Origin of the sequence: Rhodoferax sp. TS-BS-61-7, from assembly GCF_002943465.1 — a bacterium.
Lineage (GTDB): Bacteria > Pseudomonadota > Gammaproteobacteria > Burkholderiales > Burkholderiaceae_C > Allorhodoferax.
In genome coordinates this window covers 843,666-899,047 of record NZ_PTQY01000001.1, presented here as the reverse complement: position 1 = coordinate 899,047, position 55,382 = coordinate 843,666, and the positions used below count along the sequence as shown (strand labels likewise).

Genomic DNA, 55,382 nt, shown 5'->3' with positions numbered 1-55,382 from the left:
GCAGCACCACGGTTTGGTCCACGCCGGCCTGGGCCAGGTCTTCCAGTTTGTCGCGCAGCGTGCCCACGCGGGCCGGGGCCAGGTCGGGTTTTTTGTGCAGTTCGGCGAAATAGTCGCGCGGGTGGGGCTCAAAGGTCAGCACGACACTGGCCACACCGCGCTGCTGGGCTTCGCCTTTGAGCAGGGCCAGCATGGCCTGGTGGCCACGGTGGACACCATCGAAATTGCCAATCGTGACCGCACTCGCGCTGGCAACGCCAGGGTGCTTGAAACCGCGGAAAACCTTCATGGAGTTGTTATCTTTTTGATAGCAGGCTGCGCAAATGCTGCCGGGGCTTGAAGCCAATTTGTCATGGAAACACTGTATATTGTGACCTAGCAGGGCCCAGACGCATGTCTGGCGCGCACTTGCAGACATTTGGCAGTCCGTGTTGGTGGTAGGTTTTACCGTTGATGGAGGCGTTGCGTGAAAGTCTTGAAGTTGTCGGCCCAGGGGCTTCCCCAATCTTGGATCTCGCTGGAACAGGCGGTGATCCACTACGCTGCTGGCGAGGTGCGCTGGGAGTCCGGGGGCGAGGTCGCCGTGTTCCACGGCGGGCACAACGCTGCCACGGGCCGCCAGTCCATCATCAAGGTCAACAGCATCATCGGCACACGGGGTGTGCCCAACATCAACCCCTTCAACCTGCGCCCCGGCCTGACCAACGCCAAGCTCTTCATCCGCGACCGCAATGTGTGCGCCTACTGTGGCGGCCATTTCCACGAAGTCGAGCTGACCCGCGAGCACATCATCCCGTTTGCCCAGCATGGCATCGACACCTGGATGAACGTGGTAACCGCCTGCAAGCCCTGCAACCACCGCAAGAGCCACCGCACGCCGGAGCAGGCGCACATGCCCTTGCTCTACACGCCCTATGTGCCCAGCCTGTGGGAAGACTTCATCCTGCGCAACCGCCGCATCTTGGCGGACCAGATGGAGTTTTTGATGGCGCACGTGCCCAAGTCCTCGCGCCTGCTGGATTAGGCGCGAAGACGCTGATCCAGCAGTCGGCGCTCGGCCTCTAGGTTCCTGAGTTGTGACTGTTTAGCGCGCTGCCAGCTTGGTCCAGAGTGCGGCAGCCGCACAGCGCCATGGCGATTTCCAGCTCGTCACGCAGCAGCCGTAAGACATGTGCCACCCCCGTGGCTCCCGCGTTTGCAAGACCGTGTAACACCGGTCTGCCGACCAACACGGCATTGGCGCCTAGAGCCATCGCTTTGAGGACATCGGTGCCCCGGCGAATGCCACCGTCCACCAATATGGGAATGTCGCCGCGCACGGCTTGTGCAATCCGGGGCAGGGCCGCAGCGGTGGTGATGCTGGTGTCCAGTGTGCGCCCGCCGTGGTTGGAGACGATCAAGCCCGCTGCCCCGCAGGCCAGGGCCTCACGTGCATCGTCGGGATGCAGGATGCCCTTGAGCAGGATGGGCAGGCGTGTGATGGAATGCAACCAGGCCACGTCGTTCCAGGTGGGGGCATGCGTGAGCAGGTCGTCAAACAGAGCGCTTTGCCCGCTGTCCAGTGTGCGTGTGGCGGCAGTGCGCATATGGGCGAGGTTGACGGCGCTTACCCCGGGGGGCAGGCGAAAGCCCGCACGTCGCTCCCGGTCACGCACGCCTTGCACCGGTGCATCCACAGTGAGGACCAGCGCCTCGTACCCCGCACGTTCTGCGCGATGCACCAATTCCTCGGTGAAGCCGCGGTCCTCCTGCAGGTAAAGCTGAAACCACAGTGGTCCGCGCCCCGGCACGGGCAGGAAGGTTGCAGCAACTTCATCAAGGGGGCTCGACGACTGGGTGCTGAGCACCATGCCTGCGCCCAAGGCAGCCGCCGCCAGTGCGGTGGCGTGTTCTCCGTCGGGGTGTGCCAGGTGTTGGTAGGCCATGGGGGCGATCAGGATAGGGTGGGCCAGGGTGCGACCCAGCAGTTCCACGCGTGTGTGCCCACCTGCCAGTGGTCGCAGCACGCGGGGCAACAGCTCTATGTGACGCCAGGCGTGCAAATTGCATTCAAGCGTGATCTCGTCAGCAGCGCCGCCAAACAGGTAAGCCCAGGTGGGCTCGTCGAGGAGGCTTCTGGCGTGGATTGCGTGGTCGAGCAGGGACACCACGCCCTCGGGGAGGGGCTGGGGCGCGAGGCGGCTTGGAGGTACTTGCATGGCAATGAAGAGGGGTTCTGCGCTGGGATAGGGCGGCAAAAAAGTAAACCGGAAAACCGTTTGCCCGGAATTGCTACTTATAATTGATAATAATTCTCATTTGTAATCCATTTATCTCTCGACTTGCCTTTTTTGGGTGGGGCGTCGCGGTTTAGGAAGCGTCTTTTTATGCGTGAAATTCATTGTCCCTCTTTGCTCAAGGTCGCCCTGCTGGTGGGGGCGACTGCCTTTTCCGGACTTGCTTCGGCCCACAGTTTGCTCCTCACCTGTCGCCCCGCTACGGGTGACATGGTCCGCTGCGTGGGCGAATTTTCGGATGGTAGCGATGCAGCTGGCATGGCGGTACATGTAAAGGCGTATGACGAGCGCATGTTGTTCAAGGGCACGCTTGGCAGTGACTCTGCCGTGGTGTTCAAGCGGCCTGCAGCCGAATATTTTGTCCGCCTGGAGGATGGTGGCGAGCATGCGGTTGAGGTGGATCACACGGATGTCAAACCATGAACACCCAAGTCGTGAAACCTGCGGGTGCAGGCCATGAAACCTTGTGGGTGTTGCTGACCGCCATTCTGGTGCTTGGTGTTGCGGCCTTGTTTGTCAGCGCACGCGCGAAGCCGCAGGCGGTGGCGGCGTTGGCGTCGCACCAAGTGGATGCCCGTACACAGCTCAACGCCGCAGAGCAGGGCTTGCACGGGGATTTGTTGGTGGCTGCCGAGGAAATCGTTGCCTTGGCGGAGGCTGAGCGGGTGCTTCCCCCAGTGGAGCAGCTGCGGTCCATGGATTTGCCCCCTTTTGCCGGTGGTATGACTTCCGTGACACGCGGTGGGCACGAGTGGCGCACGACTGCGCAGGCGCGCTATGTGGCCTATGTGGGCCGCAGCGCAGCGCCCGATGTTGCGGCTTCTTTTTTGTTGCGTTTGCCGGCGCCGGCTGCCACCGGGTCTCCAGCAGAGGCGCACGACCACGATGACGAATTTCAAGTGTGGGTGCACCGTGAGGGTCCGCCGAGTGCGCCCGGGCAGCTGGACGATGCCGCGCTCGCTCGCCAAGGATGGCGCCAGGTAGTCGCACGTTACGACGCGGGCGTGACACGCAAGGGTGCTGTGCACTAACTAACGGTTTATTTGAAGAAATTTATGCAAGACCTTTACACAACCCATAAACGCCGCAGGCAGTTGCTGTGCACCCTGGCGTGGGCGCCTTTGGCGTTGGCAGCAGCAGGGGTTCAAGCCCAGGCGCGTCGCTTGCGCATAGGCGTGACACTTCACCCTTATTACAGTTATGTCGCCAATGTGGTCGGCAACCTTGCGGAGGTGGTGCCCATCATTCCCGCGGGTTTCAATCCACACGCCTACGAGCCACGTACCGAAGACATCAAGCGTATTGCGACGCTGGATGCGATCGTAATCAACGGGGTCGGGCACGATGATTTCGCCGGCCGGATGATTGCCGCCAGTGAGCGGCCCGATCTGAAGGTGATTGAGTCCAATGCCCAGGTGCCGCTGCTTGCCGCGGTGGGCGAGGGGCGTGGCACTTCCGGCAAGGTTGTGAATCCGCACACCTTTTTGTCGGTGACTGCGTCCATCTCGCAGATCAACACCATCGCGCGGGAGCTGGGGAAAATTGATACCGCGAACGCTACCGCCTACACCGCCAATGCGCGCGCTTATGCGCAAAAATTGCGCAAGCTGCGCGCCGATGCGTTGGGGCAACTTGCCCAGGCCCCGGCCGCCAACTTTCGCATCGCGACGATTCACGGCGCGTACGACTACCTGTTGCGCGAGTTCGGTCTCGAAGTCGCTGCTGTGGTGGAGCCCGCGCACGGCATCGAGCCTAGCCCCTCGCAGCTCAAGCGCACGATCGACCAGATCCGTTCACTCGATGTGAAGGTCATCTTCTCCGAGATGGACTTTCCCTCCGCCTACGTAGATACCATCCGGCGCGAGACCGGGGTTCGACTCTATGCACTGACCCATATTTCGCATGGTCCGTATACCTCCGAGAAGTTCGAGCAGGAAATCGCGCGCAACCTGGCGACGGTGGTGCGCGCCATTCGGGAGTCCGCATGATGCAGGGATATGGGCCCGGCATTGCCTTCGAATCCGTGAGCCTCACGCTTGGTCACACCGACATCTTGCGACACGTCAGCCTGAACGTGGCACCGGGAAGCGTGCATGCACTCGTGGGGCCCAACGGAGGTGGTAAGAGTTCTTTGTTCAAAGCCTTGCTGGGCCAGATGCCGCACCGTGGCGAGATCAGCATTGCGTGGCCGGGTGATCAGCCCGGTACTACGGGGTATGTGCCGCAGGCACTGGCGTTTGATGTCGGTTTGCCCATGACCGTGATGGATTTCATGGGGGCCATGTGCCAGCGGCGCCCTGTGTTTTTGGGCCTGTCGCCGAACTGGAGGGGGCCTGTGGAGCGGGCCTTGGAGCAGGTGGGCATGCTAGAGAAGGCCCATCGCCGCATGGGGGCGCTTTCGGGGGGGGAGCGGCAGCGCGTGCTGCTGGCCCAGGCGCTGATTCCGGCGTCCGATCTCATCTTGTTGGACGAACCTATGTCTGCGCTGGACGAGGCGGGCGTGGATACGTTTGAAACGCTGCTGGCGCACTGGCGCGAAAACCGTGTCACGGTGTTATGGATCGAACACGACCTGGATGCCGTCACGCGTTTGGCGGACCAGGTCACTGGTCTGAGTCGGCAGGTATTGTTTGACGGTCCTGCCGCACAAACACTAACCCCACAACGCGTGCTGGCGCTGTTTTCGAACCGGCATCGGATCGAAGAAGCAGAAGACAAGGCGGTGGCGTGATGAGTGGTTTCGATAGTGTTCGTCAAGCGATCCAGCTGATGGCCGAGCAGGGCACCTTGCCTGCCTCGCTGGCGTATGGTTTTGTGGTCAACGCCGTGCTGGCCGGTTTGTGCATTGGCCCTGTGCTCGGTGGTCTGGGAACGCTGGTGGTGGTCAAACGGTTGGCGTTTTTCTCCGAGGCAGTGGGGCATGCCGCGCTGACGGGTGTGGCGATTGGCATTTTGCTGGGGGAGCCCTACACCGGGCCCTATGGCAGTTTGTTTGCGTATTGCCTGCTGTTCGGTCTGTTGCTGAACTACTTGCGCAACCGCACGGGGCTCTCGCCGGACACGCTGATTGGAGTTTTTTTGGCCGTCTCCCTGGCGATGGGGGCGAGCCTTCTGCTCATGCTTTCCGGTCGCGTGAACATCCACATTCTTGAAAACGTGCTGTTCGGCTCCGTATTGACCGTGGACGCTGGTGACTTGTTGGTGTTGGCGGTGGTGGGGTCACTGGTGGTGTTGCTCACCGTGCCGCTATACAACCGGTTCATGCTCGCCAGCTTCAATCCTCAGCTTGCTGCCGTACGCGGCGTACGGGTCAAGCTGCTGGACTATCTGTTTGTGGTGCTGGTGACCATTGTCACCGTGGCATCGGTCAAGGTGATTGGCGCCATCCTGGTGGGGGCGTTGCTGATCATTCCTGCTGCCGCAGCGCGCCTGCTGAGCCTTTCGTTGCGGGGGTTCTTCTGGTTGAGTGTGTTGTTCGCCACGGCGAGCACGCAAATAGGTATTTTGGTGCCGATTGAACTCGAATTGCCCGTGCCCTCAGGTGCTGCCATCATTCTTACCGCCGGTTGTTTCTTCGCGCTCGCGGCAGTCATTCGGGGGCTAACTCCGTCTTTGAAAGGGCATGCCGGATGACCGCGCGTCGTATTTCTTCCTCTTGGTGTTTGGCCACACTCTTGGCACTTGCCGCCACCGCGTCTATTTCAAGGTCTGCGCTGGCGCAGAACGCTCCCGCATCTGCTGTGGCAGCCCAGGCGATTGCACCCGTGCGGTTGCTGGTGGCCCATCCTGTGGTGGCTGCGCTGACCCATACACTGGTGCGAGAGACAGGTATGGTGGTGTTGCGGCCCGTACCAGAAACGCTGCCGGCCAACCGGCAACAGGCTTTTTTCGCAGGCCGAGGGGCGGTGGCATTGGGCGATGCTGCACGTCAGGCTGATGCCGTGATTGGCCTGCGCTCTATCTGGCCAGACGATCCACTTTTCCCATTGGCACGCCGCCAAAACGTTCGTCTCATTGAAATCGATGCAGCCAGGCCGCTCGATGCTTCGTTGCCAGGCATGGCCTTGCAGGAGCTGGGTGCTTCCGCAAATGCGCTGCCTTGGCTTGACCCGGTGAATTTGGGACGAATGGTCGACGTGATTGCTGGTGACCTTGCACGTCTTGCACCTTCGGCGAAGTTGCGTTTGCAAGCCAATGCGACCACGCTGCGTCAGCAAATCATCGCCACCACGGCCCAGAGCGAAGCACGTTTGGCTGGTGCGAACAACCTTGCCGTGTTCAGCCTGTCCGATCGGTTGGACTACTTGGTGAGTGGCTTCAATCTTGATTTGATGGGTGTGGATGCACGGGACGATGAGGCCTGGACGACCGAAGCCCTGGGCGCGCTGGTGCTGCGCTTGCGTAGCGCTTCGGTGCGGGCGGTATTGAGCCACCGAGAGTTGCCGCCTGCGCTGGCACAGGCAATGCAACAAGCCGGTGTGTTGGTCATCGTGTTATTAACTGAAGGCCGCGACCCATTGGGAGAGCTACGCGAGAACAGTCGGCGTTTGGGTGTCATCGCTGCGCCTTGAGCTGTCAGGTGGGCGTGTCAAATCTGTAACCAAGTCCGTAGACCGATTGGATGAGCTCCTGCTCTGGCAGTAGCTGCTGAATTTTGCGACGCAACTTTTTGATGTGGCTATCGACAGTCCGGTCGGAGACGATGCGCTCGTCCTGGTACATGGCATCCATGAGCTGTTCACGCGAGTAGATGCGACCGGGGCGGCCACTCATGACTTTGAGTAGTTGGTATTCCACTGCAGTCAATCCCAAGTCTCTTCCCCCCAGCGTGGCGCGCCATCGGGCATCGTCCAGATCCAGATGATGTGCTGCGGCAGGCGGAGTTGTGTGTGGGGTGGTGCGGCGCAAAACAGCCTTCACCCGTGCGACCACTTCACGCGGGCTGAAGGGTTTGCAGATGTAGTCGTCCGCGCCTAATTCAAGACCGAGCAGGCGGTCGATCTCCTCAACCAGCGCCGTGACCATGATGATGGCGGGCCCGGCCGGGCTGGCACGCAGTGTGCGGCAGATGTCCTGGCCGCTTTTGCCTGGCAGCATGAGGTCAAGCAGGATGAGATCGACCGGATTCCCTTCCAGCCAGGCTTCGACTTCATCGCCGCGTGTGAGGTGGTGGGTTTGGTAGCCCGATTGGGTTAGGTATTCGAGCAGGACTCTGGCCATCTTGCTTTCATCTTCGACGATCAGGATGCGCTCAGTCATGGCTGACGCTCGTCGTGTAATGGCAGAAGCAGCTCCCAACGCAGGCCACCCAGCACGCTGGAACTGGCTTGCATGTGCCCACCATGGCCTTCGATAATTGCACTGGCAATGGACAGGCCGAGGCCGGACCCTCCCGAGCTGCGGTCGCGCGAAGGGTCCAAACGGAAGAGCCGGTCTTTGAGGCGCGGTAGCACTTCTGAAGGTACGCCCGGCGTGCTGTCTTCCCAGCTCAGCAGCGCCTGGTTTTGGCTGCGACTGAGCCGGACATGAAGACGTCCTGGGGTTGCCGTGTAGCGACGGGTGTTTTGCAGCAGGTTGGACAGTACCTGGGTCAGTCGATCGTCGTCGGCCCGAACCCGCAGGCCGAGGACCAGTTCGCGGTCGATTTGCAGAGTGTCGTTGTCCTGCCCGGTTGCGTCATCTAAAAAGTCTTCGACGAAGCGTCCCAAGTCGATGGTTTCGAAGCGATAGTGGAGACCACCCAAATCCGACAGCGATAGCAGGCGCAGGTCTTCGACCAAGCGGGTAAGGCGGTTCACCTCTTGTGCCAAGGAGTCAAGGTTGTCCGGGCTGGGCTGGCGAACACCGTCTTGCATGGCCTCGATTTCGGCGCGCAGCGATGCCAGCGGTGTACGCAGCTCGTGGGCGATGTCGGCAATCCAGCGCTGGCGGGCCTGCTGCGCGGCTTCCAGTGCACGGCTCATGTGGTTGAAGTCATCCGCCAACTGGGCCAGTTCATCGTGCCCTTGCACGGGCAGGCGCACGCCGTAGTCACCCCGGGTCACGGCGGCAGCGCCTGCGCCCAGTGGCCGCAAACGCTGTGACAGCCAGCGCGCGATCAGTGCCGCGTTGAGGACAACCGCCGCCAGCAGGCCGAGTGCGATGGCGGAAAAGGAGCGTGCTTGCTGTGCCTGGAACACATGCTCCAGCGAGGCCACCATTTGCAAGCGTGGGATGTAGCCCAGGTAGCCAACCGTCTGCGCCTGCACCAAGATCGGCTTGAGCACTGCCTGCTCGCTGCGCTCTTCAGGACCCACGATAAGTTGACGCTGTGCATTGAACAGCAGCAGCCGGCGGTCGATCGTCAGCGGTGGGCTGGTGTTGATGGGATTCTGTGCGGCCAGGCCGGGCAGTGGTGCTGCCGGTTCGGACGCTGTGCGTTGATTGGCGGGTGCGGGACGGCCGTCGGGCGGAGGACCATCCGTCGCGCGGCGCGGTGAGCGACCCAACCCCAAGGTTTCGCGTGTCAGGTCCTGCCAGCGCTGGCGGTCGGAAGTAATCCACTCCCAGCTGCCCTCTTGCTGGTACCTCTCTCCCAAGTGGGTTACCAGTGGTCGCAATCGGGTTTCGTCGGCTTTGTTGAGGTACTCGACCAGGCCTTTGTCAAAGCTCCAGCTGTAGATCAGGTAGGCAGACATGACGAGCACGATATTGGCCCCCGCGATCGCCAAAAAGAGCTTGACGCCTAAGGTGTCAAAGCGGGCGATGCCAATGCGACGGAGTGCTGGAGGGGGCATAGGAGTGTGGAATAGGTCAGCAGGTCTTAGCCTAGCGCCCAATGTTTCAAGAATTGTGCAAGTTTGCCTGGCGCAAGGGGACTGGCCTGCATTCTGCGAGGGTTTGTCCACATTCTTTGCATATTCTGCGGGCAGCATGCAAGGGTAGTGCACGGGATGTGGTTCTTGGCATGCCTTACTCAACCAATTATTCGATATGAAGCAAGTGAAACAGGTGGAGGCGGTTGCCTCCGGGGTCCGCGGACGCAGTCGCTGGTGGTGGATGCTGGTGTCCCTCATCTCTTTGAGTCTGCTGGGGGGCGCGTGGGTTAGCTGGAAGCGCTGGGGGCCTGGCGCCAAGGCTGAGAGCGCATACATCACCGCGACGATTCAACGGGGTGATATCGAAGACCAAGTCAGCGCCACGGGTTCTTTGCAGCCGCGGAATTATGTGGATGTGGGAGCCCAAGTGTCTGGGCAGTTGCGCAAGCTACTGGTTGAAGTGGGGACCGAAGTTCGCGAAGGCGACGTATTGGCAGAGATTGATGCAGAGACCTCTATTGCCAAGGTGGAGGCCAGCCGTGCCCAGCTGCGCTCCCAGGACGCCCAGATGGCGGAGCGCGAGCTGACGTTGGTCAAGGCTGAACGGGATCTGCAGCGGCAGAAGAATCTGATGGCGGAAGAAGCCACAACGGCAGAGACTTTGCAGAATGCCGAGACTGCGGTACATACCGCACGTGTCCAGATTCAGTCTCTCAAGGCGCAGATGGAGCAATTGCGGGCCAGCATGCGGATTGAGGAGGCCAATCTCAAGTTCACGCGTATTTATGCCCCCATGGCGGGCACGGTGGTTAGTATCACGGCCCGTCAGGGGCAGGCGCTGAATGTGAACCAGTCTGCACCTACGCTCTTGCGTGTGGCGGATCTTTCCATGATGACCGTGCAGACCCAGGTCTCTGAGGCTGACGTCAGCAAGCTGCGCACCGGGATGCCGGTGTATTTCACCACCCTGGGTGGCCAAGGGCGGCGCTGGTACGGGCAGCTCAAGAGAATTGAACCTACACCCACCGTGACGAACAACGTGGTGCTTTACAACGCCTTGTTCGAGGTACCTAATAACAATCGCAGCCTGATGACGCAGATGACTGCACAGGTGTTTTTCGTAGTTGCCGAGGCGCGTGATGTGCTCATGGTGCCCATGTCGGCTTTGACAATACAGCGTGGGGCGCGTGGACCCAAGGGCGGTGCCACAGAACGCCCGCCTGAGGGGGGCGCACCGGCATCTGGAGCCCGTCCCGCGCTGATGCCGACTTCCACCCGGTTGGAGTCGGGGTTCATTCGGGTTGCCGATGGTCCATCCAATGAAGGCCGTGCTGGCGGGATGCCCCGCATGGACCGTGAAGCGTTCCAGAATTTGTCGGAAGAAGAGCGCCAGCGTCTGCGTGAGCAGCGCCGCCGGCAGCGTGACCAGGCCGCAGGCGCAGATGCTGTGTCGCCGCCTCCTGGCACCTCTGCGTCTTCACCGAAGCGTGAGCGCCTGCCAGGTGCGGAAGCCCGTGACACGCTGCGCAATCCAGCTGCCAACGCATTGGGCTCGGCCGACCGGCGCGATGCGCCTGCGCGCACGGCACCGCCCCAGGCAAATGGGGCGCCGAGTGAGTCCGTCCGGCCTGCGCGTGGTCCGCGCCAGGCCAAGGTCAAGGTCTTGCTGGAGGACGGCTCTCTGGAGGAGCGTGAAGTCACTATCGGCATCAGCAACCGCGTGCATGCCGAGGTGCTCTCCGGTTTGAAAGAGGGGGAGCGTGTTGTGGCGGGCATGCGTGAGGCGGAGCAGCCACGCCGAGCCAACAACCAGCAAGGGGCTGGGGTAGGCCAGTCGCAGAACCAAAACTTTGGCGCACCTGGTGCACCATCGGGCAATGCCCCTGGCAGCGCAAGCGGTGGTGCACGGCGATGACATCTCCGGTTGAGTTGGACGATGCGCGGATACCCTTGATTGACCTGAGCGGCATCACCAAAACCTATACCAATGGTGATCTCGCGGTGGAGGTGTTGCACGGGATTGATCTGCAGATTTATCCGGGCGAGCTCGTGGCTATCATGGGCGCGTCGGGTTCGGGTAAGTCGACTTTGATGAATATTTTGGGGTGTCTGGACCGGCCCACGACGGGACGTTACTGCTTTATGGGGCGTGATGTCTCGGAGCTGGAGCGTGATGAGTTGGCGGAGTTGCGCCGCGAGGCCTTTGGTTTTGTTTTCCAAAGTTACAACCTGATTGCCACGGGGTCGGCGGCAGACAACGTGGAAGTGCCTGCGGTGTACGCGGGGATTCCGCCGGCCGAGCGACATGCACGGGCGCTGGAGCTCCTTGCTTCATTGGGGTTGAATGACCGGGCCCATCACCGGCCGAACCAGCTGTCGGGTGGGCAGCAGCAGCGGGTGTCCATCGCGCGGGCTTTGATGAATGGCGGTCGGATCATTTTGGCCGATGAGCCGACGGGCGCGCTCGATAGCAAGAGTGGTGCGGATGTCATGGCGCTGCTGAAGGATTTGGCTGCGCGCGGGCACACCGTGATTCTGATCACCCATGCCGCCGAGGTGGCCGAGCATGCCCAACGGATCATCGAGATCAAAGACGGCCACATCGTGGCCGACCCGGGGCCACGCCCCCCTGAAGGCGCAACCGCTATGGCGGCCCGTGCCTGGATGCCTCGTGTGGGGCGGGTTTCGCATTGGAGCGATGTGCTGGAGGCTGCCAAGACTGCTCTGCGGGCACTCAAGGCCAACGTTTTTCGCGCCATCTTGACGCTGCTGGGAATTGTGATTGGCGTCGCCTCTGTCATCGCCATGTTGGCCATCGGCGATGGGGCCAAACAAGTCGTGATCGATCGGATCAGCGCGATGGGCTCCAATCTCTTGCTGGTGCGCCCTGGTGCACCCAACCAGCGGGGTTTCTCCAACACGGCGACGTTGGTGCTGGAAGACGTGCATGCCATCGACAAGGAGGTTCCCAACGTGTTGGCGGCTGTGCCTGAGCAGCGCAGCACCGCTACCTTGCGCCATGGGGAGTCCGATTACTCCAGCAGCGTCATGGGGACGTCCTCAAAATTTCCGCTGGCACGCCAATGGAAAGTAGGGCGCGGCACCTTTTTTACCGAGGATGACGAACAAGAGTACGCCACGGTGGCGGTGCTGGGTACGACCGTGGCCAAGGCGCTGTTTCCCGGTGGTCAGGATCCGTTGGGTCAGTTCGTGCTGGTGGGTAACCTGAGTTTCCAGATTGTGGGCGTGATGAGCTCGCGCGGGGCCTCTCCCAATGGGGATGACCAGGACGATGTGGTGCTGGTGCCTTACCAGACCAGCCAGTTGCGTCTCTCGGGTCAGCGTTTTCTGCGCAATGTAACGGTCGCCGTAACCGATGTGGAGCGGATCGACGAGACGCAATCGGCGGTGGAATCTCTGCTCGCCGAACGCCACGGGGTGATCGATTTCCAGATCCGAAATATGGCTTCGATCATCGACACAGCGACCGAAACCCAGGACACCATGACGGTGCTGCTGGGCTCCATTGCCGCCATCTCCTTGCTGGTGGGGGGGATCGGGGTGATGAACATCATGCTGGTCAGTGTGACCGAGCGCACGCGGGAGATTGGTATCCGCATGGCCACGGGTGCGCGCATGCGCAATATCTTGCAGCAGTTCCTGATTGAGGCGCTGGTGGTGTCTGCCTTGGGCGGACTGATCGGTGTGGTGATTGGCTTGGGTGTTGCGTTTGTGATTGGCGCTACGGGCACGGCGGTGAAATACACCTTGATGCCTGTGTTGCTGGCCTTTGGTTGTGCATTTGCCACTGGGTTGGTCTTTGGTTATCTGCCGGCGCGCAAGGCTGCGCGACTTGATCCGGTGGTGGCCCTGTCTTCTGAATGAGCATGTTGATGATGTTTTCTCTTCCTTTGCTTGCCCGGCCCTGGGTACTGTGTGCGGTGCTGGTTTTGCAGGCCTGTGCTGTCTCCGAGCCGCGTACCGTACCTGTGGTCGTTCTGCCCCAGTCTTGGGATGGTGCTGCCCCGGGTGCCGATGTAGCGCAGCTTCGCGCCGACTGGTGGAAATCCTTTGGTTCCCCGGAGTTGGAGCGTCTGATCGGAGAAGCGCAGGCAGGCAACGCAGATATGCGCATCGCTATGGAGCGTATGCGTCAGGCAGATATCGCATTGCAGCTGGGCGGCGTATCGCGTCTGCCTACGGTTCGGGGGACGGCAGGCTCCACGGTGTCGCGCACCGACACGCCGACGGCCCAGGGAGAGATGCGCCGCACCAGCAGTGCCGGTCTCTCTGTGAGTTACGAGGTGGACCTCTGGGGTCGTGTGGCGGCTGGTGTGCGGGCGGGTGAGGCTTCTTTCAAGGCGAGCCAGCAGGACTGGGAAGCTGCTCGCCTGACCTTGTTGCATGGTGTTGCGAACAGCTACTTCCTTTGGCTCAATGTGGGCGAGCGGATGCGTATTGCCCGGGACAACCTGGTGATTTCCGAGCGCGTTCTGGCCATTGTCGAAGCCCGGCAGCGCAACGGAGTGGCTACCGCCTTGGAGGTGTCGCAACAACGCACCACGGTGCTTTCGCAGCGTACCGCATTGATTCCGCTGGAACTGCAGCAGCGCCAAGCCGCCTCTGCCTTGGCTTTGTTGTTGGGGAAAATTCCCCAGGGCTATGCGCCTCGTGCCAGTGAATTCAGCCAGCTCAAGGTGCCCGAACTCCTGCCCGGCTTGCCGACAGCGCTGCTGGCACGGCGCCCTGACCTGGCCGCTGCGGAAGCGCAGTTGGCTGCGGCCGATGCCAATGTGGCAGCTGCACGCGCGGCGTTGTTCCCGACTTTGTCACTGTCGGGCTCATTGGGTCTGAGTTCCGCGACATTGCTGGATCTTGCGGATCCGACACGCAGTTTTTCACTCGGTGTGTCGCTGGCCCAGGCCATTTTTGATGGTGGTCAACAGCGCTTGCAGATTCGCAGCAGCCAGTCGCAGCGGGTCGTGTTGATTGAAAATTATGGCAAGGCGATCCGCACAGCGCTCAAGGAAGTGGACGATGCCATGGGCACTGTCGACCGGAGCCAGCGCCAGGAAACCATGCAGCGCGAGGTCGTGGCGCAGGCGCGGCGTTCTCTGCAGTTGGCCGAGTTGCGCTACCGCGCAGGCAGTGGGGATCTGCTATCTGTGTTGGATGCGCAACGCACACTCTTTTCCGCGCTCGACACACTGGCTACGCAAAGTCTAGCCCGCCTCAGTGCTGCGTTGGACATGTACAAAGCCTTGGGTGGCGACTGGGCCGAACCTCCGCCTTTGTCCTGAACAAATCGATTGCGGTATCGCATGGCAAGAGTTTTTCAAGTGATATAGGTCATTCTCTAAATGAGAATAGTTATAATTAACATTACGATGAATTGTGCACGTTGCTTTGGCGATGGCCCGATGTCTTCTGATTCGCAAACTGTTTCTGCACTACCCCGATTCCCGTGAATAACCGCTCTGCCGCACAAGTGGCCTCCAGCCGTGCCTATTGGCTCAAGACTCTGCACCAGTGGCACTGGATCAGCTCTGCGCTGTGCCTGATCGGCATGCTCTTGTTCGCCTTGACAGGCATCACCCTCAACCACGCAGCAGACATTGCCGCGCAACCTCAGGTGCAGCAGAAGGAGGTGCAACTCCCGCAGTCTCTGCGCAATGCACTGGCTGTGAAAGACGATGAGCCGCAGAACGCGATGTTGCCAGCCGACGTGCACAGCTGGTTGACCAAGGCGTTGGATGTAGCCCTGCCGGAGACCGCTGCGGAATGGTCGCCAGAGGAGATTTATCTTTCATTGCCGAGGCCGGGTGGTGACGCATGGTTGCGCATCGCACGTGACTCGGGCAGCGTGGAATACGAACGCACCGACCGCGGTTGGATTTCGTACTTGAATGACTTGCACAAGGGGCGCCACACAGGGGGTGTCTGGAAGTGGTTTCTTGATATTTTTTCGGTAGCTTGTTTGGTGTTCTGCATCACCGGCCTGTTCATCCTCAAGTTTCATGCCGCCAATCGCCCCACGGTCTGGCCCATGGTGGGCATGGGCCTGGTGGCGCCTCTCTTGTTGATCATTCTTTTTATCCATTGATTTTTGGAGGAGTTGCACTCTCATGATGATTCGATACGTCGCTGCTATTTCTGCAGCCGGATTTGCTTGGCCTGCAATGGCCGCCGAATTGGCACTCAAGGTTGAAATCCCGCGCTTGACTGTTGCGGAGTACCACCGTCCTTATGTTGCGATCTGGCTTGAAAAGCCGGACCAGTCGTTTGCGGGCAACCTTGCCGTCTGGTACGACATCAAGATGCGCAATAACGAGGGAACCAAGTGGCTCAAAGACATGCGCAGCTGGTGGCGCAAGAGTGGTCGCGAGCTGTCGATGCCGGTTGACGGCATCAGTGGTGCCACGCGTGCGCCGGGTGAGCACACTGTGCAGTTCACGGATGCAGCCGCTTTGGCCAAGCTGGCCCCGGGCGAGCACTCACTGGTGCTGGAAGCCACCCGCGAAGTGGGAGGCCGTGAAGTGGTGAAAGTGCCTTTTGTTTGGCCACCCAAAGCCGCCACGACCACACAAGCCCTCGGGCAACACGAGCTCGGCGCAGTGAGCGTTACTGTTAAACCCTGATCCAAATATTGGAGACTTTCATGAAAAATATTTCCACCCGTGCACGCGCCCTCACGCTGGTTGCCGCTGCTGTACTGGCCTTGCCCGCGGCTGTGCACGCACACCGTTCCTGGCTTTTGCCCTCGGGCACCATCTACTCTGGGCAGCAGCCTTGGGTGTCGGTGGATGCCGCAGTCTCCAATGACATCTTTTACTACGAGCACAACGCCGCTGGTTTGGACAACCTGGTTGTCATTGGTCCTGATGGTCAGCCTGTGCAGGCTGAAAATCAGGCCAAAGGTCGTTACCGCAGCGTGTTCGACGTGAAGCTGGGGCAGCAGGGAACTTACCGTATTGCACTGGTGAATGACGCCATCATGGCCAGCTTCAAATCCGGAACCGAAACCAAACGCCTGCGTGGGACTGCAGAGTCCTTGGCCAAGGAAATTCCGGCAGATGCACAAGAGCTGCGTGTGAGCCAAGCGCAAAACCGGGTGGAGACCTTCGTCACCTCTGGCAAGCCGACGACGGATGCTTTGAAGCCTACAGGTCGCGGTATAGAACTGGTGCCCGTGACACACCCGAATGATCTGGTGGAGGGTGACACCGCCACGTTCCGCTTCATTGACAACGGCAAACCCGCCGCCGGCTACGCGGCCACGGTGATTCTTGCGGGCCTGCGTTACCGCAGCGAACTCGGTGAGATTCGCCTCACGACCGATGACAAGGGTGAAATCAAGGTCAAGTGGCCTGCCGCTGGCATGTACTGGGTGAACATTGCCCCCCCCCGTGCGCCTGGCATGGCTGGCCCGGATGCCCAAGCGGCGCCTGTCGCAGCGGGTGCTCCACGCCCAGCGCCCACCGGCCCCGCCGGTACGCTGGCAGAGCCCGTTCGCCGCTCGGGCTACAGCCTCACCCTGGAAGTGTTGCCACGCTGATGTTTTGGGCGCACACCGATCTGTCTCCGCAGCGCAAACGGGTGGGGGCAGTCTTTGGTCAAGAGCGCGTTACCCCATGAGCCGCGTTTTATTGCCGCAGCAGATTGACAATGCTGCCCCTCTCTGGGGGGCTCTGGCGCACCGCCTGGACGGGCAGACTATGGGCACCACCTGGCAGGTGCGGTGGGTGGCACTTGGGCCACTGCCGGAGGACCGCGTACGTGCAGCCGTGCAGCAGGAGCTCGATCTGGTGGTGAATCAGATGAGCACTTGGTTGCCAAACTCCGATCTGGAGTGCTTCAACCGAGCCAGTGCGGGCACGCAGCACGCTGTGCCCGAGGCCATGGCCGAGGTGCTTCAGGCAGCACTGTGGCTGGCAGATGTCTCTGGCGGCGCTTTTAACCCCGCGGCGGGTGCCCTCGTTAACCTGTGGGGGTTTGGCCCCAGGCTGCGTTATACCGATCCAGACTTTGTGCTGCCGACAAACGAAGCTGTGCAGCATGCGCTGGCCTCTAACGATTGGCGCAGCTTGTGCTGGGACGGTGCCCTCCGTCAGCTGCATCAACCCGGTGGTGTATTGCTGGATTTCTCGGCCATTGCCAAAGGGTATGCGGTAGACCGTGTTTCCCGGCGTCTGGCAGGCATGGGTTTGCAGCACACCTTGGTCGAAGTGGGGGGGGAGCTGCGCGGGCAGGGCATGCACTTGGGTGGGCAGCCTTGGTGGGTAGATTTGGAGGCACCGCCCATGGCACCGGGCTTCAGCGTCTTGCCCACCACGCGTGTTGCGCTGCACGGGCTGAGCGTAGCGACATCGGGCGACTACCGCCGTGTGTATACCCAAGCAGGTACGCGCTGGCCGCACACCATTGACCCTCGTAATGGGCGCCCTGTGGGGCACGGTCTGGCTTCGGTCAGTGTGCTGCATCCAGAGTGCCTGTGGGCCGATGCCTGGTCGACCGCGCTGACTGTGTTGGGACGTGAGGACGGCATGGCACTGGCCACTGAGCACGGCATTGCAGCACTGTTTGTGCAACGCGAAGCCGATGGGAATTTGTCCGAAAGCATCAGCCCGGCGATGCATGCACTTGCCGATTAAGCGGCACGCCGGTAAGTGATGTACGAGTGTTGCGAATGAGTAGTGAAAAGATTGTTTACACCCTGGCCACGGTGTTGTGTTACGCACTGCTGTGTGGTGTAGTTGCCTGGCAGTACCGCAACCGAGAGCGTGCAGCGCAACGCCGTGTCGAAGCGCTGCTGCCCGCCACGCCCGGCGTGCCCACGTGGTGGGTGACCTATGCCAGCCAGACAGGCCAGGCCGAAGAGCTGGCGCTGCAGACTGCACAAGCCCTGCACGTTGCAGGTGTGTCTGTGCGCCTGGCACCGTTGGGCCAAATCAGCCTGCCCGACCTGCAACAGGCCCATCACTTGCTATGCATTGCCAGTACCTATGGCGAAGGTGACCCCCCCGACAGCGCCGTGTCTTTTGCCCGCCAAGTCATGGCGGGTACGGATGCTTCGCTGTCCCACCTGCATGTGGGCATGCTTGCTTTGGGGGACAAGACCTATGCCCAGTTTTGCGGCTTTGGCCGCGCTTTAGACCAGTGGCTGATGGCCCGTGGCGCGCAGCCGCTCTTTGAACGTATTGAGGTGGACAAGAGTGACCCCGCCGCCTTGCAGCACTGGCGCCGCCAATTGGGGCACCTGGTTGGAACCAGCGATTTGCCGGAGTGGGAGGTGCCTACCCTGGAGGCTTGGTCCCTGCGTGCTCGCCGGCACCTGAACCCAGGCAGCGCGGGCGAGGAGGTGCACCACCTGGAGCTGGTGCCCGAGGGCGGTGCTACCTTGCCCGATTGGCAGGCAGGTGACTTGGTGCAGGTCGAGGCACCTGGCGCACCCGGTGCTCTGCGTGACTACTCCATTGCGTCGGTTCCGCAGGACGGCGCAGTACACCTCTTGGTGCGCCAAACACGCCGCCCCGACGGCACTCCCGGTCAGGCTTCCGGCTGGCTGACCCAGGGTGTTGATCTTGGCGGCAAGGTCATGTTGCGTACGCGCGCGCACAGCGGGTTTCGCATCGGTGATAACGCAGATCGCCCCCTCATCCTGATTGGCAACGGCACAGGGCTGGCGGGCTTGCGCAGCCATATTAGGGGTCGCTTGGCCGCTGCGGGTCGACTTAACAGTACCCAACAGGTGCTGCGCCCCACTGCGGTGGCGCCAATGTGGTTGCTGTTTGGTGAGCGCAATGCTACATGTGATGCGCACTACCGCGAAGAGATTGATCCCTGGGCTCAACAGGCTTGGCTCACACGGGTGGACTGGGTGTTTTCACGCGACCAAGCCCAGCGCCGCTACGTTCAGCATGTGCTGAAGGAATCGGGCGATGCGGTGCGTGCGTGGGTGTCGGATGGCGCTGCCGTGTATGTCTGCGGCAGCCTTGAAGGCATGGCGGGCGAAGTAGACCAGGCGCTACAAACCATCTTGGGCGAGCCAACCTTGCAACACCTTGCAACCGAAGGCCGCTACCGGCGTGACGTCTACTGACCGCTGGCGCGCACGGGCCGCAGGGTCACACCTCCGCCCATTGCTGCAATAACTTGTGGTAATGCCCTGTCAGGGCGACGACTTCCGCCGTGTCCCCGTGTAGGTGGCGCAGCTTGAGGATGGTCATGTCCAGCTCGTGCAGCATAGAGCGACGCCAGGCATCGCGCACCAGGCTCTGTGTCCATAAAAAGGACGCTACCCGCACACCGCGGGTGACCGGCTCCACACGGTGCAGGCTGGTGGAGGGGTAGACGATGGCATCACCCGCATCGAGTTTGACCTCGTGGGTGCCATAGCTGTCTTCAACCACAAGCTCTCCGCCTTCGTAAGCATCCGGATCGTTCAAAAACACTGTGGTGGATACATCGGTGCGTACCTGCTGGCCGCTAAAACGGTCGGTCTGGATCGCGTTGTCAATGTGGTTGCCGTAGTGGCCCCCGCCCTCGTAGCGGTTAAACATCGGCGGCAACATGGTTTTGGGCAGCACGGCTGAGACGAACAACGGGTGCTTTTTGAGCGCTTGCGCGATGCGCTGGGACAGTGGGCCAAAGGCCGGTGATTGGGTATCAAGCTGCACGTTGCGCTTGAACCCAGATGCCTGTGGTCCACTGGATACCAGGCCATCGACCCAGCCTTCGGTATCCAGCGCATGGCGGATTTGTTCCACATCGGCCTTGCTGAGGACTTGGGGAATGTGCAGCAGCATGAAAGACTCCAGAATATAAAAAAGGCCCGCCAAGGCGGGCCTTTTGTGAACCAACGTCTGGCAATTAGAAATTGTAGACGGCAGTCAGTGTGGCAGAGCGCGGGGCACCTAGTACGAGGCGTGCGCCACCGTTGTTCAGAGTACTGAGGTACTCCTTGTCGAACAGGTTGTAGACGTTGAACTGCAGGTTGGTGTTTTTTGCCAACTTGTAAGAAACCATCATGTCAAACACGGTATAGGCCGGAACGCTTGGCATAGTTGTTGTGGCGGCGTCTGTACCTTCGGTAATCAACCGTTTTTGTTCAGATACGTGTCGCGCACCAATACCCATCGTGAGTTTGTCCAACTGGTAAGAGGTCCAAAGCGTTGCAGTCAAGTCTGGCGACCAGCGTACGCTGTCGGTGACGGTCGTAGCGCTGCGTTGGTCAATCTGGCGCGTTTGGGTCTTTGCCAATCCAGCGGAGATTTGCCAGAAGTTGGTGAGTTGGCCCACCGCAGAAAACTCAATTCCCTTGACTTCGGTTTTTCCGTACTGTGTAGCAGCGCTGGTGACGGGGTCAACTGTGGTTTGTCCGTCATTGACAGATTGGAACAGCGCTACAGCTAGATTGAGTCGTTTGTTCAGCAGCTCCCATTTGCTACCTACTTCCAAAGTTTTGGTAGTTTGAGGATCCAAGGCAGCATTAGACTGATTGTTCGCCGTAGCGCTCAACTGGAAGTTATTTCCGCCAGGGGGCGTTTTGGAGTCGGCGTAAGAGGCGTAGATGCTGCCATTTGGTGCAGGCTTATACACACCACCGATGCTCCAGTTCAACAGGGTGCGTTCGTCATCCAGCGTGGTCTTAGCGTTGGCTGTTGAAATATTGCGCGTTCCGAGTTTGTAGCGATCAACGCGAACACCACCGTTGATGGAAAACTGTTCATTGAACTTGACGGTATCAAAAACGTAGGCACCGAGCGTGGTCGTAAAACCGTTGGTTTCTGCACCACTGGCTACAAAGCTGCCGAATGCGTCATTCGAATTCGGGTTGTACAAATTGGCTGCAGATGTTGTGCCCACTGCAGTGTGTCCGGTCACTTCTTGCTTTTCGTGCATGAGTTCGATGCCAGCGGCAAGACTGTGTTCCAACCCCAGTGCGTTGAAGGCGCTATTCACGCTGGTTTGGTTGGCCAAAATAGTGTTTACTTGGTCCGTTTTCTGGCGTGAGCGACTGACTGTCCAAGTAGATGGATCGTTGGCCACGGTTGCTGTAACGATGTTGATGCCGGTGAGCTCCCGGTCCATCTTGGTTTGCCCCCAACGGGTCACGTTACGTACAGTCGTTCCCTGACCGAGATCATGCTCGACTTTGGCCGTCACCATATCCGCTGTGACCTTTTCATAGTCATTGACGCTACCGTAGTAGTTGTTACGGTTGACTTTACCGGCTGCATTCATCGCGGCTGCTTGCGCAGCGCTGACCGTGTAAGTGTTAGGGGCTGTGCCAAAAGTTCCGGCTCCTTGGTAGTAACCTTCATAGCCAATCGAAGGAATGCCCCCGTCAGGAATGTTGTTCTGGCGGATATGTTGGCTGAACAAGTGGATGCGGGTGGGAGTACCCAAACCATCTACGTAGGACAGGCCCAATCCTTGTCCCTTGTTTTTCACCGTGCTGCGACCGTCCACGCCACTGTCCTGCGTCGTGGCATTGATACGGACGGCGGATGTTTCACTCAGTTGACGATTCAGGTCCACGCTGGCCCGTTTTTTGTCAGCAGTGCCCACAGTCGCGCTCACGCTGCTTTCGTCGCCCAGGTGTGCTTGTTTGGAAATCAGGTTGATATATCCAGTGGCGGCACCGCGGCCAGTCTCGGCGCCGGCTGCGCCTTTGACCACTTCAACTGACTCCAGGTTGAAGGTGTCGCGCGTGACAGCGCCTAGGTCACGAATGCCATCCACAAAAGTGGATTGCTGGAGCGACGCGCCACGCAATTGGAAGGTGTCGCCGGCCGAGGTGTTGCCGTTTTCACCTAGCTGCATGGTGATGCCGGGCGTGTTGCGCAGGGCCTCCATCAGGGTGATGGCGCCTTGTTCTGCCAGTGTTTCTTTTTTAATGACTTGGATGGTCTTGGGCGTGTCCAGCAGGGGCTGGGTGATTTTCGGGTTTGCCGATTTGTCTGCCTTGAAGGGCACATCTGCGGTTTCCGTGATGGTCACGGTGGGCAGGGTGGCGGCTGCCTGTTGTGCCATGCCTGCAGAGGGAACAGAGGCGGCCACGAGGGCCAGGAGATGCAGGTGGTTGGCGTGTTTGCGGCTACGAATGTGCTTCATGAAAAGGTCCAAGGAGATGCGTTATTGTTTTTGGCTTGCAGGCATCTCCATGGCACGGAATCAGAACGTGGCAGGCCGGAGGCTTAGCTGGCTACTGCGTGAATTGTATCAAATCAGAATCATTCTCATTTGTATTTCTTTGCGTTTCTTTGCAAATCTGAAACGCCGTGTTTGCGTGCAACGGTGTGGGTCTGGTGATTTAGCATGCAGGGATGAGCCAAAACACACGCCCCCGGATTGCCCTGATCGCCCACGATCGCAAGAAAGACACCATGGTGGAACTCGCCCGTGAGTTCGCCCCCTACCTGCAGCAATGCACCCTGATGGCTACCGGTACCACGGGTGGCCGGTTGGTGGACGAAGTTGGGTTGAGTGTGGAGCGCATGCTGAGCGGCCCCTGGGGCGGCGACTTGCAAATTGGCGCGCGCCTGGCGGTGGGCGAGGTGGACGCGGTGATCTTCCTGCGCGACCCCATGACCCCGCAGCCGCACGAGCCCGATATCAACGCCCTGGTGCGGGCCTGCGACGTGCACGATGTGCCCTGCGCCACCAATTTATCGAGCGCGCGCTTGGTGTTGGCACAAATGCTCTTGAAAGGATAGCGGTTGACGCAGGGCATGCTTGTTACCATCCGTCACCCATGACGCATCCCTCTGCCACCCCGCGTACCGCGCGTATCCTTCCCCGCCTTGTGACCGCCGCTGCCCAAGTACTTGCGCTGCTGCTGTGCCTGCTTACCCTGTGTTGCGGCCTGCTGCCTGGCCTGTTGGCGGTGTGCCTGGGCTACATGGCCACCCAGGCGCTCACCCACAACCGGCGCCTGGGGCGGTTCAAGCCGGCACCGTTCTGGGCTGCGACCGTGGTCATCGTGCTGCCGCTGCTGGCCCTGGCCCTGGTGTTGGCCAATGCCCAGGGCATGCTGGTCGGGGCTGTGGCGCAGTACGAAGCCCTGCTGCACCACCTGGCCCGCACCGTGCTGGAGATTCGCCAAAAACTACCGCCCAACCTGGCCGCCCATCTGCCGGACGAGCTGATTGCCGCCCAGGCCTGGTTGGCGTCTTACTTGCAGTCGCAGGCACGTGCTCTCACCGGCTGGGGCTCTGCGGGCCTGCAGGGCGGGTTGCTGGCTTACGTGGGGCTGGTGATTGGCGCGCTCATGGTCGGCACCCCGGCCGTGGGGCAACCTGCACCCCTGCGCGCCGCCATGCGCACGCGGGCCGCGCATTTCATCCAGGCATTCCGGCAAATTGTGGTGGCCCAATTCTGGATTGCGGCGTTCAACGCTGTGTGCACCGCACTGTTTCTGTTTGCTGCCTTGCCCCTGTTTGATGTCTTCATTCCCTACAGCGGCATGCTGGTGGCGCTCACGTTCTTCGCCGGCCTCATCCCCATTGTGGGCAACCTGCTGTGCAACGGTGTGCTCACGCTGGCGGGTGTTTCGGTAGCCCCCATGGTGGGCCTGGCTTGCCTCATGTTCCTCATCGCCATCCACAAGTTTGAATACGTCATCAACGCCAAGGTGGTGGGCAAACGCACCGGCACCTCGGCTTGGGAGCTGCTCACCGTCATGTTTGTGGGCGAAGCCATCTTTGGCGTGGCCGGCCTGGTGGCCGCGCCGTTGTACTACGCCTATGTGAAGCGGGAGTTGCTGGAAGAGGGGCTGGTCTAGATTTTTAAGACATTTAGGCCTCTAGCCCCCGTGGATATTGCGCGAGCAGCTTCAGTTTTGATAGCATTTTGAGGCTGCTGCACCCACCTATCGGCGGGGCAGCCCACCGGAGGAGCCCATGTTTTCCCACATCTTCGTCGGCGTGGCCGACTTCGAACGCGCCTTGCGCTTCTACGCCCCCGTGATGCAGGCCCTGGGCCAACAACAACGCTTCATCGACCGCAGCCGCCCCTGGGCCGGCTGGCAGACCGAAGGCGTGGCGCGACCGCTGTTCCTCATCGGCACACCGTTTGAAGGCGAACACCAATCTGGCAACGGCCAGATGACCGCCTTTCTGGCCGATAGCCGCGCGCAGGTGAACGCGGTGTACCAAACTGCGCTGGCCTTTGGCGGTAGCAGCGAAGGCGCGCCCGGCCTGCGGCCCGAGTACCACGCCCACTACTACGGCGCCTACTTTCGGGATACGGAGGGGAACAAGCTGTGTGTGGCGTGTCATGTGGCGGTGGACTGAAGCATCTCTCCGTTTGCGGGTGTTCGACAGGGCTGGACTCCACTTTCCAAAAGACCAAGCTGCTTTGAATCTGCGAAATCAGATATAAATCAAGCACTTAATAAATACACGGGAGGGAATCATGAGTCCATACGACTTTGTTCATAAGACGTGTTTGACGTCCATAACACGTTGTAAGGTATGAGCGATCAACCTTCCCGTGAGTTTTATGCAAAGTTTGTACTTGTACTTGCTGTACTGCTGATCTTTCCTGCAGTGTGGTCTTTTTTTAGCGCTGTCTACTATGCGGCAACAAGCGGACAGGTGTTAGTTATCAGCTTGGGACGGTATGGAACCGCACGCGAATTTGTAGCTTGGGAACTTGGGTGGGCACGTTTCGTCGGTCCGGCCTTGTTGGTTGCGTCACTTGTGGTGTGGGGCCGCGCTGCGCAAAGCACCATTGCTTGGTGGCTTGCTGTCGCACTTGCAGTTATCGGTTCTTTTCTGTTGCTGTTCTCCCAGTGGTTTACGAGCTTGCATCGGACCATGTTCTTCGCTGGCCTGAATATATTCGTCGCAGCAACGGTATTCGCAGGCAACCGATACGGGCGTGCCGCCGCCTATGCCACCATCGCTTTGGGTATCAGTTTTTTTCTTTGGCGAGTTGCAGTTGCCGCATAACCTTTCGACACAAACAGACATGCGACTAAGGGCTGCCGCTTCGCGGTACGTGTCGCGCGCTGGTTTCATCCAACTTTATGGGGCAGACTAGAGTGTCCTCCTTCCGCGTCGTTGCGGTTCTTGTTGGCCTGGGCATCCTTGCGTTGGCGGGCTACAAGCTTTGGATGGCTATCGAACATGCCATGACATCAGGGGCTGTGCTTCTTGCGGAAACTACCAGGTCTCCGGACTTTCGAGGGGCAGTGTGGTCCTATAGGACTGCAGATGCGTGGGCGTACTTCGCCGGATGGCTTTTAGTGGGGATCGGTGGCGGCTCACTCGCTATTTCTTGCAGCAAACGCTTGTGGCCACTATTGCTCATGCCTGTCTTGTTTCTGGGTGGCTTCATACTCATTGCGGCTGCTCCTATGCTCGGAACCGTAAAAGGGGTCGCGCTTTTGCTCGGTGTTATGGCAACGGGCATCGTGGGCGCTGTTGCATTCGCGCGCTGGAGTGCCAGGCGGCAAGAGCGCGAACACATCAAGCAAGTGGTGCGCAGCGGCGAAGGTGAGCATGACTCATAACCGGTTGCTCCGCGCAGACACACAGCAGATAGGCCGCTTCGCAGCTAATGCTATGTGCCGGGCAGCGTCAAAGTTAAACCACTAAATCAACATGAGTTGCAAATATGGGTTTGGCCAAGTGCAAAAAAACTGATCAAAGGTTTGGCTGTTGGGAAAGCGCTTGCAGTTGTATATCCGACATAGCCACAACCCGCGCAAGCTGATGCAAGAATCACTTGTCCGGCAACCCCAGCAAATCCTCCGAAGGCCGCCCATCCCGATAAGCCTGCAGGTACTTCTTGCGTCCCAGCGTTTGCACACCCACCCACGCGCCGGGCTGGCCGGGTTTGGCGGCGGGGCACCAAAGGGCCTGGGGGCCGCTGGATTCGACGAAGTCGATCAACTGCGTGTGGGTGGAAAAGCCGGTCTCGCTGGTGGGCTTGCCGTCCACCACCTGCACCCACCACAAGAGGTTGATGTGCTCGTGTTTGTAGCCGCCGCGCATGCGCTTGGCCACACATTGGAGGTAGACCGCCATGCTTGTGGTGGCTCAAGGTCTGGACGCCATGTGCCGCCCAGACCCTGGCCTATTTATGCAAACACGCCTGCTGTGTCCTGCATGCGGGCCGACACTTCGCCCAGGTGGTGCAAGCTGTCGCCAAAGGTCATTTCCAGCTGGGTGAGTTTCTTGAAGTAGTGGCTGCCGATGTACTCGTCCGTCACGCCAATACCACCGTGCAATTGCACCGACTGCTGGCCCACAAAACGCATGCTCTGGCCCAACTGGACCTTGGCGCGTGCCATGGTCGCGCGGCGCTCGGGTGCTGGGGCGTTGAGCTTGAGGCTGGCATAAAAACTCATGCTGCGGGCCAGTTCCAGCTGCATCTTCATGTCGGCGGCACGGTGGCGCAGGGCCTGGAAGCTGCTGATCGCCACGCCAAACTGCTTGCGTGTGTTGAGGTACTCGGCCGTCAGCGCCATGGTCTTGTCCATCACGCCCACGGCTTCGGCGCAGGTGGCCGCAATGCCGATGTCCACCGCATGCTCCAGCGCGGCCAGGCCTTGTGTGGTGATGAGCGTGGCGGGCGCGTTCTTGAACGTGACTTCGGCGGCGCGGCTGCCATCTTGCGTGCCGTAGCCGCGCGTGCTCACACCGGCCGATTCGCGCTCCACAAGGAACAGGCCCAGCACGCTGTTGACCTTGGCCGAGACGAGGTAGGCGTTGGCCTGGTCACCCGCAGCCACTATGCTTTTCGTAGCGTTCAGCACATAACCACCGGGGGCTTGGTGGGCTTTTCCTTCAATAGTGTCGAGTGCGTAGCGGCTGGCGCGCTCCTGGTAGGCCAGCACCACCAGCTTGCTTCCGTCGGCCACACCGGGCAGCCAGGTGGCCTTGGTGGCGGCGTCGGCATAACCGGCAATCACCGCGCCTGCGATGAGCGCCTGGGCCAGGGGCTCCAGCACCATGCCACGGCCCAGCTCTTCCATCACCACCATGCCCTCAATCGGGCCCATGCCCATGCCGCCATCGTCTTCGGGCACATACAGGCCAGTCAGGCCCAGCTCGGCCAGCTCGGTGTAAGCCGCGCGGTCAAAGCCGCCAGCCTTTTCAATGGCGCGGCGACGCTCGAAGGTGTAGCCCTTGTCCACGTACTTGCGTACGGCGTCGCGCAGTTGTTCTTGGTCGTCAGAGAAATCGAAGTCCATCTGTGTATCTCCTTGTTCAACCCAGGACGACCTGGGAGACGATGTTGCGTTGCACCTCGTTCGATCCACCGTAGATGGTGGTCTTGCGCAGGTTGAAGTAGTGGGAGGCCAGGGGCGCGTTGCCCAATTCACCGCCAGGGAAGTCGCCTTGCCAGCCGGCCTCCATGGCTTCGCGCACCAGGGGCAGCGCAAAGGGGCCGGCGGCCAGCATCATGAGTTCGCTGTAACGCTGCTGGATCTCGCTGCCGCGGATCTTCAAGAGGCCTGCAATGTCCAGCGAGTTCTTGCCGCTCTTCTCGGCCGAGAGCACGCGCAGCACCAGCATCTCCAGCGCAATCACGTCCACTTCCAGCTTGGCAATCTCGTCGCGGAAGCGGCTGTCTTCCCACACGCCTTCGCGCTTGGCAATGCGCTTCAGGCGTTCCAGCTCGCGCTTGCTGCGGTTCACGTCGGCAATGTTGGTGCGCTCGTGGCTCAGCAGGTGCTTGGCATAGGTCCAGCCCTTGTTCTCTTCGCCGATCAGGTTCTCGGCGGGCACTTCCACGTTGTCGAAGAACACCTCGTTCACCTCGTGGCCACCGTCCAGCATGATGATGGGGCGCACGGTCACGCCGGGGCTCTTCATGTCGATGAGCAGGAAGCTGATGCCGGTCTGTGGTTTGCCTTCGGTGCTGGTGCGCACCAGGCAGAAGATCCACTCGCCGTACTGGCCCAGCGTGGTCCAGGTCTTCTGGCCGTTGACGATGAAATTGTTGCCCTGGCGTTCTGCGCGCGTCTTGACGGAGGCCAGGTCCGAGCCGGAACCGGGTTCGCTATAGCCCTGGCTCCACCACACCTCGCCGCTGGCGATGCCGGGCAGAAAGCGCTGGTGTTGCTCGGGTGTGCCAAACGCCATGATGACCGGGGCCACCATCACCGGGCCAAAGGGCACGATGCGCGGCGCGCCGGCCAGCGCGCACTCTTCTTCAAACAAGTGCTTTTGCACGGCCGTCCAGCCGGGGCCGCCAAACTCTTTGGGCCAGCCAAAGCCCAGCCAGCCCTTTTTGCCCAAAATCTTGGCCCAGCGCTGCATATCGTCGCGCGTGAGCTCCAGGGCGTTGTGCACTTTGTGGGCGATGTCGGCGGGCAGGTTCTCGCCAACCCAGGCGCGAATCTCTTCGCGGAACGTTTGCTCTTCGGGGGTGAATGCCAAATCCATGGGGGATGTCTCCAGTTGGTCGGTGCACCAGGGTGGTGTATGGGGCGGTCTAGGGCCGCTGCAGGTCGTGTTTTAGCACGATCGTTCTATTCGGCTTGTCCGGGGGGTGACATGCCCAGCTCGGCGCACAGCTTTTGCACCGTGGTGCGCAGCTCGGTCAGCTCGGTTTCCAGCTGTGCCACACGTGCCTGCAGGTCCGCGCTGGCAGGCGCGGCCATGCGGCTGACTGCGGCGGCGCTCGCGTCCACCGGCCCGCACAGCAGGTGGGCCCAGCGCTGCTCGCGCGCGCCGGGTGCGCGGTCCAGCTTGATGACCAGCGGGCCGCCTTTTTCTTCGCTGCGTTCCTGCAGCTCGTCCAGAAACGCCTCGACCGACGAGGTGTCGGCAAAGCGGTACCAGCGCTCGGCGTTCAGACGCAGTTCGGCCGCGGTTTGCGGGCCGCGCAGCATCAGCAGGCCCAGCAGCACCGCGCTTTGCTCCGGAACGCCAATGCCGCGCTGGGCGTTGTGGGTGAACTTGGTGGTGCGCCCGCCCGTGGTCTCGTGCACCAGGCCGGCTTCGCGCAGCGTGTCCACCGCGCTGCTGACTTCGGATTCGCTCAGCTCCATGAGCGGCTCGCGACTGGTTTTCTGGTTGCAGCCCAAGAGTAGGCTGTTCAGGGTGAGTGGGTAGCTGTCGGGTACGGTGCGTGCTTTTTCCATCAGCGTGGCCAGCACGCGGGCTTCGATAGGGGTCAAGAGAACGGGGGTGGTCATAATTCAGCCAGTTATGAAAAACATCGTCATTTTGATCTCTGGCGGCGGCTCCAACATGGCCGCCATCGTGCGTGCTGCCCAGCGCGAGGATTGGGAGCGCCAATTCGGCGCCCGCATTGCCGCCGTCATCAGCAACAAAGGCACGGCCGGTGGTCTGGTGTTTGCCAAAGAGCAGGGCATAGACACCGCCGTGCTGGACCACAAAACCTTCGAGAGCCGCGAAGCCTTTGACGCCGCCCTGATGGCCGAGATTGACCGCCACAACACGCCCGAAGCGCCGGTGCTGGTGGTGCTGGCCGGCTTCATGCGCATCCTCACGCCCGGCTTTACCGCGCACTACGCGGGGCGCCTCACCAACATCCACCCCTCGCTCTTGCCCGCTTTCCCGGGCCTGCACACGCACCAGCGCGCCATTGAGGCCGGCTGCAAGTTTGCCGGCGCCACGGTGCACCTGGTGACCGCCGAGCTGGACCACGGTCCCATCCTGCAGCAGGCCGTGGTGCCCGTGCTGCCTACCGACGACGCCGACACGCTGGCGGCGCGCGTGCTCACGCAGGAGCACCTGATCTACCCCCAGGCGTTGCGTGAATTGCTATCGAAATAGGAGCTTCTTGCGCATATTCTACGGGGGTTAGAGGCATTTTTTATTCAAAAATGCCTCCGAGGGGGCTATTCGTGCCGCAGCGCCTCAATCGGGTCCAGCTGCGCCGCACGCCGGGCCGGCACAAAACCAAACACCACGCCAATCGCCGCCGAGAAGGCAAACGACAGTAGGTTGACGCCCAGGTCAAAGGTGTAGGGAATTTGCATTAGCGCGGCCAGGCCCAGGCTGGCCACGGTGGCCAGCGCAATGCCCATCAAGCCACCCAGAGATGCCAGCACCACGGCCTCGATGAGGAACTGCAGCAGCACCTCACGCTCCAGTGCGCCAATGGCCAGGCGCAGGCCGATCTCGCGGGTGCGCTCGGTCACGCTCACCAGCATGATGTTCATGACGCCAATGCCGCCCACCAGCAGGCTCACCGCGGCCACCGCGCCCAGCAGGGTGGTCATGATCTGGGTGGTACCCGACAGCGTGTCGGCCAGCTGCTTGGTGTCCAGCACGTTGAAGTTGTCTTCCACTCCATCGGCCAGCTTGCGCTGCTCGCGCAGCAGCTGGGTGATGCCGCTCTTGATGCGCGTGGCGTCGCTGCCCTCGGCCATGGAGACCAGCAGGGTGTTGACCCGCGTGTTGCCGGTGATGCGGCGCTGCAGCGTCTTGAGCGGCACCAGCACCACGTCGTCCTGGTCGTTGCCAAAGCTGCCCTGGCCCTTGGAGCCCAGGATGCCCACCACCTCGCAGGACACCTGCTTCACGCGCAGCGCCTGACCCAGGGCTGGGGTGCTGCCAAACATTTCGCGGCGCACGGTTTCGCCGATCACACAGACCGCAGAGCCTGCGCGCAGTTCGTCGTCGCTGAATTCGCGGCCCTCTTTGAGTTGCCAGTTGCCGGTGGTGAGCCAAGCGTTGTTGCTGCCCACCACACTCGATGTCCAGTTGCGGCCATTGGCCACCACGGTCACGCTGGCGCGCGATTCGGGTGCCACGGCAGCAATGCCACCAATCTGGCTGGCGATGGCAGTGGCGTCCACCTCCTTGAACGAGGGCGAGCTGCCGCCGCCGGCGCCCGGACCCATGCGCTGGCCGGGGCGGATCTGCAGCAGGTTGGTGCCCAGGCTGGAGATTTGCGTTTGCACGGCCTGCGTGGCGCCGTTGCCCAGCGTGACCATGGTGATCACGGCGCTCACGCCGATCACGATGCCCAGGATGGTGAGGAAGGAGCGCATCAGGTTGCGCCGGATGGAGCGCAGTGCGAGCCAAATGGTGTTGAGGAACATCAGTGCACCGCTTCCTGGCTTGCTGCGTGTCGCCGCACCGGGTGGGGGTTTTGCACATCACTCTCGATCACGCCGTCCACAAAACGCACGATGCGTTTGGCGTAGGCCGCCATGTCGGGCTCGTGTGTGACCATGAGCACGGTGATGCCGTGCTGCACGTTCAGGTCTTGCAGCAGCTCCATGATTTCGGCGCTGCGCTGGGTGTCCAGGTTGCCGGTGGGCTCGTCGGCCAGCAGCACGGTGGGTTCGGTGACGATGGCGCGTGCAATCGCCACGCGCTGCTGCTGCCCGCCCGACAGCTCGGCCGGGGTGTGGTGCTCGCGGCCTTGCAGGCCCACTTGTTCCAATGCGCGTGATGCCGCCTTACGCCGCGCGCTGGCCGATTCGCCGCGGTAGAGCAGGGGCAGTTCCACGTTCTCTTGCGCGCTGGTGCGCGGCAGCAGGTGGAAGCCCTGGAACACAAAGCCCAGGTAGTGGCGGCGCAGCTGGGCGCGCTGGTCGCGGCCCAGGGTTTCCACATGCACGCCCTGGAACAGGTATTCGCCGGTAGTCGGTGTGTCCAGGCAGCCCAGCGTGTTCATGGCGGTGGATTTGCCCGATCCGCTGGGGCCCATGATGGCGACAAAGTCACCGGCCTCGATGCGCAGGTCCACCCCTTTGAGCGCCTGCAACACGGTGGCGCCCTGGCCATAGGTGCGGGTCACGCCGCGCAGTTCGATCAGGGGCGGGGCCATGGCGTTCACGGTTGTGGCCGTGCTCATTTGCTGGCTCCAGCGCTGCGCTGGTCGGTGATGACTCGCATGTCAGCGGTCAGCTCGCCGCCGGTGACTTCGGTCATGCGGCCGTCGCTGATGCCGGTTTGCACCGCCACAGCCACGGGGGCGCCGTCGCGCAGCACCCAAACCTGCTTGCCGCCGCCGGCGGCGCTGCCAGCGCTTTTGCGGGTGCCGCTGCCACCGGGCATGCGCGGCATCAGGCTGCCCACAATGCTGCTGCTTTGGGTCGCAGGCTTGCCGGCGCTGGCCGTGGTGCTGGGGCTGTAGCGCAGCGCGGTGTTGGGCACCAGCAATGCGTCCTTGCGTTCGGTGGCGGTGATGGTGGCCGTGGCGGTCATGCCGGGGCGCAGCGTGAGGTCGCTGTTGTCCACCTCCAGGTAGGTGATGTAGGTGACTACGTTCTCAGTAGTGGTGGAGCCATAGGCCACCCGCGTGATGGTGGCGGGGAAGGTGCGCGAGGGGTAGGCGCTGACGGTGAAGCTGGCCTTCTGGCCCACCTTCACCGAGCCCACATCGGCCTCGTCCACATTCACCTGCAGGCGCAGCTTGCTCAGGTCTTCGGCCACGCTGAACAATGTGACCGCCTGCAACGAGGCGGCCACGGCGTTGCCGGGCTCCACGGTACGCGTGAGCACCACGCCGTCGATGGGCGAGCGGATGGAGGCTTTGGACAGGTTGGTCGCATCGCTGGATGCACCGGCCTGCGCTTCGGTCACGTTGGCACGCGCGCTGGCCTCGTCGGCCTGGGCGCGCTCCAGCGTGGCGCGGGCGGCATCCAGCTCGCTCTTGGCCGGCACTTTGCCGCCAGACAGGCGGGACACTTCTTCCAGCCGCGCCAAGCTGGCCTGCGCCTCTTTCACGGTGACCACGGTCTGCGCCACCTTGGCCCGCGCGGCACTCAGTGTGGCGCGGGTTTTGGTGAGCTGGTCGTTGAGCTTGGCGGTGTCCAGCTCTACCAGCAACTGGCCTTTGCGCACACGGTCGTTCACGTCCACCAGCACATTGCGCACCGTGCCCGAGAGCTCGCTGCCAATGTTGACCGAGCGCGTGGGCTGCAGCGTGCCATTGGCCGAGACGCTCAGCGTCAGGTTGCCGCGCTGTACGGTTTCGCTCACATAGCTGGGCGCGGCCTGGGCCTGGCTGCGGGCCTGCAGTGCGTAGGTGGCACCCAGCGCCAGCAGCACGGCGGCCACGCTGGCCAGCACCACGGGGCGGCGCCACCAGGGGCGGTGAGGGGCGCTTTGCAGCAGGGCCTGGATGTCGGCGGTGCTGGGCACGGCAGAGGAGATGGGGGTGGTGTCGGAGCTCATGGTTGTCCTGCGGAAATAGTGGGTGTGGGCTGCCAGCCACCGCCGAGCGCCTTGTACAGACGCACGTGGTCGGTGCCCAGGTCGGTGAGGGTGCTGGCCACGCTGTTTTGCGCGCTCAGCAGCGTGCGCTGGGTGCTCAGCACGGTCTGGAAGTCGATCAGGCCGCTGGCATAACGCTGCTGGGCCAGCAGGGCGGCCAGCTCGGCGGCCGTGGCGGCGCTTTGCAAGTGCTGCAGGCGCGCACGGTGGCCGCGCAAGGCGGCCAGGGCATCTTCCACTTCTTGCAGCGCGGTGAGCACCGTGCTCTGGTAGCTGGCCTGGGCCTGCACCAGCGCGGCTTCTTGCGCGCGCAAGGTGGCGGCGGTGGCGCCGCCGTCAAACACCGGCATGGAGACACTGGCCAGCAGGCTGCTGAGCACGCTGGCGCCGTTGGTCAGCCCGGCCAGCGTGAGGGCGCTCAGGCCCAGCGAGCCGCTGATAGAGAAGCTGGGGTAACGCGCGGCATTGGCCACCTGCACGCGGGCCAGGGCGGCGGCAATGCGGGCCTCTTCGGCACGTATGTCGGGGCGCTGGCGCAGCGTGTCGGCCGGAAAGGCCAGCGCCAGTTGTTCTGGCGCGCCGGGGATGGGGGCGGCTGCGGTTAGCTGCTCGGTCAGCGCGGTCGGCGCCTGCCCGGTCAGCACGGCCAGGCTGTGTTGGCTGGCGGCCATGTTGGCCTGCAGCGTGGGAATCTCGGCACGGGTTTGTTCCACCGCGGTGCGGGCTTGCTCCACTTCCAGGCTGGTGGTGAGGCCGGCCTGCGCGCGCCAGTCGGTCAGCTGCAGGGTTTCCTGCTGGCTGGCCAGGTTGGTCTGGGCGATGGCCAGCTGGCTTTGCTGGCCGCGCAGTTGCAGGTAGGCCAGGGCCACCTCGGCCGCTAGCGAGACCTGGGCATCGGCCAGTGTGGCCTGCTGGGCCTGGGCGTCGGCCTCGGTGGCGTTCAGGGCCTGGCGCTTGCTGCCAAACAGGTCGGGCTCCCAGCTGGCGTCCAGCCCGGCCTTGAAGCTGTTGGTGGCGGCTTGTTCATTGGTCTGGCTGCGCTGGCCGGAGCCACTGGCGTTCAGGCTGGGCAGCAGGGCGCCTTGTTTGGCGTCGCGCAGGGCGCGCGCCTGTTGCAGCGCGGCCTCGGCCTTGCGCAGGCTGGGGTTGGCTTGCAGCGCCTGGGTCACCAGGGCGGAGAGCTGGGCGTCGTTGAACTTGTCCCACCACTGGGCCAGGCTGTCGGGTGTGGCGCTGCTGGCTTGGGACCAACTGCTGGGCAAAGGCGCGGTGTCGGGCAGGGCGGTGGCCGCCTGGCTGCCCAGCGTGGCCAGGGCCAGCAGGCAGGCTGCCGCACAGTGCCGCAGCCGTGGGCGGTGCAAAAAAGAAGAAGGGTGAGGTGGCATGGCTCTGATGGTGCGGGCCACGGGTTTCGCCTTCGTGCCCTGTGTGTAAAGACCGGTAAAGACGGCACAACGCCGGGCCCACATGGCTGTGGCCCGGCGCGTGATTGCTATGAATTCAGGAGCTGCTCGCGCAGCATCCAAAAGGGCTAGAGGCCTAAATCATGCCGTAACACTGAGGCTGCTGTCACTCGTTTCGCTCAGGCTCTGGGCCACCTGGGCGTAGATCTTTTGGGCCAGCTCGGCAATCTGCTGGTTGGTGGCGGTGTTGCTGGCCTCATCGCTGCTGCTCAGCCCGGCAAGGGCTTCTTTGAGCTCGCCCACCATGCGCTCCACCTCGGACACGGTGCCGTCCTGGTTGGTGTCCAGCGCGTCGTAGGTGGTGTCGCTGGATGAGGCACCCTGCGCCCCGCCCGGGCCACCGGGCCCGCGTGGCCCGCCGGGGCCTTGGGCGCCCTGGCTGCCTTCGGGTGGCTGCGGTCGACCGGCCTCAAATTCGGTCTGGCTGAGCTGGCCATCACCGTCGGTATCCAGCTTGGCAAAGTCCTGGCTCACGTCCTGGCCGGTGTCTTCTTTGATCTTGTCGGTCAGCACCTGGAGCTCGTCTTGGCTGACCGAGCCGTCGCCATCGGTGTCCACCTTGGCAAACAGGTCGTCCTGGCTGCCCCCGCTGCCGCCCATGCCGCGCGACTGGGCAAACTCCATGGTGCTGGGGGGCGGTGGCATCAGGGCTTGCATGCCCGCGTCCAGCTCGTCGCTGGAGAGGCTGCCGTCGCTGTTGCTGTCCATTTGGGTGAACAGCTCTTTGGCGTCGCCCACGCTGGCGCCGGTTTTGTCACTGATTTTGCTCAGCATGCTGCCGAGTTCGGTCTGGTCGACGCCGCCGCTGCCGTCGGCGTCCACCTTGGCGAACATTTTGGCCTGGTGCTGGCTGCGTTGGGTGTTGAGGGCGGCCCAGGCATTGCCGGATCCGCTCACCCCGCTGATGGTGCTCATGGTCACTTCCTTTCTGGATGGTGGTGGTAGATGCCATCCATTCTTGGCAGCGCAGGTATCGTGGGTTTGTCGTCTGTGTACCAAGCTTGGTACAAAAGTCCGTTTCAAGCCTGCAACTGGGGGTGGCTTTGCGCCCAATTCATGGCTTCACGGGCGGGGCGTTTTTCTACACTGGGGCGGCCGCAAGGACTGCCTTCCCCGGGCTGTCAGGACCGCCCCATGACTACCAAAACCTCCATCCTCCTCGTCGATGACGACGCCGACATCACCGCCCTGCTGGGTGAGTACTTGGCCCGCTTCAACTTCGAGGTCCACACCGCTTGTGATGCCGATACCATGCGCCAGCAGCTCGCGCGCCAGCACGTGGACCTGGTGGTGCTGGACGTGATGTTGCCCGGCATCGACGGGCTCACGCTTTCACGCGAGATCCGCGAGCGTTCGCACATCCCCGTCATCATGCTGACCGCCCGCACCACCACCTTTGACCGCATCATGGGGCTCGAAAACGGCGCTGATGACTACATGGGCAAGCCGTTTGAGCCACGCGAGTTGGTGGCCCGCATCCACACGGTGCTGCGCCGCGCCCTGGGCAGCAAGGACAGCACACCCATCCTGGCGCGCAGCGATGTGGTGTGTTTTGACGGCTGGGAGCTGCACCGCGACGCGCGCAACCTGGTGTCGCCCACGGGGCTGGTGGTGGCGCTGTCCAATGCCGAGTTCCGGCTGCTCACCACCTTTTTGCAAACCCCGCGGCGCCTGTTCAGCCGCGACCAGCTCATGGAGCAGGCCCGTGGCCGTGCCATGGATGCCTTTGAGCGCAGCATTGATTTGCTGGTATCGCGCCTGCGGCAAAAACTGGCCGACGACCCCGACGAACCTTCCATGATCAAGACCGTGCGTGGCGCGGGGTATATGTTCAATGTGCAATCGGTGCAGGGGCGCATGGCGTGGCGGGCCTGAAAACATCGCCTCCACGCTCCGCCGCTGCGCGGGTCGCTGAACGGGCCCAGCCGGAGGCTTGGGCTCCGCAGGCTGTCCAAAGCCACGCAGGTGGCTTTGGAGCCGCAGCCTTCGGCCCCTCGGGGGCGCAGTTTGGTGCGGCCCTGCGGAAAAACTGGCTTGCCAAACTCGTGCCCGACAGCCTGTTTGGCCGCTTGGCACTGTTGTTGGGCGTGGCCGTGGTTAGCAGCCATGTGCTGGCGTTGACGCTGATGTTTGAGCTGCACCCGCGGCCCGGTATGGCCCCACCGCCCCAGGTCATGGGGGTCTCCGGTCCGCCGCCTTGGGGTATGGGCCAGCCGCCGCCACATGCGCCTCCGAATTCCGAACCGCCGCATGTCCGCGGCCCTGACGGTCCCCCCGGCCCGCCCACGTTGGGTCTGCTACTGGACATTGCTGTGCGCCTGGGGGCGCTGTTACTGGCGGCCTGGGTGGGGGCGCGTTGGCTCAGCGACCCGGTGCGCCGCTTGGCGGGTGCCGCACGCGAGCTGGGTCTCAACATCCACCGCGCGCCTCTGCCCGAGTCAGGCACGCTGGAGTGCCGCGAGGCCACGCGCGTGTTCAACCAGATGCAACAGCACATCCGCGCCCAGCTGGAGCAGCGCGACCAGTTTGTGGCCGCCGTGTCGCACGACCTGCGCACGCCGCTCACCCGTCTGGCGCTACGTGTGGAGTCTTTGCATGACGCAGGAGACCGCCAGCGCTTTGGTCGGGACATTGCCGAGATGGACACCATGATCCGCGCCACGCTGGACTACCTGCGCGGCGCCGCCGATGCCGAACCCTGGGTAGCGCTGGACCTGGCAGCGCTGGTGGACAGCCTGGTGCAAGACCAGCAGGAGGCGGGCCACGTGGTGGCTGTTGAGTTGGGGGGCGCCAGCCCGCTGGCCCCTGTGCGGGCGCAGGCCTCGGCTTTGCGCCGCTGCATCAGCAATCTGCTGGACAACGCGGCCCGCTACGGTGGCGCCGCCCAGGTGCAGTTGACCGAAGACGCGCAAGGCATCTCTGTGACGGTGCTGGACCGCGGCCCTGGCATCCCTGAGGCTGAGCTCTCTAGCGTGCTGCAGCCGTTTTACCGGGTCGAGGCCTCACGCAACCGCAACACGGGCGGGGTAGGGCTGGGCCTGGCCTCGGCCAGTGACATTGCGCGCCAGCATGGCGGTGGCATCACGCTGCGCAACCGCGTGGGCGGAGGGTTGCAGGCCGAGCTGCGGCTGCCTCGCCAAGCGGTAGATGCAAAAATGCTCCTGAATTAGGAGCTTCTCGCGCATATTCCACGTGGGCTAGAGGCCAATTTAGTCCCCAATCCGGGTAAAGCGCGGCTGGGCCACGCCCGCAATCACCACCGTCTCAAGAAACATGGTGGCGGGCCGCACCCACAGGCCATGCTCGCCATACAGCGCACGGTACAGGGTCATGGGTTCCAGTGTTTCGCTGTGGCGCACAGTGTCCAGCACCTGGTATTCCATGCCCTTGTAGTGGCGGTAGCGGCCGGTCGGCGTATTAATTAGTGGGGGTAGGTTTTCAGTGCTCATGGGACAATCCTAGGCTATGCATCCAAAAGCCCTGCTTGACGCCTGTTCCGAATTGGTCCGGCTCGTCCTTAAATTTGACCACCCTGCGGACGCCATCGTCTCGCGTTTCTTCCGTGACAACCGCGGCCTGGGCCCGCGCGAGCGAGCCACCCTGGCCGAAACCGCCTACACCGTGCTGCGCAAAAAGCTGCTGTTTGACCACCTGGCCCCCAGCGGCAGTGGCCCCAAAGAGCGCCGCATGGCCATTCTGGGTTTCTACGGCCCGGGTGACTTTCTGCGCAGCGCCCTGACGGACCAAGAGAAAAACTGGCTGGACCAGTGCGAGAAGGTTCAGCCCGAAGACCTGATGGAGCGCCACCGCCACAACTTGCCGGAATGGCTGGTGCAACCGCTCAAGGACCAATTGGGCGACCAATTCTGGCCCCTGGTAGAGCACCTGAACCTGGGCGCAGGCCTGGATTTGCGCGTCAACACCTTCAAGGCCAAACGTGCCGATGTGCAAAAAGAGCTGCAGCAGGCCGGCATCAAGGCCGTGCCCACGCCGTATTCCCCTTGGGGCCTGCGCATTGCCGGCAAACCTGCGCTGAACAAAAACGAAGCCTTTGTGCGTGGCGACTTTGAGGTGCAGGACGAGGGCTCCCAGCTGCTGGCCATGCTGCTGGACGCCAAGCGCGGCGAGATGGTGGTGGATTTTTGCGCCGGTGCCGGCGGTAAAACCCTGGCCATTGGTGCCGCCATGCGCAGCACGGGCCGCCTCTACGCCTTCGATACGTCTGCCCACCGCCTGGATTCGTTCAAACCGCGCATGGCGCGCAGTGGCCTGTCCAATGTGCATCCGGCCGCCATCGCTCATGAGCGCGACGACCGCGTAAAACGCCTGTCCGGCAAGATGGACCGCGTGCTGGTGGATGCTCCTTGTACCGGTATGGGCACTTTACGCCGCAACCCAGACTTGAAATGGCGCCAAAACCTCCAAGCTGTGGAGGAGATGGCGGTCAAACAAGCGGCCATCCTGCAAAGCGCTGCGCGTATGGTGAAGTCCGGTGGACGGCTGGTGTACGCAACCTGCAGCGTGCTGCCGCAGGAGAACGAGGCGATTGCCCAGGCCTTTGCGGCGGCCAACCCCGACTTTGTGGCCCTGCCCGCGGGCGAGGTCCTGGCTGGGCTGAAGGTCGAGAACGCACCAAGCCTGTGCGCAGGTGGGGAAGACGGCCAGCTCTACCTGCGTCTGTGGCCGCATCGGCATGCAACCGATGGATTTTTTGCGGCTGTTTGGGAAAAGAAGTGAAATAGTTGACGTGAGTTAAGACCTTTTAACTTGCAGATGAATTAACTAGCCAAAAAAGACTGCAGCACCTAAAATCTGGGGTGTACAGGGGTGCACGTTGCCCCTGATTCATAAATAACCAAACCTCGTTGAGAGATTGAACCGACTATGTTGTTACCTGATTGGGCTGTGCTGAACGCAGCAATTGAGTGGCTGGCCCATGGCATGTGGAACATCACGTGGTGGCAAATCGTGTTGTTCGCGCTGGCCCTGACGCACGTCACCATGATCAGCGTGACCGTGTTCTTGCACCGTCACCAGGCGCACCGCGCTCTGGACTTGCACCCGATCGCGTCGCATTTCTTCCGCTTCTGGTTGTGGTTGACCACCGGCCAGGTGACCAAAGAGTGGGCGGCCATCCACCGCAAGCACCACGCCAAGTGCGAGCAGGCCGAAGACCCGCACAGCCCGCACGTCTACGGCATCAAAAAGGTGCTGTTTGAAGGCGCCGAGCTGTACCGAGCCGAGTCCAAGAACAAGGAAACCATGGCCCGTTTTGGCCACGGCACCCCTGATGACTGGATTGAACGCAATCTGTACACCCGCTACTCTTGGCAGGGCGTGGGCCTGATGATGATCATCGACCTGTTCCTGTTCGGCGCTGCTGGTCTGGCTGTTTGGGCCCTGCAAATGGCGTGGACGCCTATCACTGCCGCCGGCATCATCAATGGTGCTGCCCACTACTGGGGCTACCGCAACTTTGAAGCTGCGGACCAGAGCCGCAACATTTCCCCTTGGGGCATCATCATTGCTGGTGAAGAGTTGCACAACAACCACCACACCTACCCCACCTCGGCCAAGCTGTCGGTCAAGCCCTACGAGTTCGACATTGGCTGGATGTACATCAGCATCATGCAAGCCATGGGCCTGGCCAAGGTCAAGAAGACGCCTCCCAAGGCAGCGTACGGCGACATCCGCCCCGTGGCGGACGAGAAGACCCTGGAAGCGCTGATTGCTAACCGCTACGAAATCATGGCCGCATACGCCAAGGGCGTGCGCCAAGCTGCCCGTGACGAGTTCGAGTCGGTCAAGGCCCGCAGTGCAGACGCCGCCGTGGTGAAAGCCGCCAAGCGCTGGATGCACCGTGATGAAGAAAAGGTGCCTGCCGCTGCCGCCCCCCAACTGGCCCAAGCCCGCGCCGCATCTCCGGTGCTGGACAAGATGGTGACCATGCGCGAAGAGCTGCGCCAGATGTGGCTCAACACCCATGTGTCCCGCGAGCAATTGGCCAAGGATCTGCAGGCTTGGTGCCACCGCGCTGAAGAGAGCGGAATTACCGCGCTGCGCGAGTTCTCCATGAAGCTGCGCGCGGCTCACGTTTAATACGTTCCATCGCTTCTTCCGAAAGCCCGCCTTGTGCGGGCTTTTTTGTGTGCGCATGGTTCATGGGTTGTGGAGTTTTGCGCGGGCTCCAGAGCAGCCGGGGAGTGCGTTTTACTTCGTGTCCCCCGCCCTTCGGGCTCCTCCTTTACCTACGTAAAACGCACTCCCCGGCTGCTCTTGCGAGTTTTGGCATGTCGCCGCTAGGTCGTGAAAGGGCGTGCTCATGTCTCCAGCAGCAGGCTGGGTTTGGGTGTTCTGCGTAGGTAAAGGAGGAGCCCGAAGGGCGGGGGACACGTAGCAGAGCGCCCAAACCCAGCCTGATGCGGGTGAGAGAAGCAAAACTACGAGACGTAAAAAAGCCCGCACAAGGCGGGCTTCTTCGGGACCGGAAGAACCTGAATTACTTCAGTTTCATTTCCTTGTAGTCCACATGCTTGCGAGCAACGGGATCAAATTTCTTGATCAGCATTTTCTCGGGCATGGTTTTCTTGTTCTTGTCGGTCGTGTAGAAGTGACCGGTGCCAGCTGTAGATTCCAGCTTGATTTTTTCGCGTCCGCCTTTGGTTGCCATGGTTCTGCTCCTTATGCTTGGCCACGTGCGCGCAGATCTGCGAGCACAACATCAATACCTTTTTTGTCGATCAAACGCAGACCTGCGTTCGAAATCCGCAGGCGAACCCAACGGTTTTCAGTCTCGACCCAGAAACGGCGGTATTGCAGGTTCGGCAGGAACCGGCGCTTGGTTTTGTTGTTGGCGTGGGAAACATTGTTCCCGACCATTGGGCCTTTGCCCGTTACTTCACATACGCGTGCCATGTGGACACTCCGATATAAACGGTTCTTACTGACGATCAAAACAGTTTGAAAAACAAACCTGTCCGATCTCGCTCAAACCTCACCTCGCCATGAAAAAGGGTGGCGGTAACCCCCCGCCAAGGCTATTGGCGGAACTCACAGAGTGCCTGAAACAGGCAGGCCCCTCACGGGGCGCACTCAGCAAAGCCTTGGATTATAGCCGTTTTGGCCCGCAGGCCGCAAACAGCCTATTCTTGTTGTTCCAGAAAGCGCTGGGCGTCCAGCGCAGCCATGCAACCCGTGCCGGCGCTGGTAATGGCCTGGCGGTACACATGGTCCTGCACGTCGCCGGCGGCAAACACACCGGGGGTGCTGGTCTGGGTGGCAAAACCCTTGAGGCCGCCCTGGGTCACGATATAGCCGTTTTCCAGCTCCAGCTGGCCTTGGAAGATGTCGGTGTTGGGCGAGTGGCCAATGGCGATGAAGCAACCTTTGAGGGTGATGTCTTCGGTGGTTCCGTCGGTGGTGCTCTTGAGGCGGATGCCGGTTACGCCAGAGGCGTCGCCCAGCACTTCGTCCAGGGTTTGGAAGGTCTTCAGCTCAATTTTGCCTGCGGCCACCTTTTCCATCAGCTTGTCCACCAGAATGGGCTCGGCCTTGAACTTGTCGCGGCGATGCACCAGGTAGACCTTGCTGGCGATGTTGGAGAGGTACAGCGCTTCTTCCACAGCAGTGTTGCCACCGCCCACCACGCAGCAGATCTCGTTGCGGTAAAAGAAGCCATCGCAGGTGGCACAGCCGGAGACACCGCGGCCCATAAAGGCCGTCTCGGACGGCAGGCCCAGGTATTTGGCAGAGGCGCCGGTAGAGATGATCAGCGAGTCGCAGGTGTAGGTGCCGCTGTCGCCGGTCAGGGTGAAGGGCCGCTTGGACAGGTCCACGGCGCCAATGTGGTCAAACACCACCTCGGTTTTGAAGCGCTCGGCGTGCTCCAGAAAGCGCTGCATCAGCTCGGGGCCCTGCACGCCGTGCACGTCGGCAGGCCAGTTGTCCACTTCGGTGGTGGTCATGAGTTGGCCACCCTGGGCCATGCCGGTGATCAGCACGGGATTGAGGTTGGCGCGGGCGGCATAGACCGCTGCGGTGTAGCCTGCGGGGCCAGATCCCAAGATCAGGACCTTGGCGTGTTTGGTAGAGGACATGTTGTAACCTTTGTGGTCGGAAAGCCGGGTGGCTGGCCGTGTACATTTCGGGGCGGCCCTTGGTGAATCAAGGGACTGTGTTGTATCGAACCGTTCGATTGTAAGAAACCGGCATTCAAAATTCAGGGACCAGACCAATGGCAATGCTGAGTAACCAGGAATTGATACGCAGGGTGCCGCTGTTTGCCATGCTCACCCCTGCACAAGTCGACTCCCTGGCCGCCAATGTGGCCAAGGAGCGCATCAAGCGGGGCTCCAATGTGGTGGAGCAGGGGAAGAATTCGAATGCCCTGTTCCTCATATTGGCAGGGCGGGCGCATGTGGTCATGACCGACAGCAAGGCCCGTGAAGTGATTGTGGCCACGCTCAAAGCCGGCGACTATATTGGCGAGATGAGCCTGATTGACAACGAGGCGCATTCGGCGACCGTGGTGGCTGATACGCAAATGGATGTGCTGGTGCTGGGGCGCGACGATTTCACGCGCTGCGTCAGCGAAAACACGGCCATCGCCTCTGCGGTCATGCGCGGTCTGGTGCAGCGCCTGCGCAATGCCGACCAAAAAATCGTCTCGCTGGCGCTGATGGGGGTCTATGGACGTGTGGCCAACGTGCTGCTTGACACCGCCGAGCCCAACGAGCATGGCGAGTTGCTGATTCGCGAAAAAATCTCGCGCCTGGATCTGGCCAAGATGGTGGGGGCCTCCCGCGAAATGGTGAGCCGTGTTATGAAGGATTTTGAAGAGCAGGGCTTTGTGCAAACGCTCAAAGAAGGTGGCTTGCGTGTCTGGGAGCGTCGCTCCAAGCCGCGGTAAGCCGCCTCCCTATTGGTAGCAGCTGGTGAAGTACCAGCGAACGAAATGACCTATTCACTCCATACCTTGAATTCTTCTTCGCAAGAGGCGTCCGGCCCGCCCTCGGGGGCGGTGCGCTTCGTCAATGAAATCGCCTTGGTTGCGGGGTTTATCGCCTTGCTGCTGTGGGTGATTGCCCTCCTGAGCTATTCGCCGCAGGACCCAGCCTGGTCTACCTCGGGTACCGGCATGGCCATGCATAACCAGGTGGGCCGATTGGGCGCCTGGATGGCTGATGTGAGCTACTTTGTGTTGGGCTTTTCGGTCTGGTGGTGTGTGGCTGCCGGTTGGCGCGTCTGGTTGTCCCTGCTGGCCAGCCGTTTGCGCGGTGAGGGGGCGAATGCCTCGGTTGCGGGGCTTGCCAAACACGGCGCCTGGATTGTCGGTGTGGGTTTGCTGCTGCTGCTGTGTGCCAGCACCTCACTGGAGTGGGCCCGCCTGTACCGCCTGGAAGCATTTTTGCCAGGCAGCAGTGGTGGTGCGCTAGGGCAACTCGTGGGACCCTGGGCGCTGCGCTGGTTGGGCTTTGCAGGTGCGGGTTTGGTGGCAATTGCTCTGGGAGTGTTGGGGTCGGCGATGGTGTTTGGTTTCTCCTGGACGCGTACGGCGGAGCGCATCGGCGCTCGGCTGGATTCGCTGTTGGAGTCTCGTCGTGAGAAGCGCGAGGAGGCCCAGGACCGTGAGCTGGGCCAATTGGCCGTGCGCGAGCGCGAAGAGGTGTTCCTGGAAGAGCGCGAGGAAGAAGAAATTCACCACCCCACGCCGGTGCTGATTGAGCCCGTCATCGTGGAGTTACCACGCAGCGAACGTGTGGCCAAGGAGCGGCAAAAACCGCTGTTCACCGAAATGCCCGACAGCAAGCTGCCGCAGGTCGATTTGCTGGACGGTGCGCAACTGCGCCAGGAAACTGTGGCCCCCGAAACGCTGGAAATGACCAGCCGCATGATCGAGAAAAAGCTCAAGGACTTTGGCGTGGAAGTGCGGGTGGTGCTGGCCCAGCCCGGCCCGGTGATTACGCGCTATGAAATCGAGCCCGCCACAGGCGTGAAGGGTTCGCAGATCGTGGGCCTGGCCAAGGACTTGGCGCGTTCGCTCAGTCTTGTTTCTATCCGCGTGGTGGAAACCATCCCCGGCAAAAACTACATGGCGCTGGAATTGCCCAACGCCAAGCGCCAGAGCATCAAGCTGTCCGAAATTTTGGGTTCGCAGGTCTACAACGAAGCCAAGTCCATGTTGACCATGGGCCTAGGCAAAGACATCGTGGGCAACCCGGTGGTTGCCGACTTGGCCAAGATGCCACACGTGTTGGTGGCGGGTACGACCGGTTCCGGTAAATCGGTAGGTATCAACGCGATGATTCTGTCCTTGCTCTACAAGGCCGAAGCGCGCGATGTGCGCCTGCTGATGATCGACCCCAAGATGCTGGAAATGTCAGTGTACGAAGGTATTCCGCATTTGCTGGCGCCCGTGGTGACCGATATGCGCCAGGCCGCGCACGGCCTGAACTGGTGCGTGGCCGAGATGGAAAAACGCTACAAGCTCATGAGCAAAATGGGCGTGCGCAACCTGGCGGGTTACAACGTCAAGATCGACGATGCCAAGGCCAAGGGCGAGTTCATCTACAACCCCTTCAGCCTGACGCCCGAGAGCCCCGAACCGTTGAATCGCCTGCCGCACATCGTGGTGGTGATCGACGAGTTGGCCGACCTGATGATGGTGGTGGGCAAGAAGATTGAAGAACTGATTGCGCGCCTGGCGCAGAAGGCCCGCGCTGCCGGTATTCACTTGATCTTGGCGACCCAGCGCCCCAGCGTGGACGTGATCACCGGCCTGATCAAGGCCAACATCCCGACGCGTATTGCGTTCCAGGTGAGTAGCAAGATCGACAGCCGCACCATCCTGGACCAGATGGGGGCTGAAGCCTTGCTGGGCATGGGCGACATGCTCTATATGCCCAGTGGCACCGGCCTGCCGATTCGTGTACACGGTGCGTTTGTCAGCGATGAAGAGGTGCACCGCGTTGTGAGTTATCTGAAGAGCCAAGGCGAACCCGACTACATCGAAGGCGTGCTCGAAGGTGGCACGGTGGATGGTGAAGACGGCGAGGGCGGTGGTGGCGACGCCAGCGGCGAGAAGGACCCGATGTACGACCAGGCCGTGGAAGTGGTGCTGAAGAACCGCAAGGCCAGCATCTCGCTGGTGCAGCGCCACCTGAAGATTGGCTACAACCGCGCCGCGCGGCTGGTGGAGGACATGGAAAAAGCCGGGCTGGTGAGTTCCATGAGCGGCAGCGGTCAGCGTGAGATTTTGGTGCCGGCCCGTTCCGAATAACTTGTGGGTCAGAGCACTGTGCGCAGCACACGTGCTCTGACCCCAACTGAATAGACCATGATCAAACAAATTGCTCTTATTTTGATAGCTGCTTGCGCAATATCGGCGAGGGCTGGAGGCCTGGAAAGCTTGGAAACCTTCGTGAAGACGGTGAAAAGTGGCAAGGCCGAGTTTTCCCAGGTGGTGACGTCTCCCGCCAAAGAGGGGCAGGTTGCGCGCAACAAGGTGTCCAGTGGCAGTTTTGAGTTTGCCCGGCCCAGCCGTTTCAAGTTTGTCTACAAAAAACCGTTCGAACAAACCATCGTGGCCGACGGGCAGACGCTGTGGCTGTTTGATGTGGACCTGAACCAGGTCACGGCGCGCAAACAGTCTGCCGCCCTGGGTTCCACGCCGGCTGCGCTGATTGCGGCAGCGCCCGACCTGAAAGCCCTGCAAGCCGACTTTGCACTGGCCGATGCGCCGGACAAAGATGGCCTGCAGTGGGTGCAAGGCACGCCCAAGGCTAAGGACAGCCAGCTGCAGCAGGTGCGTGTGGGCTTCAAACAGGACCAACTGGCGGTGCTGGAGATTTTGGACAGCTTTGGCCAGCGTTCGGTGCTGAGTTTTGTGGGCTTTCAACCCAACGCGGCGCTGGACGCCGGCGCCTTCACGTTCAAGCCCCCGGTGGGCGCGGACGTAGTGCGGCAGTAAGTCAGTAGCGTCTGCGCCATGGCACCACCGCCATCCAAACACCAGCCGCTGGCCGAGCTGCTGCGCCCCAAGACGCTGGGTGAGGTGATTGGCCAGCAGCACCTGCTGGGCGACGGCATGGCGCTGCGCCTGGCGTTTGAGTCAGGCCAGCCGCACAGTTGCATCCTCTGGGGGCCACCCGGTGTCGGCAAGACCACGATTGCGCGGCTCATGGCCGATGCGTTCGACGCGCAGTTCATCACCATCAGCGCGGTGCTGGGCGGCATCAAAGACATCCGCGAGGCGGTGGAGCAGGCCCTGCTGGCACGTGACGGGCTGGAGCAACGCCGCACCATTGTGTTTGTGGATGAGGTGCACCGCTTCAACAAAAGCCAGCAAGATGCGTTTTTGCCGCATGTGGAAAGCGGCCTGTTCACCTTCATCGGCGCCACCACCGAGAACCCCTCGTTCGAGGTGAACTCGGCCTTGCTGTCGCGCGCCGCGGTTTATGTGCTGCAGCCGCTGGATGCCGAAAATTTAAAGCAAATAGTGACCCGAGCCCAGGCGCAGTCTGCGCTGCCAGCTATTGAAACCATAGCGACTGATCGGCTTATCGCCTACGCCGATGGCGATGCCCGGCGCCTGCTCAACACACTGGAAACCCTGGCGGTGGCCGCCGTGCAAGAGAAAGTAGGCGAGATCACCGACGTCTGGCTGCTGAAGGTGCTGGGCGAGCGCATGCGCCGCTACGACAAGGGGGGCGAGCAGTTTTACGACACCATCTCGGCCCTGCACAAAAGCGTGCGCGGTTCGGACCCCGATGCCTCGCTCTACTGGTTTGTGCGCATGCTGGATGGTGGGGCCGACCCGCGCTACATGGCACGCCGCCTCATCCGCATGGCGGCTGAAGACATTGGCTTGGCCGACCCGCGTGCGCTGCGTATGGCGCTGGACGCGGCCGATGTGTACGAGCGCCTGGGCAGCCCCGAAGGTGAACTGGCCCTGGCCGAGTGCGTGATTTATTTGGCAGTGGCCCCTAAATCGAACGCGGTCTACAAGGCCTTCAACGAAGCCAAGGCCTTCATCAAAAAAGACGGCACCCGCCCGGTGCCCATGCATTTGCGCAACGCCCCCACCAAACTCATGAAAGAGCTGGACTACGGCAAGGGCTACCGGTACGCGCATGACGAAGAGGGTGGCTTTGCAGCGGGTGAACAGTACCTGCCGGATGGCATGGCTGATACGCAGTTTTACCGACCTGTAGAGCGGGGGCTGGAGATTCGTATTGGTGAGAAGCTGCGCGAGCTGAAAACACGCAATCAGAAGAAAAACTAATAGTGCATGAAATGCGCCATGAGTTGCCAAATTGGCATGGCGCTCAAGGGTAAACCCACCCCGCCGCCCCAAGACCCCCCAGCGCGACCTCGCTAGAATCGCGGCACTGCTTTTGCCTGCACCGCCAGTGAACCTGACGTGGCAGGCTTATTGCTTTCGATGGTCTAACGCCACCAGTGTTAACGGCCATGCCGTTCGCACCCAAGAACAACGGAGTTTTCTATGGATATTTTGATACAGCAGATCATCAACGGTCTGGTGTTGGGTAGCATGTATGCGCTCATCGCGCTGGGCTATACGATGGTGTACGGCATCATCAACCTGATCAACTTTGCCCACGGCGAAGTGGTGATGGTGGGAGCCCTCACCAGTTGGACCATGATTGGTCTCATGCAGGATGCGATGCCCGGTACCCCCGGCTTCATCATCCTTTTTCTGGCCCTCATCATTGCCTGCGTGGTTGCTGCCACGCTGAACTTTGTGATTGAGAAGGTGGCTTACCGCCCCCTGCGCAACAGTCCCAAACTGGCCCCCCTGATCACTGCCATCGGCATGTCTATCTTGCTGCAAACGCTGGCCATGATCATCTGGAAGCCCAACTACAAGTCCTATCCCACGCTCTTGCCCAACACCCCCATTGATATTGCCGGCGCGGTGATCACCCCAACGCAAGTCATGATTCTGGGCGTAACAGCGGTGTCCCTGGCGCTGCTGATGTGGCTGGTGAACTACACCAAGCTGGGTCGTGCCATGCGCGCTACCGCTGAGAATCCCCGCGTCGCGGGTCTGATGGGCGTGAAGCCTGACATGGTGATTTCTGCTACCTTCATCATTGGTGCCGTGTTGGCCGCCATTGCCGGTGTGATGTACGCCTCCAACTACGGTACCGCACAACACGCCATGGGCTTCCTGCCAGGCCTGAAGGCCTTTACTGCTGCGGTGTTTGGCGGCATTGGCAACCTGGCGGGTGCCGTGGTCGGTGCCATTTTGCTGGGCCTGATCGAGTCCATTGGCGCCGGTTACATCGGTGCCCTGACCGGCGGCGTGCTGGGCAGCCATTACTCCGACATCTTTGCTTTTGTTGTTCTGATCATCGTGTTGACACTGCGCCCCTCCGGCTTGCTGGGTGAGCGTGTAGCCGATCGTGCCTAAGGAGACCCAACACATGAATTCTCAAAAACGACTGATTACCATGCTGGTGGCTGCAGCAGGCCTGCTGATCCTGCCACTGGTGCTGCAAGGCTTTGGTAACGCCTGGGTGCGTATTGCCGACATGGCGCTGCTGTTTGTGCTGCTGTCCCTGGGCCTGAACATCGTGGTCGGCTACGCCGGTCTGCTGGACTTGGGTTACGTGGCCTTCTTCGCCATCGGTGCCTATATGTTTGGCCTGATGGCATCGCCCCATTTGCCAGAAACCTTCCCCATCATTGCCGCCATGTTCCCCAACGGGCTGCACACCCCGCTGTGGGTCGTGATTCCGCTAGCGGCGGCCTTAGCCGGGGTGCTGGGCATCTTGCTGGGTGCACCCACCTTGCGCTTGCGTGGTGACTACCTGGCCATCGTGACCCTGGGTTTTGGTGAAATCATCCGGGTGTTCCTGAACAACCTGGACCACCCCGTCAACATCACCAACGGCCCCAAGGGCATTGGCCAGATCGACGCGATCCAGTTTTTTGGCATCAGCCTGGGCAAGCGGCTCAACATTGCCGGCTTTGAGCTGTCCTCTGTCACGCTGTATTACTACCTGTTCCTCACCCTGGTGGTGGTCAGCGTGATCATCTGCCACCGCCTGGAGCTGTCCCGCGTAGGCCGCGCCTGGATGGCGATCCGTGAAGACGAAATTGCCGCCAAGGCCATGGGTATCAACACCCGCAATGCCAAACTGCTCGCCTTCGGTATGGGCGCCACCTTCGGTGGTGTGTCGGGTGCCATGTTTGCTGCCTTCCAGGGTTTCATCTCGCCTGAGTCCTTCAGCCTGATGGAGTCGGTGATGATTGTGGCCATGGTGGTGCTGGGCGGCGTGGGCCATTTGCCTGGTGTCATTCTGGGCGCCATCCTGCTTTCCGCCTTGCCTGAAGTGCTGCGTTATGTGGCCGGTCCTTTGCAAGCCATGACCGGTGGCCGTCTGGATGCCTCCATCCTGCGCCAGCTGCTCATCGCCTTGGCCATGATTAGCGTGATGCTGCTGCGCCCGCGCGGCTTGTGGCCTGCGCCAGAGCACGGCAAGTCTTTGCAAAGCGCCAAAACCTGAATCTTGCAGGGCAGCCCAGCGCATGCGCACGCGGCTGCCCTTCACTGAATGGAATCCAACATGACAGATACAGTACTTAACGTCTCCGGCGTCTCCAAGCGGTTTGGTGGTTTGCAAGCCCTGAGCGATGTCGGCATCAAAATTGAACGTGGCCAGGTGTATGGCCTGATCGGCCCCAACGGCGCCGGCAAGACCACCTTCTTCAACGTGTTGACGGGGCTCTATACCCCCGACAGCGGCAGCTTCGAGTTGGCCGGCAAGGCCTACCAGCCCACCGCGGTGCACACCGTGGCCAAAGCCGGTATTGCCCGCACCTTCCAGAACATCCGTTTGTTCGCCGAAATGACGGCGCTGGAAAACGTGATGGTTGGCCGCCACATCCGCACCCACTCTGGCTTGCTGGGCGCCGTGTTTCGCACCCCCGGCTTCAAGGCCGAGGAACTTGCCATTGCCAAGCGCGCGCAAGAGTTGCTGGACTATGTAGGCATTGGCAAGTTTGCTGACTACAAGGCCCGCACGCTGAGTTATGGTGACCAGCGCCGCCTGGAAATCGCCCGTGCCCTGGCCACCGACCCGCAGCTGATTGCACTGGACGAACCCGCCGCCGGCATGAACGCCACCGAGAAGGTCATGCTGCGCGAGTTGATTGACCGCATCCGCAACGACAACCGCACCATTCTGCTGATCGAACACGATGTGAAGCTGGTGATGGGCCTGTGCGACCGCGTGACGGTGCTGGACTACGGCAAACAAATTGCCGAAGGCACACCCGCCGAAGTACAGAAGAACGCAAAAGTGATTGAGGCCTACTTGGGCACGAGCGGCCACTAAGGAATACGCATGACAACCCAGACTCTGCTCAAAGTTAAAGGCCTGAAGGTCTCGTATGGCGGCATCCAGGCCGTCAAAGGTGTGGATTTCGAAGTCCACGAAGGCGAACTGGTTTCTTTGATCGGCTCCAACGGTGCCGGCAAGACCACCACCATGAAAGCCATCACAGGCACCTTGCCCATCAACGCTGGCGATATTGAATACCTTGGCAAAAGCATCAAAGGCCAAGGCCCTTGGGACTTGGTCAAACAAGGTCTGGCCATGGTGCCGGAAGGTCGCGGTGTGTTCACACGCATGACCATTATTGAGAACCTGCAGATGGGCGCCTACATCCGCAACGACAAGGATGGCATCGCGGCCGACATGGAAAAGATGTTCACCATCTTCCCGCGCCTGCGCGAACGCAAGGACCAGTTGGCCGGCACCATGTCCGGTGGCGAGCAACAAATGCTGGCCATGGGCCGTGCCCTGATGAGCCGCCCTAAGGTACTGCTGCTGGACGAACCCTCCATGGGACTGTCCCCCATCATGGTGGACAAGATTTTTGAAGTGGTGAAAGACGTGTACGCCCAGGGCGTCACCGTGCTGCTGGTGGAGCAAAACGCCAGCCGTGCCCTGTCCATTGCCAACCGTGGTTATGTCATGGAGTCCGGTATTGTCACCATGACGGGCAAGGCATCCGACATGTTGACCGACCCCAAGGTGCGCGCCGCGTACCTCGGCGAGTAAGCCCGCTTCAATTTTCGGAGTCCGCTCCGGAACCCCCACAAGGTGTAGCTTGGCAATTTTGCCAAGCTACACCTTGTTACTTGGCTTTGCATTGCCGATGTCATGGCTGGCATCGTGGCCTGCGTTGTAAGCACATGGAGTTTTTCCATGCACAACCCAGGAGTTCACGATGAAAATTCATGCTCTGCTGACCAGTTTGGTGCTGTTGGCCTCGGGCGCTGTTTTCGCGCAAGGCACGCCCAAAGACCCACTGGCGACCCCCAAGATTGACCAACGCGAAGCCAATATGGAAAAACGTGTGGAGCAGGGCGTGGCCTCCGGCCAGCTCACCCCACACGAGACCAAACGTTTGAACCGCGAGGATGCAGTGGTAGACCGTGCACAGGCGCATGCTGCTGCAGATGGTGTAGTCACGGCCAAGGAACGTAAGCGTATTGGTCACCTGCAGCAGGCGCAAAGCAAGGACGTGCGCCAGCAAAAACACGACCGCCAGACCGACTTGAACCACAACGGCAAGCGGGATCGCAAACACCGCGCCTCGACGGCCGGTTCCTGATCGCTAGGTGCGCGCGCCTTACGGGGCGGCTTTGTCCGCCTCGGAGGTGAACGCATCGGCAAAGAAAGCCTCTTCGGGCAACCCCGCTTCGCGCGTGAAATCGCGGCGGGCGGAATCCACCACAATCGGCGCTCCGCAGGCATAAATCTGGTGGCGTGACAAATCGGGGAAGTCCTCCAGCACCGCACGGTGCACAAAACCAGTGCGACCCGTCCATCCGTCTTCTGCCTGCGCATCCGACACCACGGGCACATAACGCAGCTGGGGCATGTTTCCCTGCTGGGCCCGGAGCCAGGTGTCCATGTACAGATCGGCGGGACGCCGGCCACCCCAGTAGACGGTGACCGGACGCTGGATGTCATGGACCTGCATGTGTTCCAGCAGTGCCTTGATCGGGGCAAAGCCGGTGCCCGACGCCAGAAACACCATAGGTGCATCGGAGTCCTCGCGCAGGAAAAACGAGCCGAACGGCCCCTCGATGCGCAGAATTTCTTTCTCCTTCATGGCGCCAAACACATGGTCGGTGAACTTGCCCCCGGGCATATGGCGGATGTGTAGCTCCAGCGCATTGGCTTGGCCCGGTGTGTTCGCCATCGAGTAACTGCGGCGTGCGCCATCGCGTAGGATGAACTCCACATACTGGCCCGCCCGGTACAAAAAGCTGTCGTTGGCCGGCAGCTGCAGGTTCAGCACCATCACGTCATCGGACCGGCGTGTCATGGTTGTTACGCGGGTGGGCATCTTCTTGATCGGCAAGGCGCCTTGTTCGGTCACCTGGCGCGATTCGAGCACCACATCACTCTGGGGCACGGCGCAGCAGGTCAGGATCAGGCCTTGCGCTGCTTCTTCGGCACTCAGGGCCTTGGCCTGGTGCGGGCCGTGTACTACCTCGCCACTGATTTTTTTGCATTTGCAGGAGCCACAGGCGCCATCTTTGCAACCATACGGCAGGCCAATGCCGTGGCGGATGCCAGCGGCCAGTACGGTTTCATCGGAATCTGCCGTGAACACCCGGCCGCTGGGCTGTACAGTGATGGAGAAGGCGGCGTGGCTGGCGGGGGAAACGGTCATCTTTTGGGTATCCTCGGGGACTCTCAAGTCATCAACCCTCAATTTTGCCTTCAAACCAATCCCCCCTCGGCGCCTTGCCCTCCCGCTTTCGCAAAGAGCGGGTGCTCGTGCTGGGCTGTGGCGACGTGGGGGTACGTTTGCTCAAGGCCCAGCGCCCGCAGGGCCGTTGGCTGGCACTCACGTCGACCGTGGAGCGCATTCCTGCCTTGCGCGCATTGGGGGCCACGCCCCTGGTGGGCAATCTGGACAGGGCCCAGACCCTGCGCCGCCTGGCGGGTCTGGCCCAGCGGGTGGTGTACCTGGCACCGCCGCCCTCCGAGGGCTGGACGGACCCCCGTGCCCTGGCTTTGACCCGCATCTTGCGCCGCCGCAGTGCCCCCCGCAGTGTGGTGTACGCGTCCACCAGCGGGGTCTATGGCGATTGCCAGGGCGCGCGGGTGGCCGAAACACGGGCACTGGCACCCCAGACGCCACGCGCCCAGCGCCGCGTACAAGCCGAGTACGCCATGCGTTTCTGGGGGCGCAGCAGTGGGGTGCGGGTGTCGGTGCTGCGTATTCCGGGCATCTACGCGCCTGACCGGGAAGGTGGCACACCGCAATCCCGTTTGGCCAAGGGCACACCCGTGCTGCTACCGGCCGAAGACGTCTACACCAACCATATCCATGCCGATGACCTGGCCCGCGCCTGCTGGCGTGCGCTCTGGCTGGGTCTGCCCCAGCGCCTTTACAACGTGAGTGACCATTCCGAGCTCAAGATGGGCGATTACTTTGACTTGGCGGCCGATCTGTATGGTCTGCCACGCCCGCCCCGCCTATCGCGCAGCAGCGCGCGCGATCAGCTGCCAGTGATGTTGCTCAGTTTCATGGACGAGTCGCGCCGGCTGGTGAATACGCGCATGGTGCAGGAGCTGCGCTTGCAACTGCGCTATCCCAGCGTGCACTCCGGTTTGCTGTCAGGTGCTTGATCGGCGCCCGTCGCGCCATTGGTAGGCGTACACCAGCCCGCGCCACACCAGCCAGCTCGTGGCCAGGGTGATAGGGTAGGCCCACAGCACATCGCTGAACCAGTGCGCTACGTCTGACATACGCGCAAACCCAACGACCAAGCCTGCGGACGTTCCCACCAGTGCCCACGCGACCTGGCGACGGCGGTGCACTAGCAACAACGTTGCAAAGAAAAAACCGCACGCCACATGGCCGCTGACGAAAGAGCAGTTGTTGTTGCATTGATCGGTCATGACCGCGGCGCGCGTGAATTGCTGGGCTCCGCCAAAGTTTTCAACCTGGTAGGGGCGTGCACGCTGCCAGTGTTCCTTGAACACTGCGTTGACCACTACGCCCGGGCCCATGATGCCAGCCACCACCACAAATGCCAGTGGCAGGCGCCAGGTTTTCCAGCGCTTGCCAAAGGTCACAACCAGCCAGGCCACAAAACACAGGGCCAGACCGACGCGAAACAGGGCTGGAACATACAGGTTGATGCCAACAACCCACCACCAGCCTGCGGAGGCAATGGTCGGAGAGGTACCGGTGAACAAACCTGCCAGCGTCAAATCTGCCACAGGCCATACGGTGGGCACCAGCGCGGCCACCACGGACAGCGCCAGCACCGCGAGAAACAGACGGGGTGTGGTAGGGGCCGGGCTCGCGGTATCGGTGGGCATGGTGTGCGGTTTTGGGGCAGAAAGTCGGTGATTGTGCGGCAATTCACCCGGTGTTTAAGATGTGCGTTCTTTCATTACCTGTCCGTTGTATGGCTTTGTCTCTCTTTTGTCGTTGGATGACACCCAGTATGTTGGTGTTGCTTTTGTCGGCCTGTGTAGTGCCATCGCCGCAGTTGACGGGGCTGCCGACATCCGGCGCGGCCTTGGTGGGCAACGAGTGGGTGGCCGTCCAGATTGCCGGGATTGCGGCGCTGGCGGAGCCTGTGCCGCGCCTGCGCTGGTCATCTGCCGAGCAAATTTC

General features: G+C 61.5%; 56 protein-coding genes (2 of these 56 cut by a window edge). 35 read left to right on the top strand and 21 right to left on the bottom strand.

The window, feature by feature from the left end; genetic code table 11:
* Positions 1-289 carry the start of a bifunctional riboflavin kinase/FAD synthetase gene (locus tag C5F53_RS04275; RefSeq protein WP_105260051.1) on the bottom strand. 686 nt of this gene lie to the left of the window's left edge, so only the first 289 of its 975 coding nucleotides appear in the window; its start codon is at positions 287-289; its stop codon lies beyond the left edge, outside the window.
* 177 nt (positions 290-466) lie between these two features.
* On the opposite strand from C5F53_RS04275, the gene C5F53_RS04270 reads away from it, so the two are divergent.
* Positions 467-1,024 carry an HNH endonuclease gene (locus C5F53_RS04270; RefSeq protein WP_105260050.1) on the top strand — a complete coding sequence of 186 codons (558 nt, stop codon included), beginning with the start codon at positions 467-469 and terminating at the stop codon, positions 1,022-1,024.
* Positions 1,025-1,061: 37 nt separating this feature from the next.
* On the opposite strand, the gene C5F53_RS04265 is transcribed toward C5F53_RS04270, so the two are convergent.
* Positions 1,062-2,198 (bottom strand): alpha-hydroxy acid oxidase, encoded by a 1,137-nt coding sequence (locus C5F53_RS04265; RefSeq protein ID WP_105260405.1) that lies wholly within the window; start codon positions 2,196-2,198, stop codon positions 1,062-1,064.
* 168 nt (positions 2,199-2,366) lie between these two features.
* Between C5F53_RS04265 and C5F53_RS20050 the strand changes: the two genes are divergently transcribed.
* The 6 genes from C5F53_RS20050 (at position 2,367) to C5F53_RS04235 (ending at position 6,847) form a co-directional block, all read left to right on the top strand.
* On the top strand, positions 2,367-2,699 hold the full coding sequence (locus C5F53_RS20050; protein WP_146097289.1) for a hypothetical protein: 333 nt from the start codon (positions 2,367-2,369) through the stop codon (positions 2,697-2,699).
* A complete protein-coding gene (locus tag C5F53_RS04255; protein WP_105260048.1) occupies positions 2,696-3,307 on the top strand; it encodes a DUF6162 family protein in 612 nt (203 codons plus the stop codon). Before C5F53_RS20050 ends, C5F53_RS04255 begins: the two co-directional genes overlap by 4 nt.
* A 24-nt stretch (positions 3,308-3,331) precedes the next feature.
* Complete coding sequence (locus C5F53_RS04250; RefSeq protein WP_105260047.1) at positions 3,332-4,264, top strand: metal ABC transporter solute-binding protein, Zn/Mn family; 933 nt, start codon at positions 3,332-3,334, stop codon at positions 4,262-4,264.
* Entirely contained in the window at positions 4,261-5,007 is a 747-nt protein-coding gene (locus C5F53_RS04245) for a metal ABC transporter ATP-binding protein (RefSeq protein ID WP_105260046.1), read from the top strand. The genes C5F53_RS04250 and C5F53_RS04245 overlap by 4 nt, the downstream gene beginning before the upstream one ends.
* Positions 5,007-5,909, top strand: a complete 903-nt coding sequence (locus C5F53_RS04240) for a metal ABC transporter permease (RefSeq protein WP_105260045.1) — start codon at positions 5,007-5,009, stop codon at positions 5,907-5,909. The genes C5F53_RS04245 and C5F53_RS04240 overlap by 1 nt, the downstream gene beginning before the upstream one ends.
* 131 nt (positions 5,910-6,040) lie before the next feature.
* Positions 6,041-6,847: a metal ABC transporter solute-binding protein, Zn/Mn family gene (locus C5F53_RS04235; RefSeq protein WP_236635207.1), complete on the top strand. Its 807-nt coding sequence runs from the start codon at positions 6,041-6,043 to the stop codon at positions 6,845-6,847.
* A gap of 4 nt (positions 6,848-6,851) precedes the next feature.
* On the opposite strand, the gene C5F53_RS04230 is transcribed toward C5F53_RS04235, so the two are convergent.
* Both C5F53_RS04230 and C5F53_RS04225 read right to left on the bottom strand, forming a co-directional pair.
* Positions 6,852-7,535, bottom strand: a complete 684-nt coding sequence (locus C5F53_RS04230) for a response regulator (RefSeq protein WP_105260043.1) — start codon at positions 7,533-7,535, stop codon at positions 6,852-6,854.
* Positions 7,532-9,052: an ATP-binding protein gene (locus tag C5F53_RS04225; protein WP_161499883.1), complete on the bottom strand. Its 1,521-nt coding sequence runs from the start codon at positions 9,050-9,052 to the stop codon at positions 7,532-7,534. The genes C5F53_RS04230 and C5F53_RS04225 overlap by 4 nt, the downstream gene beginning before the upstream one ends.
* A 196-nt stretch (positions 9,053-9,248) precedes the next feature.
* Between C5F53_RS04225 and C5F53_RS04220 the strand changes: the two genes are divergently transcribed.
* The 8 genes from C5F53_RS04220 (at position 9,249) to C5F53_RS04185 (ending at position 19,172) form a co-directional block, all read left to right on the top strand.
* Positions 9,249-10,988 carry an efflux RND transporter periplasmic adaptor subunit gene (locus C5F53_RS04220; protein WP_236635206.1) on the top strand — a complete coding sequence of 580 codons (1,740 nt, stop codon included), beginning with the start codon at positions 9,249-9,251 and terminating at the stop codon, positions 10,986-10,988.
* Positions 10,985-12,958: a MacB family efflux pump subunit gene (locus C5F53_RS04215; RefSeq protein ID WP_105260040.1), complete on the top strand. Its 1,974-nt coding sequence runs from the start codon at positions 10,985-10,987 to the stop codon at positions 12,956-12,958. Before C5F53_RS04220 ends, C5F53_RS04215 begins: the two co-directional genes overlap by 4 nt.
* 8 nt (positions 12,959-12,966) lie before the next feature.
* Complete coding sequence (locus C5F53_RS04210; RefSeq protein WP_236635205.1) at positions 12,967-14,373, top strand: efflux transporter outer membrane subunit; 1,407 nt, start codon at positions 12,967-12,969, stop codon at positions 14,371-14,373.
* A gap of 164 nt (positions 14,374-14,537) precedes the next feature.
* Complete coding sequence (locus tag C5F53_RS04205; protein ID WP_105260038.1) at positions 14,538-15,176, top strand: PepSY-associated TM helix domain-containing protein; 639 nt, start codon at positions 14,538-14,540, stop codon at positions 15,174-15,176.
* Between the two features lie 22 nt (positions 15,177-15,198).
* Positions 15,199-15,711 carry a DUF2271 domain-containing protein gene (locus C5F53_RS04200; protein WP_105260037.1) on the top strand — a complete coding sequence of 171 codons (513 nt, stop codon included), beginning with the start codon at positions 15,199-15,201 and terminating at the stop codon, positions 15,709-15,711.
* Positions 15,712-15,731: 20 nt separating this feature from the next.
* The gene (locus C5F53_RS04195; RefSeq protein WP_105260036.1) at positions 15,732-16,628 is read left to right on the top strand and encodes a DUF4198 domain-containing protein; all 897 of its coding nucleotides are present in this window, start codon (positions 15,732-15,734) and stop codon (positions 16,626-16,628) included.
* Positions 16,629-16,704: 76 nt separating this feature from the next.
* Positions 16,705-17,724 carry an FAD:protein FMN transferase gene (locus tag C5F53_RS04190; protein ID WP_105260035.1) on the top strand — a complete coding sequence of 340 codons (1,020 nt, stop codon included), beginning with the start codon at positions 16,705-16,707 and terminating at the stop codon, positions 17,722-17,724.
* A gap of 35 nt (positions 17,725-17,759) precedes the next feature.
* Positions 17,760-19,172, top strand: a complete 1,413-nt coding sequence (locus C5F53_RS04185) for a sulfite reductase subunit alpha (RefSeq protein WP_105260034.1) — start codon at positions 17,760-17,762, stop codon at positions 19,170-19,172.
* 25 nt (positions 19,173-19,197) lie between these two features.
* On the opposite strand, the gene C5F53_RS04180 is transcribed toward C5F53_RS04185, so the two are convergent.
* Entirely contained in the window at positions 19,198-19,878 is a 681-nt protein-coding gene (locus C5F53_RS04180; RefSeq protein WP_105260404.1) for a Fe2+-dependent dioxygenase, read from the bottom strand.
* Positions 19,879-19,942: 64 nt separating this feature from the next.
* Positions 19,943-22,189, bottom strand: coding sequence for a catecholate siderophore receptor Fiu (locus C5F53_RS04175; protein ID WP_105260033.1), 2,247 nt, complete (start codon positions 22,187-22,189; stop codon positions 19,943-19,945).
* Positions 22,190-22,401: 212 nt separating this feature from the next.
* Here C5F53_RS04175 and C5F53_RS04170 point away from each other — a divergent pair, with 212 nt between their 5' ends.
* The 4 genes from C5F53_RS04170 (at position 22,402) to C5F53_RS04155 (ending at position 25,029) form a co-directional block, all read left to right on the top strand.
* Positions 22,402-22,791: a methylglyoxal synthase gene (locus C5F53_RS04170; protein WP_105260032.1), complete on the top strand. Its 390-nt coding sequence runs from the start codon at positions 22,402-22,404 to the stop codon at positions 22,789-22,791.
* A 38-nt stretch (positions 22,792-22,829) separates the two neighbouring features.
* The gene (locus tag C5F53_RS04165) at positions 22,830-23,858 is read left to right on the top strand and encodes an AI-2E family transporter (protein WP_105260031.1); all 1,029 of its coding nucleotides are present in this window, start codon (positions 22,830-22,832) and stop codon (positions 23,856-23,858) included.
* Between the two features lie 118 nt (positions 23,859-23,976).
* Entirely contained in the window at positions 23,977-24,369 is a 393-nt protein-coding gene (locus C5F53_RS04160; RefSeq protein ID WP_105260030.1) for a VOC family protein, read from the top strand.
* 180 nt (positions 24,370-24,549) lie between these two features.
* Positions 24,550-25,029 carry a hypothetical protein gene (locus tag C5F53_RS04155; RefSeq protein ID WP_105260029.1) on the top strand — a complete coding sequence of 160 codons (480 nt, stop codon included), beginning with the start codon at positions 24,550-24,552 and terminating at the stop codon, positions 25,027-25,029.
* 774 nt (positions 25,030-25,803) lie between these two features.
* Here C5F53_RS04155 and C5F53_RS04145 read toward each other — a convergent pair.
* From C5F53_RS04145 to C5F53_RS04130, 4 genes are all read right to left on the bottom strand, one after another.
* Positions 25,804-26,109, bottom strand: coding sequence for a DUF3892 domain-containing protein (locus C5F53_RS04145; protein ID WP_105260027.1), 306 nt, complete (start codon positions 26,107-26,109; stop codon positions 25,804-25,806).
* Between the two features lie 53 nt (positions 26,110-26,162).
* Positions 26,163-27,278 carry an acyl-CoA dehydrogenase family protein gene (locus C5F53_RS04140; protein WP_105260026.1) on the bottom strand — a complete coding sequence of 372 codons (1,116 nt, stop codon included), beginning with the start codon at positions 27,276-27,278 and terminating at the stop codon, positions 26,163-26,165.
* A 16-nt stretch (positions 27,279-27,294) separates the two neighbouring features.
* Positions 27,295-28,476, bottom strand: a complete 1,182-nt coding sequence (locus C5F53_RS04135; RefSeq protein WP_105260025.1) for an acyl-CoA dehydrogenase family protein — start codon at positions 28,474-28,476, stop codon at positions 27,295-27,297.
* Between the two features lie 86 nt (positions 28,477-28,562).
* Positions 28,563-29,231, bottom strand: coding sequence for a YceH family protein (locus tag C5F53_RS04130; protein WP_105260024.1), 669 nt, complete (start codon positions 29,229-29,231; stop codon positions 28,563-28,565).
* 13 nt (positions 29,232-29,244) lie between these two features.
* Between C5F53_RS04130 and purN the strand changes: the two genes are divergently transcribed.
* Entirely contained in the window at positions 29,245-29,835 is a 591-nt protein-coding gene (gene purN / locus C5F53_RS04125; protein WP_105260023.1) for a phosphoribosylglycinamide formyltransferase, read from the top strand.
* 65 nt (positions 29,836-29,900) lie between these two features.
* Here the strand turns inward: purN and C5F53_RS04120 are convergent, their stop codons facing one another.
* From C5F53_RS04120 to xopAW, 5 genes are all read right to left on the bottom strand, one after another.
* A complete protein-coding gene (locus tag C5F53_RS04120; protein ID WP_105260022.1) occupies positions 29,901-31,109 on the bottom strand; it encodes an ABC transporter permease in 1,209 nt (402 codons plus the stop codon).
* Complete coding sequence (locus C5F53_RS04115) at positions 31,109-31,870, bottom strand: ABC transporter ATP-binding protein (RefSeq protein ID WP_105260021.1); 762 nt, start codon at positions 31,868-31,870, stop codon at positions 31,109-31,111. The genes C5F53_RS04120 and C5F53_RS04115 overlap by 1 nt, the downstream gene beginning before the upstream one ends.
* The gene (locus C5F53_RS04110; RefSeq protein WP_105260020.1) at positions 31,867-33,195 is read right to left on the bottom strand and encodes an efflux RND transporter periplasmic adaptor subunit; all 1,329 of its coding nucleotides are present in this window, start codon (positions 33,193-33,195) and stop codon (positions 31,867-31,869) included. The genes C5F53_RS04115 and C5F53_RS04110 overlap by 4 nt, the downstream gene beginning before the upstream one ends.
* Positions 33,192-34,619 carry an efflux transporter outer membrane subunit gene (locus C5F53_RS04105; RefSeq protein WP_105260403.1) on the bottom strand — a complete coding sequence of 476 codons (1,428 nt, stop codon included), beginning with the start codon at positions 34,617-34,619 and terminating at the stop codon, positions 33,192-33,194. The genes C5F53_RS04110 and C5F53_RS04105 overlap by 4 nt, the downstream gene beginning before the upstream one ends.
* Positions 34,620-34,778: 159 nt before the next feature.
* A complete protein-coding gene (xopAW, locus tag C5F53_RS04100) occupies positions 34,779-35,612 on the bottom strand; it encodes an EF-hand domain-containing protein (protein ID WP_105260019.1) in 834 nt (277 codons plus the stop codon).
* Between the two features lie 219 nt (positions 35,613-35,831).
* Here xopAW and C5F53_RS04095 point away from each other — a divergent pair, with 219 nt between their 5' ends.
* Both C5F53_RS04095 and C5F53_RS04090 read left to right on the top strand, forming a co-directional pair.
* Positions 35,832-36,572, top strand: coding sequence for a response regulator (locus tag C5F53_RS04095; RefSeq protein ID WP_105260018.1), 741 nt, complete (start codon positions 35,832-35,834; stop codon positions 36,570-36,572).
* On the top strand, positions 36,560-37,867 hold the full coding sequence (locus tag C5F53_RS04090) for an ATP-binding protein (RefSeq protein WP_236635203.1): 1,308 nt from the start codon (positions 36,560-36,562) through the stop codon (positions 37,865-37,867). The genes C5F53_RS04095 and C5F53_RS04090 overlap by 13 nt, the downstream gene beginning before the upstream one ends.
* 39 nt (positions 37,868-37,906) lie before the next feature.
* Here the strand turns inward: C5F53_RS04090 and C5F53_RS04085 are convergent, their stop codons facing one another.
* Positions 37,907-38,146, bottom strand: a complete 240-nt coding sequence (locus C5F53_RS04085) for a DUF1653 domain-containing protein (protein ID WP_105260017.1) — start codon at positions 38,144-38,146, stop codon at positions 37,907-37,909.
* Positions 38,147-38,162: 16 nt separating this feature from the next.
* On the opposite strand from C5F53_RS04085, the gene C5F53_RS04080 reads away from it, so the two are divergent.
* Both C5F53_RS04080 and C5F53_RS04075 read left to right on the top strand, forming a co-directional pair.
* Positions 38,163-39,434, top strand: coding sequence for an RsmB/NOP family class I SAM-dependent RNA methyltransferase (locus C5F53_RS04080; protein ID WP_105260016.1), 1,272 nt, complete (start codon positions 38,163-38,165; stop codon positions 39,432-39,434).
* A gap of 147 nt (positions 39,435-39,581) precedes the next feature.
* The gene (locus tag C5F53_RS04075; protein WP_105260015.1) at positions 39,582-40,796 is read left to right on the top strand and encodes an acyl-CoA desaturase; all 1,215 of its coding nucleotides are present in this window, start codon (positions 39,582-39,584) and stop codon (positions 40,794-40,796) included.
* Between the two features lie 400 nt (positions 40,797-41,196).
* Here C5F53_RS04075 and rpmG read toward each other — a convergent pair whose 3' ends face one another.
* From rpmG to trxB, 3 genes are all read right to left on the bottom strand, one after another.
* Positions 41,197-41,367 carry a 50S ribosomal protein L33 gene (rpmG, locus tag C5F53_RS04070; RefSeq protein ID WP_029707149.1) on the bottom strand — a complete coding sequence of 57 codons (171 nt, stop codon included), beginning with the start codon at positions 41,365-41,367 and terminating at the stop codon, positions 41,197-41,199.
* Between the two features lie 11 nt (positions 41,368-41,378).
* Positions 41,379-41,612: a 50S ribosomal protein L28 gene (rpmB, locus tag C5F53_RS04065; RefSeq protein WP_105260014.1), complete on the bottom strand. Its 234-nt coding sequence runs from the start codon at positions 41,610-41,612 to the stop codon at positions 41,379-41,381.
* A gap of 227 nt (positions 41,613-41,839) precedes the next feature.
* Positions 41,840-42,793 (bottom strand): thioredoxin-disulfide reductase, encoded by a 954-nt coding sequence (gene trxB / locus C5F53_RS04060; protein WP_105260013.1) that lies wholly within the window; start codon positions 42,791-42,793, stop codon positions 41,840-41,842.
* A 137-nt stretch (positions 42,794-42,930) separates the two neighbouring features.
* Here trxB and C5F53_RS04055 point away from each other — a divergent pair, with 137 nt between their 5' ends.
* From C5F53_RS04055 to C5F53_RS04015, 9 genes are all read left to right on the top strand, one after another.
* The gene (locus C5F53_RS04055; protein WP_105260012.1) at positions 42,931-43,605 is read left to right on the top strand and encodes a Crp/Fnr family transcriptional regulator; all 675 of its coding nucleotides are present in this window, start codon (positions 42,931-42,933) and stop codon (positions 43,603-43,605) included.
* A gap of 45 nt (positions 43,606-43,650) precedes the next feature.
* Positions 43,651-45,975: a DNA translocase FtsK gene (locus C5F53_RS04050; protein WP_105260011.1), complete on the top strand. Its 2,325-nt coding sequence runs from the start codon at positions 43,651-43,653 to the stop codon at positions 45,973-45,975.
* A 57-nt stretch (positions 45,976-46,032) separates the two neighbouring features.
* Positions 46,033-46,665, top strand: a complete 633-nt coding sequence (gene lolA, locus C5F53_RS04045) for an outer membrane lipoprotein chaperone LolA (RefSeq protein WP_201740782.1) — start codon at positions 46,033-46,035, stop codon at positions 46,663-46,665.
* A gap of 18 nt (positions 46,666-46,683) precedes the next feature.
* On the top strand, positions 46,684-47,979 hold the full coding sequence (locus tag C5F53_RS04040; RefSeq protein ID WP_105260010.1) for a replication-associated recombination protein A: 1,296 nt from the start codon (positions 46,684-46,686) through the stop codon (positions 47,977-47,979).
* Positions 47,980-48,201: 222 nt separating this feature from the next.
* Entirely contained in the window at positions 48,202-49,131 is a 930-nt protein-coding gene (locus tag C5F53_RS04035) for a branched-chain amino acid ABC transporter permease (RefSeq protein WP_105260009.1), read from the top strand.
* Positions 49,132-49,144: 13 nt separating this feature from the next.
* Positions 49,145-50,230 (top strand): branched-chain amino acid ABC transporter permease, encoded by a 1,086-nt coding sequence (locus tag C5F53_RS04030; RefSeq protein WP_201740781.1) that lies wholly within the window; start codon positions 49,145-49,147, stop codon positions 50,228-50,230.
* Positions 50,231-50,290: 60 nt separating this feature from the next.
* Complete coding sequence (locus C5F53_RS04025; RefSeq protein WP_201740780.1) at positions 50,291-51,061, top strand: ABC transporter ATP-binding protein; 771 nt, start codon at positions 50,291-50,293, stop codon at positions 51,059-51,061.
* Between the two features lie 9 nt (positions 51,062-51,070).
* The gene (locus tag C5F53_RS04020; protein ID WP_105260006.1) at positions 51,071-51,790 is read left to right on the top strand and encodes an ABC transporter ATP-binding protein; all 720 of its coding nucleotides are present in this window, start codon (positions 51,071-51,073) and stop codon (positions 51,788-51,790) included.
* 169 nt (positions 51,791-51,959) lie between these two features.
* Positions 51,960-52,346, top strand: a complete 387-nt coding sequence (locus C5F53_RS04015; RefSeq protein WP_105260005.1) for a hypothetical protein — start codon at positions 51,960-51,962, stop codon at positions 52,344-52,346.
* A gap of 18 nt (positions 52,347-52,364) precedes the next feature.
* On the opposite strand, the gene C5F53_RS04010 is transcribed toward C5F53_RS04015, so the two are convergent.
* Entirely contained in the window at positions 52,365-53,417 is a 1,053-nt protein-coding gene (locus C5F53_RS04010) for a CDP-6-deoxy-delta-3,4-glucoseen reductase (protein ID WP_105260004.1), read from the bottom strand.
* A 44-nt stretch (positions 53,418-53,461) separates the two neighbouring features.
* Between C5F53_RS04010 and C5F53_RS04005 the strand changes: the two genes are divergently transcribed.
* Complete coding sequence (locus C5F53_RS04005; RefSeq protein ID WP_105260003.1) at positions 53,462-54,382, top strand: NAD-dependent epimerase/dehydratase family protein; 921 nt, start codon at positions 53,462-53,464, stop codon at positions 54,380-54,382.
* Here C5F53_RS04005 and C5F53_RS04000 read toward each other — a convergent pair.
* Positions 54,371-55,081 carry a phosphatase PAP2 family protein gene (locus C5F53_RS04000; RefSeq protein WP_105260002.1) on the bottom strand — a complete coding sequence of 237 codons (711 nt, stop codon included), beginning with the start codon at positions 55,079-55,081 and terminating at the stop codon, positions 54,371-54,373. The two genes, C5F53_RS04005 and C5F53_RS04000, sit on opposite strands and share 12 nt — an antisense overlap.
* A gap of 116 nt (positions 55,082-55,197) precedes the next feature.
* On the opposite strand from C5F53_RS04000, the gene C5F53_RS03995 reads away from it, so the two are divergent.
* Positions 55,198-55,382 carry the beginning of an META domain-containing protein gene (locus C5F53_RS03995; RefSeq protein ID WP_161499882.1) on the top strand. Its footprint extends 232 nt past the window's final position, so only the first 185 of its 417 coding nucleotides appear in the window; the start codon lies at positions 55,198-55,200; the stop codon falls past the right edge of the window.

Excerpts from the sequence above, each read along its gene's own strand:
- C5F53_RS04265 (WP_105260405.1), bottom strand. The coding sequence starts at position 2,198 with ATGCAAGTACCTCCAAGCCGCCTCGCGCCCCAGCCCCTCCCCGAGGGC.
- C5F53_RS20050 (WP_146097289.1), top strand. The coding sequence starts at position 2,367 with ATGCGTGAAATTCATTGTCCCTCTTTGCTCAAGGTCGCCCTGCTGGTG.
- C5F53_RS04255 (WP_105260048.1), top strand. The coding sequence starts at position 2,696 with ATGAACACCCAAGTCGTGAAACCTGCGGGTGCAGGCCATGAAACCTTG.
- C5F53_RS04250 (WP_105260047.1), top strand. The coding sequence starts at position 3,332 with ATGCAAGACCTTTACACAACCCATAAACGCCGCAGGCAGTTGCTGTGC.
- C5F53_RS04245 (WP_105260046.1), top strand. The coding sequence starts at position 4,261 with ATGATGCAGGGATATGGGCCCGGCATTGCCTTCGAATCCGTGAGCCTC.
- C5F53_RS04240 (WP_105260045.1), top strand. The coding sequence starts at position 5,007 with ATGAGTGGTTTCGATAGTGTTCGTCAAGCGATCCAGCTGATGGCCGAG.
- C5F53_RS04230 (WP_105260043.1), bottom strand. The coding sequence starts at position 7,535 with ATGACTGAGCGCATCCTGATCGTCGAAGATGAAAGCAAGATGGCCAGA.
- C5F53_RS04225 (WP_161499883.1), bottom strand. The coding sequence starts at position 9,052 with ATGCCCCCTCCAGCACTCCGTCGCATTGGCATCGCCCGCTTTGACACC.
- C5F53_RS04220 (WP_236635206.1), top strand. The coding sequence starts at position 9,249 with ATGAAGCAAGTGAAACAGGTGGAGGCGGTTGCCTCCGGGGTCCGCGGA.
- C5F53_RS04215 (WP_105260040.1), top strand. The coding sequence starts at position 10,985 with ATGACATCTCCGGTTGAGTTGGACGATGCGCGGATACCCTTGATTGAC.
- C5F53_RS04210 (WP_236635205.1), top strand. The coding sequence starts at position 12,967 with ATGATGTTTTCTCTTCCTTTGCTTGCCCGGCCCTGGGTACTGTGTGCG.
- C5F53_RS04200 (WP_105260037.1), top strand. The coding sequence starts at position 15,199 with ATGATGATTCGATACGTCGCTGCTATTTCTGCAGCCGGATTTGCTTGG.
- C5F53_RS04195 (WP_105260036.1), top strand. The coding sequence starts at position 15,732 with ATGAAAAATATTTCCACCCGTGCACGCGCCCTCACGCTGGTTGCCGCT.
- C5F53_RS04190 (WP_105260035.1), top strand. The coding sequence starts at position 16,705 with ATGAGCCGCGTTTTATTGCCGCAGCAGATTGACAATGCTGCCCCTCTC.
- C5F53_RS04185 (WP_105260034.1), top strand. The coding sequence starts at position 17,760 with ATGAGTAGTGAAAAGATTGTTTACACCCTGGCCACGGTGTTGTGTTAC.
- C5F53_RS04180 (WP_105260404.1), bottom strand. The coding sequence starts at position 19,878 with ATGCTGCTGCACATTCCCCAAGTCCTCAGCAAGGCCGATGTGGAACAA.
- C5F53_RS04175 (WP_105260033.1), bottom strand. The coding sequence starts at position 22,189 with ATGAAGCACATTCGTAGCCGCAAACACGCCAACCACCTGCATCTCCTG.
- C5F53_RS04170 (WP_105260032.1), top strand. The coding sequence starts at position 22,402 with ATGAGCCAAAACACACGCCCCCGGATTGCCCTGATCGCCCACGATCGC.
- C5F53_RS04165 (WP_105260031.1), top strand. The coding sequence starts at position 22,830 with ATGACGCATCCCTCTGCCACCCCGCGTACCGCGCGTATCCTTCCCCGC.
- C5F53_RS04160 (WP_105260030.1), top strand. The coding sequence starts at position 23,977 with ATGTTTTCCCACATCTTCGTCGGCGTGGCCGACTTCGAACGCGCCTTG.
- C5F53_RS04155 (WP_105260029.1), top strand. The coding sequence starts at position 24,550 with ATGAGCGATCAACCTTCCCGTGAGTTTTATGCAAAGTTTGTACTTGTA.
- C5F53_RS04145 (WP_105260027.1), bottom strand. The coding sequence starts at position 26,109 with ATGGCGGTCTACCTCCAATGTGTGGCCAAGCGCATGCGCGGCGGCTAC.
- C5F53_RS04140 (WP_105260026.1), bottom strand. The coding sequence starts at position 27,278 with ATGGACTTCGATTTCTCTGACGACCAAGAACAACTGCGCGACGCCGTA.
- C5F53_RS04135 (WP_105260025.1), bottom strand. The coding sequence starts at position 28,476 with ATGGATTTGGCATTCACCCCCGAAGAGCAAACGTTCCGCGAAGAGATT.
- C5F53_RS04130 (WP_105260024.1), bottom strand. The coding sequence starts at position 29,231 with ATGACCACCCCCGTTCTCTTGACCCCTATCGAAGCCCGCGTGCTGGCC.
- purN (WP_105260023.1), top strand. The coding sequence starts at position 29,245 with ATGAAAAACATCGTCATTTTGATCTCTGGCGGCGGCTCCAACATGGCC.
- C5F53_RS04120 (WP_105260022.1), bottom strand. The coding sequence starts at position 31,109 with ATGTTCCTCAACACCATTTGGCTCGCACTGCGCTCCATCCGGCGCAAC.
- C5F53_RS04115 (WP_105260021.1), bottom strand. The coding sequence starts at position 31,870 with ATGAGCACGGCCACAACCGTGAACGCCATGGCCCCGCCCCTGATCGAA.
- C5F53_RS04110 (WP_105260020.1), bottom strand. The coding sequence starts at position 33,195 with ATGAGCTCCGACACCACCCCCATCTCCTCTGCCGTGCCCAGCACCGCC.
- C5F53_RS04105 (WP_105260403.1), bottom strand. The coding sequence starts at position 34,619 with ATGCCACCTCACCCTTCTTCTTTTTTGCACCGCCCACGGCTGCGGCAC.
- xopAW (WP_105260019.1), bottom strand. The coding sequence starts at position 35,612 with ATGAGCACCATCAGCGGGGTGAGCGGATCCGGCAATGCCTGGGCCGCC.
- C5F53_RS04095 (WP_105260018.1), top strand. The coding sequence starts at position 35,832 with ATGACTACCAAAACCTCCATCCTCCTCGTCGATGACGACGCCGACATC.
- C5F53_RS04085 (WP_105260017.1), bottom strand. The coding sequence starts at position 38,146 with ATGAGCACTGAAAACCTACCCCCACTAATTAATACGCCGACCGGCCGC.
- C5F53_RS04080 (WP_105260016.1), top strand. The coding sequence starts at position 38,163 with ATGCATCCAAAAGCCCTGCTTGACGCCTGTTCCGAATTGGTCCGGCTC.
- C5F53_RS04075 (WP_105260015.1), top strand. The coding sequence starts at position 39,582 with ATGTTGTTACCTGATTGGGCTGTGCTGAACGCAGCAATTGAGTGGCTG.
- rpmG (WP_029707149.1), bottom strand. The coding sequence starts at position 41,367 with ATGGCAACCAAAGGCGGACGCGAAAAAATCAAGCTGGAATCTACAGCT.
- rpmB (WP_105260014.1), bottom strand. The coding sequence starts at position 41,612 with ATGGCACGCGTATGTGAAGTAACGGGCAAAGGCCCAATGGTCGGGAAC.
- trxB (WP_105260013.1), bottom strand. The coding sequence starts at position 42,793 with ATGTCCTCTACCAAACACGCCAAGGTCCTGATCTTGGGATCTGGCCCC.
- C5F53_RS04055 (WP_105260012.1), top strand. The coding sequence starts at position 42,931 with ATGGCAATGCTGAGTAACCAGGAATTGATACGCAGGGTGCCGCTGTTT.
- C5F53_RS04050 (WP_105260011.1), top strand. The coding sequence starts at position 43,651 with ATGACCTATTCACTCCATACCTTGAATTCTTCTTCGCAAGAGGCGTCC.
- lolA (WP_201740782.1), top strand. The coding sequence starts at position 46,033 with ATGATCAAACAAATTGCTCTTATTTTGATAGCTGCTTGCGCAATATCG.
- C5F53_RS04040 (WP_105260010.1), top strand. The coding sequence starts at position 46,684 with ATGGCACCACCGCCATCCAAACACCAGCCGCTGGCCGAGCTGCTGCGC.
- C5F53_RS04035 (WP_105260009.1), top strand. The coding sequence starts at position 48,202 with ATGGATATTTTGATACAGCAGATCATCAACGGTCTGGTGTTGGGTAGC.
- C5F53_RS04030 (WP_201740781.1), top strand. The coding sequence starts at position 49,145 with ATGAATTCTCAAAAACGACTGATTACCATGCTGGTGGCTGCAGCAGGC.
- C5F53_RS04025 (WP_201740780.1), top strand. The coding sequence starts at position 50,291 with ATGACAGATACAGTACTTAACGTCTCCGGCGTCTCCAAGCGGTTTGGT.
- C5F53_RS04020 (WP_105260006.1), top strand. The coding sequence starts at position 51,071 with ATGACAACCCAGACTCTGCTCAAAGTTAAAGGCCTGAAGGTCTCGTAT.
- C5F53_RS04015 (WP_105260005.1), top strand. The coding sequence starts at position 51,960 with ATGAAAATTCATGCTCTGCTGACCAGTTTGGTGCTGTTGGCCTCGGGC.
- C5F53_RS04010 (WP_105260004.1), bottom strand. The coding sequence starts at position 53,417 with ATGACCGTTTCCCCCGCCAGCCACGCCGCCTTCTCCATCACTGTACAG.
- C5F53_RS04000 (WP_105260002.1), bottom strand. The coding sequence starts at position 55,081 with ATGCCCACCGATACCGCGAGCCCGGCCCCTACCACACCCCGTCTGTTT.